At 40.7% G+C, this 57,671-nt stretch carries 41 protein-coding genes and 1 tRNA gene (2 of these 42 running past the window's edge); 15 read left to right on the forward strand and 27 right to left on the reverse strand.

All coding sequences use genetic code 11. The features are described from left to right. A protein-coding gene (locus MMU07_RS02825) for a CHU_0125 family OmpA-like outer membrane integrity protein (RefSeq protein WP_241124319.1) crosses the window boundary here: on the forward strand, positions 1-1,900 show its 3' portion. It extends 26 nt beyond the left edge of the window; the window shows 1,900 of its 1,926 coding nt (coding positions 27-1,926); its start codon lies beyond the left edge, outside the window; the stop codon is at positions 1,898-1,900. Positions 1,901-2,035: 135 nt separating this feature from the next. On the opposite strand, the gene MMU07_RS02830 is transcribed toward MMU07_RS02825, so the two are convergent. Genes MMU07_RS02830 through MMU07_RS02840 form a run of 3 tightly spaced genes read right to left on the reverse strand, consistent with a single transcriptional unit; the run spans position 2,036 to position 3,866 of the window. After that, positions 2,036-2,491: a nuclear transport factor 2 family protein gene (locus MMU07_RS02830; RefSeq protein ID WP_241124321.1), complete on the reverse strand. Its 456-nt coding sequence runs from the start codon at positions 2,489-2,491 to the stop codon at positions 2,036-2,038. Further along, on the reverse strand, positions 2,488-3,174 hold the full coding sequence (locus MMU07_RS02835) for a head GIN domain-containing protein (RefSeq protein WP_241124322.1): 687 nt from the start codon (positions 3,172-3,174) through the stop codon (positions 2,488-2,490). Before MMU07_RS02835 ends, MMU07_RS02830 begins: the two co-directional genes overlap by 4 nt. 14 nt (positions 3,175-3,188) lie before the next feature. Continuing rightward, complete coding sequence (locus MMU07_RS02840) at positions 3,189-3,866, reverse strand: SDR family NAD(P)-dependent oxidoreductase (RefSeq protein WP_241124323.1); 678 nt, start codon at positions 3,864-3,866, stop codon at positions 3,189-3,191. 45 nt (positions 3,867-3,911) lie between these two features. Between MMU07_RS02840 and MMU07_RS02845 the strand changes: the two genes are divergently transcribed. From MMU07_RS02845 to MMU07_RS02855, 3 genes are all read left to right on the forward strand, one after another. Next, positions 3,912-4,802 carry a mechanosensitive ion channel family protein gene (locus tag MMU07_RS02845; RefSeq protein ID WP_241124324.1) on the forward strand — a complete coding sequence of 297 codons (891 nt, stop codon included), beginning with the start codon at positions 3,912-3,914 and terminating at the stop codon, positions 4,800-4,802. Then, entirely contained in the window at positions 4,792-5,133 is a 342-nt protein-coding gene (locus tag MMU07_RS02850; protein WP_241124325.1) for an MGMT family protein, read from the forward strand. Before MMU07_RS02845 ends, MMU07_RS02850 begins: the two co-directional genes overlap by 11 nt. A gap of 111 nt (positions 5,134-5,244) precedes the next feature. Beyond that, on the forward strand, positions 5,245-5,610 hold the full coding sequence (locus MMU07_RS02855; RefSeq protein ID WP_241124326.1) for a helix-turn-helix domain-containing protein: 366 nt from the start codon (positions 5,245-5,247) through the stop codon (positions 5,608-5,610). On the opposite strand, the gene MMU07_RS02860 is transcribed toward MMU07_RS02855, so the two are convergent. Further along, positions 5,611-7,053 (reverse strand): sodium:solute symporter, encoded by a 1,443-nt coding sequence (locus MMU07_RS02860; protein ID WP_241124327.1) that lies wholly within the window; start codon positions 7,051-7,053, stop codon positions 5,611-5,613. A 53-nt stretch (positions 7,054-7,106) separates the two neighbouring features. Between MMU07_RS02860 and MMU07_RS02865 the strand changes: the two genes are divergently transcribed. The 3 genes from MMU07_RS02865 (at position 7,107) to MMU07_RS02875 (ending at position 8,167) form a co-directional block, all read left to right on the forward strand. Further along, positions 7,107-7,400 carry an ATP-dependent Clp protease adaptor ClpS gene (locus MMU07_RS02865; RefSeq protein WP_113923905.1) on the forward strand — a complete coding sequence of 98 codons (294 nt, stop codon included), beginning with the start codon at positions 7,107-7,109 and terminating at the stop codon, positions 7,398-7,400. A 13-nt stretch (positions 7,401-7,413) separates the two neighbouring features. Next, positions 7,414-8,034 (forward strand): recombination mediator RecR, encoded by a 621-nt coding sequence (gene recR, locus MMU07_RS02870; protein WP_241124328.1) that lies wholly within the window; start codon positions 7,414-7,416, stop codon positions 8,032-8,034. 56 nt (positions 8,035-8,090) lie between these two features. Then, positions 8,091-8,167, forward strand: a tRNA-Ala gene (locus MMU07_RS02875). 120 nt (positions 8,168-8,287) lie between these two features. Here the strand turns inward: MMU07_RS02875 and MMU07_RS02880 are convergent. The 5 genes from MMU07_RS02880 to clpB all read right to left on the reverse strand — a co-directional run bounded on the left by MMU07_RS02880 (position 8,288) and on the right by clpB (position 14,159). Beyond that, the gene (locus tag MMU07_RS02880) at positions 8,288-8,674 is read right to left on the reverse strand and encodes a DUF805 domain-containing protein (RefSeq protein WP_241124329.1); all 387 of its coding nucleotides are present in this window, start codon (positions 8,672-8,674) and stop codon (positions 8,288-8,290) included. A 321-nt stretch (positions 8,675-8,995) separates the two neighbouring features. Further along, a complete protein-coding gene (locus tag MMU07_RS02885; protein WP_241124330.1) occupies positions 8,996-10,120 on the reverse strand; it encodes a hypothetical protein in 1,125 nt (374 codons plus the stop codon). Between the two features lie 59 nt (positions 10,121-10,179). Then, positions 10,180-10,761 carry a Pycsar system effector family protein gene (locus MMU07_RS02890; protein WP_241124331.1) on the reverse strand — a complete coding sequence of 194 codons (582 nt, stop codon included), beginning with the start codon at positions 10,759-10,761 and terminating at the stop codon, positions 10,180-10,182. A 77-nt stretch (positions 10,762-10,838) separates the two neighbouring features. Beyond that, a complete protein-coding gene (locus MMU07_RS02895; RefSeq protein ID WP_241124332.1) occupies positions 10,839-11,411 on the reverse strand; it encodes a pyridoxamine 5'-phosphate oxidase family protein in 573 nt (190 codons plus the stop codon). A gap of 132 nt (positions 11,412-11,543) precedes the next feature. Continuing rightward, positions 11,544-14,159: an ATP-dependent chaperone ClpB gene (clpB, locus tag MMU07_RS02900; RefSeq protein WP_241124333.1), complete on the reverse strand. Its 2,616-nt coding sequence runs from the start codon at positions 14,157-14,159 to the stop codon at positions 11,544-11,546. Positions 14,160-14,646: 487 nt separating this feature from the next. Here clpB and MMU07_RS02905 point away from each other — a divergent pair, with 487 nt between their 5' ends. Then, positions 14,647-17,820: a histidine kinase N-terminal 7TM domain-containing protein gene (locus tag MMU07_RS02905; RefSeq protein ID WP_241124334.1), complete on the forward strand. Its 3,174-nt coding sequence runs from the start codon at positions 14,647-14,649 to the stop codon at positions 17,818-17,820. Between the two features lie 26 nt (positions 17,821-17,846). Here MMU07_RS02905 and MMU07_RS02910 read toward each other — a convergent pair whose 3' ends face one another. The 13 genes from MMU07_RS02910 to bshC form a co-directional block, all read right to left on the reverse strand. Beyond that, a complete protein-coding gene (locus tag MMU07_RS02910; RefSeq protein WP_241124335.1) occupies positions 17,847-18,104 on the reverse strand; it encodes a DUF4834 family protein in 258 nt (85 codons plus the stop codon). 72 nt (positions 18,105-18,176) lie between these two features. Further along, complete coding sequence (gene carB / locus MMU07_RS02915; RefSeq protein ID WP_241124336.1) at positions 18,177-20,996, reverse strand: carbamoyl-phosphate synthase large subunit; 2,820 nt, start codon at positions 20,994-20,996, stop codon at positions 18,177-18,179. A gap of 469 nt (positions 20,997-21,465) precedes the next feature. Further along, positions 21,466-21,951, reverse strand: a complete 486-nt coding sequence (locus MMU07_RS02920) for a peptide deformylase (protein WP_241124337.1) — start codon at positions 21,949-21,951, stop codon at positions 21,466-21,468. A gap of 271 nt (positions 21,952-22,222) precedes the next feature. After that, positions 22,223-23,620 (reverse strand): dihydrolipoyl dehydrogenase, encoded by a 1,398-nt coding sequence (gene lpdA, locus MMU07_RS02925; RefSeq protein ID WP_241124338.1) that lies wholly within the window; start codon positions 23,618-23,620, stop codon positions 22,223-22,225. 148 nt (positions 23,621-23,768) lie between these two features. Next, positions 23,769-24,128, reverse strand: a complete 360-nt coding sequence (locus tag MMU07_RS02930) for a four helix bundle protein (RefSeq protein ID WP_241124339.1) — start codon at positions 24,126-24,128, stop codon at positions 23,769-23,771. A gap of 220 nt (positions 24,129-24,348) precedes the next feature. Beyond that, positions 24,349-25,887 (reverse strand): 2-oxoglutarate dehydrogenase complex dihydrolipoyllysine-residue succinyltransferase, encoded by a 1,539-nt coding sequence (odhB, locus tag MMU07_RS02935; RefSeq protein ID WP_241124340.1) that lies wholly within the window; start codon positions 25,885-25,887, stop codon positions 24,349-24,351. A 93-nt stretch (positions 25,888-25,980) separates the two neighbouring features. After that, positions 25,981-28,779 carry a 2-oxoglutarate dehydrogenase E1 component gene (locus MMU07_RS02940; protein ID WP_241124341.1) on the reverse strand — a complete coding sequence of 933 codons (2,799 nt, stop codon included), beginning with the start codon at positions 28,777-28,779 and terminating at the stop codon, positions 25,981-25,983. Between the two features lie 557 nt (positions 28,780-29,336). Continuing rightward, positions 29,337-30,317, reverse strand: coding sequence for a hypothetical protein (locus MMU07_RS02945; protein WP_241124342.1), 981 nt, complete (start codon positions 30,315-30,317; stop codon positions 29,337-29,339). Positions 30,318-30,336: 19 nt separating this feature from the next. Further along, the gene (locus MMU07_RS02950; protein ID WP_241124343.1) at positions 30,337-31,992 is read right to left on the reverse strand and encodes a SusD/RagB family nutrient-binding outer membrane lipoprotein; all 1,656 of its coding nucleotides are present in this window, start codon (positions 31,990-31,992) and stop codon (positions 30,337-30,339) included. Positions 31,993-32,011: 19 nt separating this feature from the next. Further along, complete coding sequence (locus MMU07_RS02955; protein ID WP_241124344.1) at positions 32,012-35,242, reverse strand: SusC/RagA family TonB-linked outer membrane protein; 3,231 nt, start codon at positions 35,240-35,242, stop codon at positions 32,012-32,014. A gap of 1,028 nt (positions 35,243-36,270) precedes the next feature. After that, on the reverse strand, positions 36,271-36,750 hold the full coding sequence (locus tag MMU07_RS02960) for a hypothetical protein (RefSeq protein WP_241124345.1): 480 nt from the start codon (positions 36,748-36,750) through the stop codon (positions 36,271-36,273). Positions 36,751-36,821: 71 nt separating this feature from the next. After that, positions 36,822-37,397 carry a 5-formyltetrahydrofolate cyclo-ligase gene (locus MMU07_RS02965; RefSeq protein ID WP_241124346.1) on the reverse strand — a complete coding sequence of 192 codons (576 nt, stop codon included), beginning with the start codon at positions 37,395-37,397 and terminating at the stop codon, positions 36,822-36,824. After that, positions 37,390-38,961 carry a bacillithiol biosynthesis cysteine-adding enzyme BshC gene (gene bshC, locus MMU07_RS02970; RefSeq protein WP_241124347.1) on the reverse strand — a complete coding sequence of 524 codons (1,572 nt, stop codon included), beginning with the start codon at positions 38,959-38,961 and terminating at the stop codon, positions 37,390-37,392. The genes MMU07_RS02965 and bshC overlap by 8 nt, the downstream gene beginning before the upstream one ends. A gap of 224 nt (positions 38,962-39,185) precedes the next feature. Between bshC and MMU07_RS02975 the strand changes: the two genes are divergently transcribed. The 5 genes from MMU07_RS02975 to mnmC2 all read left to right on the forward strand — a co-directional run bounded on the left by MMU07_RS02975 (position 39,186) and on the right by mnmC2 (position 44,415). After that, positions 39,186-41,375, forward strand: coding sequence for a heavy metal translocating P-type ATPase (locus MMU07_RS02975; RefSeq protein ID WP_241124348.1), 2,190 nt, complete (start codon positions 39,186-39,188; stop codon positions 41,373-41,375). 321 nt (positions 41,376-41,696) lie between these two features. Continuing rightward, the gene (locus MMU07_RS02980; RefSeq protein ID WP_241124349.1) at positions 41,697-41,900 is read left to right on the forward strand and encodes a heavy-metal-associated domain-containing protein; all 204 of its coding nucleotides are present in this window, start codon (positions 41,697-41,699) and stop codon (positions 41,898-41,900) included. 52 nt (positions 41,901-41,952) lie between these two features. Continuing rightward, the gene (locus MMU07_RS02985; RefSeq protein ID WP_241124350.1) at positions 41,953-43,191 is read left to right on the forward strand and encodes a M16 family metallopeptidase; all 1,239 of its coding nucleotides are present in this window, start codon (positions 41,953-41,955) and stop codon (positions 43,189-43,191) included. A gap of 54 nt (positions 43,192-43,245) precedes the next feature. Then, positions 43,246-43,728, forward strand: coding sequence for a 2-C-methyl-D-erythritol 2,4-cyclodiphosphate synthase (gene ispF, locus MMU07_RS02990; protein ID WP_241124351.1), 483 nt, complete (start codon positions 43,246-43,248; stop codon positions 43,726-43,728). Between the two features lie 3 nt (positions 43,729-43,731). Beyond that, positions 43,732-44,415 carry a tRNA (5-methylaminomethyl-2-thiouridine)(34)-methyltransferase MnmC2 gene (gene mnmC2, locus MMU07_RS02995; RefSeq protein WP_241124352.1) on the forward strand — a complete coding sequence of 228 codons (684 nt, stop codon included), beginning with the start codon at positions 43,732-43,734 and terminating at the stop codon, positions 44,413-44,415. Between the two features lie 220 nt (positions 44,416-44,635). On the opposite strand, the gene MMU07_RS03000 is transcribed toward mnmC2, so the two are convergent. Then, entirely contained in the window at positions 44,636-49,009 is a 4,374-nt protein-coding gene (locus MMU07_RS03000) for a hypothetical protein (RefSeq protein ID WP_241124353.1), read from the reverse strand. Between the two features lie 1,372 nt (positions 49,010-50,381). Next, positions 50,382-51,428, reverse strand: a complete 1,047-nt coding sequence (locus MMU07_RS03005) for an RluA family pseudouridine synthase (RefSeq protein ID WP_241124354.1) — start codon at positions 51,426-51,428, stop codon at positions 50,382-50,384. Between MMU07_RS03005 and MMU07_RS03010 the strand changes: the two genes are divergently transcribed. Beyond that, positions 51,363-52,403, forward strand: a complete 1,041-nt coding sequence (locus tag MMU07_RS03010; protein ID WP_336246161.1) for a 1-aminocyclopropane-1-carboxylate deaminase/D-cysteine desulfhydrase — start codon at positions 51,363-51,365, stop codon at positions 52,401-52,403. The two genes, MMU07_RS03005 and MMU07_RS03010, sit on opposite strands and share 66 nt — an antisense overlap. Here MMU07_RS03010 and MMU07_RS03015 read toward each other — a convergent pair. From MMU07_RS03015 to MMU07_RS03025, 3 genes are all read right to left on the reverse strand, one after another. Beyond that, positions 52,398-53,036, reverse strand: a complete 639-nt coding sequence (locus tag MMU07_RS03015) for an AlbA family DNA-binding domain-containing protein (protein WP_241124355.1) — start codon at positions 53,034-53,036, stop codon at positions 52,398-52,400. The genes MMU07_RS03010 and MMU07_RS03015 overlap by 6 nt on opposite strands. 249 nt (positions 53,037-53,285) lie before the next feature. Continuing rightward, on the reverse strand, positions 53,286-55,322 hold the full coding sequence (gene uvrB, locus MMU07_RS03020; protein WP_241124356.1) for an excinuclease ABC subunit UvrB: 2,037 nt from the start codon (positions 55,320-55,322) through the stop codon (positions 53,286-53,288). 62 nt (positions 55,323-55,384) lie between these two features. Beyond that, entirely contained in the window at positions 55,385-56,590 is a 1,206-nt protein-coding gene (locus MMU07_RS03025) for an Lnb N-terminal periplasmic domain-containing protein (RefSeq protein ID WP_418884501.1), read from the reverse strand. Positions 56,591-56,614: 24 nt separating this feature from the next. Between MMU07_RS03025 and MMU07_RS03030 the strand changes: the two genes are divergently transcribed. After that, positions 56,615-57,671: the 5' end (the start) of a T9SS type A sorting domain-containing protein gene (locus MMU07_RS03030; RefSeq protein ID WP_241124357.1), read on the forward strand. 1,271 nt of this gene lie beyond the right edge of the window; only the first 1,057 of its 2,328 coding nucleotides appear in the window; its start codon is at positions 56,615-56,617; its stop codon lies beyond the right edge, outside the window.

Consider the following 57,671-nt stretch of genomic DNA (forward strand, 5'->3'; position numbering starts at 1 on the left):
TTTGATACCCATATTGCTAGGAGCTTGTACTAGCATGTACCAAAAAGGCCAAAACCAGTTTCAGTCAGGTGAATATCAAGTTGCTATCAACACTTTTTCGAAGATTCTTGAAAAAGAACCGGAAAACAAGCAAGCTAATTTTTATGTAGCAGAAAGCTATCGGCTATCCAACAGGATAGAAGAATCCAAAGCTTATTATGAAAAACTTGCTGCAGAGGAGGAAACTTACGAGACATTTTTCAGGCTGGGACAAAGTCTAAAAAGCCAAGGTGAATATGAACAGGCGACAGCAGCATTTGAAAAAGCCAAGGGACTGACCTTGGATGATAAAAATCTCCAACTTGTAGAACTTGAACTTTCCAATCTAAAAAAAATCGGTGAAATCCAGAATTATTGGGAATTCATGCAGGTGGAAAATTACAAGTTATTGAATACCCCACTTGCTGAGTATTCTCCGGTAGTGAACGGTGGATTTCTGTATTTTACCAGCAACAGACAAAGCAGTGGAATCTATGATGCCACAGGGACACCATACCTAAAAATGTTCCGTACCAGAGCGGAAGGAATCAAAGTAGATGTACAAAACGTGCAGCAGCTTCCCGAATTCCGAAATGAGGATAACCTGAACCAAGGTTCTATGGCTGTCAGTCCTGATGGAAATACCCTGATCTATGCAAGGGCCAATTCAACCTCTCCAAAAGACTTGCCGGACGTTCATCTGTTCGCCTCGTATTTCCGAGGCGGAGGATATACCCAACCGATTTGGATGCCGGTAAATGAGGATGAATTTTACACCAATACTACACCTGCTTTCAGTCCTGACGGAAATGAGCTTTACTTTTCTTCAATTAGACCTGATGGCAAAGGAGGATTGGATCTGTACAAAGCGACCAAACTTGCCAATGGAGATTTTGGCAATGCAGTGAATATGGGAAACCAAATCAATACTCCCGGCAATGAAATGTTTCCTTACATAGCCTCAGACGGTAAGCTATTTTTCGCTTCTGATGGCCACTCCGGTTTTGGGAAGTTGGATCTCTTCGTAGCCGAAAGGACAGAAAAAGGATGGGAAGTGAAGAACCTTGGTCCAAACATCAATTCTGTGGCCGATGATTTTGGAATCTTTTTTTCCAAATATCCTTCTGAAGGATTTCTTTCATCCAATAGGAAAGGCGGATTGGGAGATGATGATATTTATTTCTTTGAAGACAAAACACCGAAACCAAAAATCGTCAATGTATTTCTCAACGTGACTACCAAAGAGAAAAAAGATGATGGAACTGAGGTGATTCTGCCACAGACAAGAGTTGTACTGTATGACGGTACCAATAAAAACATCGGAGGTGATTTCTCCAACCAAAACGGTAGGCTGAGGTTTACATTGGCACCTGAAGCCAATTTTTCCATCATCGCCTCCAAAAGCGGCTACTTCAGCAAAAGCATAACTTACAGCACTAAAGGCAAAACTCCAAGACCTGAGGATCTCATCCAAGAAGTTACCAATATTACACTTGACACCACGGTAGTTTTGGATGCTTTGATTTTAGAGAGATCTATTGTGCTCGAAAATATTTATTATGATCTGAACAAAGCGGATATCCGTGCCGATGCGGCATTGGAATTGGACAAACTGGTCAAGATCTTAAAAGACAATCCAAGCATCAGGATAGAATTGAGCTCTCATGCTGATGCACGTGCGACTGATGAATACAACGATGCCCTGACCCAAAGAAGGGCTGAATCTGCAGTGGCTTACCTGGTTTCACAGGGAATAGATGCAAGCAGGTTAGTAGCCAAAGGTTATGGCAAGCGACAGCTGATCATCGAAAATGCCCAAACAGAAGAAGAACATCAGACCAATAGAAGAACAGAATTCAAGGTAATTGCTATCATAAATTGATGGTTCAAAAACCCCAAAGAATTATATTTAAGGATGTGAAGTCATAAAAAAAGGAGAGGGTTGACCTCTCCTTTTTTCGTTTATGTCGGATTAATTTTCATTCCAATCAGATGGAAACTTAATCGAAATCTGAATTTATTTGCACCCTTCTTTCCTTCGGGTATCGATGATATAAGTGATTTTCCAGCCTTCTGTTGTTTTGATCAATTGGAATGAATTGACTCCACAGTGGCTGAAATTGTCATTGACATAAAATTCATAAGGTGTCCAAGCCGCTGCCATGTCCCCGTCGACTTTAATCTGATAGTCAAGAATCCGTTCGTCCAAGATCGTAGTGGCCGGAGTGGTGGCGATCCTGTTTACAAAATCCGCAACCGAATTGGAACCCAATTCAGATCCGCTTTCGCCGCTTTTCACAGTTTGCATAGTCGCATCTTGATGAAAAGCTGCTTTTATCAAGTCGGTATTTTTTGACTTCATTCCCTCAAACATGGAGGCAATCACTTGCCTGACTTCCTCATTTTGCTGCGCAAAAAGGGAAGTTGCCGACAGAGAAAATAAAATCACGGAAGCAATAAAGGTCCTTTTCATTTTTTCTTGATGCTGCCTCCTGTACCTGTTTTGACATTAATCTCGGTTGGATTGCCGTCATAGACAATTTTAGCGGCTGTTGCCAAAGAACCGTTGATGGAAGATGTCGCCGTAAAACTGATGCTTGCAGTTGTATTGCCTAGGACATTCACATTTTTTGCAACAAGATTCAAGCCGTCAATCTGCGCATTGGTGTAGGCATTTGCTTCCAATTGACTGACTTTACCTTTAATAAAAATCCGCGAATTTGTGGCAGCTTCCAGGTTTAGCTTTTCAGCATCGACAATTGCTTCCAAATATGCATTGTTGGAGGAAGCCAAATAAGCTTCTTGGGCTTCTATTTTACTTTTGGCCACCACCTGTGCACTTGAAGTAGCTTCAATGCCCTGAATATCCACATAAGTCACTACTACCCTTACGGAGTGATTTCTGTAATTGCCTCTTGCCAACCTGACTTCAAGCGCATCTCCCACAACGGAAGTTTCAACTTTGCCGACATCAATCCCACTAGCGGTGATTTCTACCTTATTTTCATTTCCTTTTACCAATTCAGCTTTGATGGCATTCGATACTTTTATAACATTAAAATCGCGCATTGGCCGGCTGTCGTTTTGTGTTTGGGCATTTGAGATACCGACAATTGCTAAAAGAGCAAAAACAATGAGTTTAATTTTCATTTTCATATTGCGTGTTAGGTTTAGATTCCACCATATAATTTGAAGGTCATATTCCTTAAAGAGGGATTATTGACGGCGAAGTGCATTGCCTCGGCGATTTCAGCAGTCCCTACCCATTTGGTAAAGTCTGCATCGGGCATCGACTCTCGGTTGGCCTGAGTATCGATAATACTCGGGATAAAAACATGCGCCCTGATCTTGGTATTTTTGGCATCTTCAGCCACATAGTTGGCAAGTTCTATCACAAGTCTTTTACTCAATGCATATGCCACAACGTTTTTTGCATCTTCGGGTTGCAGTGCAGGACGAGCCCCGATAAACAAAAAATCTCCAAAATCAGCTTTTTTCATCAAAGGCAGAAAGCATTTTACCATGTTAAACGCAGAATAAAAATTAAGCCTGATCATTTTATCCAGTTCATCCAGCCCTGTATGTTCAATGTCTCCCCCTGCATAGCCTCCCACCAAAAGTCCGATGGCATCTACTTCTCCATATTGCAGGATAAAATCATTTTTAAAATCGCTGACAGCTTTTTGGTCTGTCACATCCACTTCATAGACATCGTCAGCTTCTTCTACCGACTCCCCCGAACCGGGCAAAACAGTAGCAATAACTCTATATCCTTCCCTCTTAAATTTTTCAACGACTGCTTTCCCTAGATTTCCGGCAGCACCCGTGATAATTAAATTCCTTTCCATAAATCAAACTTTTTTTGTTTCTGTTACTTTTACCAAAATTAAGCTATGCTTTTCTTTTCCATGGAAAAACAAAAATCTCTGATCCAAACTACCGAATCGAAAAAGAAAAGGGTCTTCATTCTGAAATTAGTCATTTACCTGATACTTTTTCTAGGGGCAAAATTCATTCCTGAAATACAGGAATACCTCATCAAATATCCAAGTATCAACAGTATTCATCGTGCCATACTATTTTTATTGGGTGGCAATATCCTTATTTCTCTTGGTAGGATAATTACCGCCCGCATTTACTTAAGGAAGACCGTAGACGAAAAGGTTCACGGCAATTTCCTGATCGGTATTACCTGGATTTCGAATATACTCAATTCAATGGTTTTTGTCATTGCCCTGATGCTTGCTTTTGACATTAGACCCCTGGAATTCCTTACAAGTCTGACCATCGTGGCTGCTGCCATTGCGATATTGACCAAAGATTATGTCAATAACATCATCAATGGATTGATCATCATGTTTACAGATCAGTTTTCTCTCGGAGATACTATCAAAATCGGTGAAAACACAGGTGTAATTGAGGATATTACCTTGCTTAATGTGGTAATCAAAAAAGAAGATGGGTATAAAACCATCATTCCAAACAATCTCGTCCTCGGGGTTCAGGTCACCAATTATAGCAGATTGGACCATAGAAAAGTAGATTTTCAAATGGACATGCCCTTCCCTACTAAATTCAAACTCACCCAAATTGAAGGAATCCTCGTTGAGAATTTTGAAAAAAGAATAAAGAAAAAAGAAGTAGCTAATATAAAAATAGTGTTGGTCGCTATCCAAAAAGAAGTGTACAGCATCAAGGTTTCTCTAGAGTCGTCCCTGACTGATGAAACCAAAATAAAATCAGAACTCCAACAATACTTATTGGATCTTTTAAATGAAAACTGAGAAGGAAAACTATTTTGATCTGGTGTATCAGGTGGTCCGTATGATTCCAAAAGGTAGAGTGACTTCCTACGGAACTATTGCCAATTATCTTGGGCTGAAAAGCGGTGCAAGGATGGTCGGCTATGCGATGAATGCCTGCCATACACAGCCTGATGTCCCCGCCCACAGGGTAGTAAATAGGGTGGGTTTGCTTACAGGCAAACATCATTTTTCTCCACCGGAGAGGATGCAACAGCTTTTAGAAGCAGAAGGTATCAAAGTAGTGAACGATAAAATTCAGAATTTTGACCTTCATTTTTGGAATCCAACAGAAATTAAATTAGAAGATTAAATCCCCTTTTTTGGACTATTTGAGCGCATTATTTGTTTTTTATACAGATTTTTTACCTACGAGGCGCAAAAGTGTATGCTTTTTGCAATATCCATTCAAAATTCATTGAATATGGAAACAGCATTGAAAAGTCACATCGCAGAAAACCTCCGAAAGCACAGGGTGCTGAGAGGCTATACCCAGGAATACATTGCCGAATATTTGGGCAAGAAGGATTACACTGCATATTCCCGATATGAACAAGGCAGGTCCAACCTCAAGATGGAAGACGCTATCAGGTTGGCAGATTTATATGAAGTAGATGTGCAGGAATTGATATCCAAAATACCATCTGTAAATCAGGCACAAGAATCACAAAAAAAGCAAAGTGGATTGGTTTCAATTTTGATTGACCTAGATGGCAGTTCAAATAAATTGGAGAGCAACATCCAAAGATTGAAGAAAATCAATGACCTTATCGCAAGACACGAGCTTTGATTATTTTTTTCTTACCAAATAAAGTCCCGTAAACATCAAAAGGCCATTGAGAATCAAAGCCTCAAAGCCGAACTTATAGCCCCAAAGTAATTGCTGGGAGTTTTGACTTATGATAAAGGTCAATAAAGGCGCTGTCAACGCAAGGTAAGGCACAAACTTATCCCTGACTTGCCATTTGGTAAACAATCCAAATGCATATAATCCTAGCAAAGGGCCGTAAGTATATCCGGCAATGACAAAGACGGAATTGATCACACTTTGGTCATTGATCCACCTGAACATCAAAATCACAAAAAACATCAGGGCTGTAAAACCGATGTGGACCCTTTTTCTGACCTTTACCTGATCTTCTTTTTTGTATTTTTTTTCTATTTCAAGAAAATCGTAACAAAAAGAAGTCGTCAAAGCAGTAAGCGTAGAATCAGCACTCGAATAGGCAGCCGCCGTAATACCCAAGATAAATACAATCCCAACAAAAGAACTGAAATAAGTAGTGGCAAGCAAAGGGTATAAATCATCTGTTTTGGTAGGAAGTGCGATGCCATTTGTCTCCGCATAGAGGTACAAAAGAATTCCCAAAGACAAGAAAAGCAAGTTGACTACTACCAGGATGATGGTAAACCAAAACATGTTTTTCTGGGCATCTCCGATATTGCGGCAGGTCAGGTTCTTCTGCATCATGTCTTGGTCTAATCCCGTCATCACGATAGTGATAAAAGCACCGGAGGCAAATTGCTTGAAGAAATTGGTCCCGGATTTCCAGTCCCAATTGAAAATTTCGGAACGGGGATCATCCGCAATGGTCCCCACAAATTCCTTGATAGTCAAAATCCCCAGGTCCTTCCCTATCAGGTAAATGCTGATGACCACTGCAAGTAGCATAAATAGTGTCTGCAAAGTATCAGTCCAGACTACGGTTTTGATTCCACCGCGGTGTGTATACAGCCATATCAAGGATACTGTGATCAATACCGAGACCCAAAAGGGAATCCCCCAATTGTCAAACAGGACCAATTGAAGTACGCCTGCCACAAGAAATACCCTGATAGAAGATCCTAAAGTCCTGGACAAAATAAAGAAAAATGCACCCGTCTTATAAGACCAAAAGCCAAACCTCTCATCCAAATAGGAATAAATGGAAACAAGGTTTAACCGATAGTACAATGGAAGCAGCACTTTTGCAATCACAAAATACCCCAAGGTATACCCCAAGACGACCTGAAAATAATGAAAACTCGTATTGCCTACTTCTCCGGGCACGGATATGAATGTCACTCCTGAAAGAGATGCTCCGATCATCCCAAAAGCAACCAAAAACCAAGGTGATTGTCTGTCTCCTGTGAAAAAAGTGTCAGTGGAAACATTTCTTGATGTAAACCAAGATATCAAAAACAAGAGCGCAAAATATGAAGTTATGACGATTAGAACTAACTTTGGATCCATAGTGGCTTAAGGGTAGAATTCGCTAAATTGCCCATAATTATTAAATTTGCAAAATGAATTACCATACACAGGCATATCCCATGTTGGAAGAGGTTGAGGTCCTTTTGGAGGAACTGATAGACATAGACGAATGCGAATTGGTGGTGTTTAATGATGATATCAATACTTTTGAACACGTAGCCAAGATCCTCATCAAAGTATGTCAGCATACCCCTGAACAAGCTGAACAGTGCACGCTGATCATTCACTACAAAGGAAAATGTTCCGTCAAAAAGGGCAGCCGTACCAAATTGAAACCCATGTGCGAGGCGATTTTGGATGCAGGTATCCAAGCTGCCATCGTCTAACCCATCCGGAAAAGTGAATTTCCCCTCCAAACTGATTGAAGAAGCAGTCAATGAAATCAGCCGTCTGCCTGGAATAGGCAAAAAGACTGCACTCAGACTTGCCCTCCATCTCCTCAAGCAAAAAGAAAACGTCACCGAAGAGCTGACGCGTTCTTTGCTTTCCCTCAGAAAAGACATCAAGTATTGCAGCCTTTGTCACAACATATCCGATGCGGATGTATGCAGCATCTGTGCGGGAAGAAGAAGGGAAAGGAGTATCATCTGTGTGGTAGAAGACATTCCTGACGTCCTTGCCATCGAAAACACCTCACAATATAACGGTCTCTACCACGTCCTCGGGGGAGTGATTTCTCCTATTCAGGGCATCGGTCCCGATGACCTGAAGATCGAATCCCTGATCCAAAGAATTGTCCATGCTCCGGAAAATGAAAAAGTAATGGAAGTTATCCTTGCCTTGCCTTCCACTATGGAAGGCGATACCACCTCATTTTTCATTACCAGAAGGCTCAAGGATTTTGGCATCAAGGTAAGTACCATCGCCCGGGGGATTCCCATTGGCGGAGAATTGGAATATACCGATGAGGTGACCCTAGGAAGGAGTATCCTGACACGTGTAAATTATTCTGCCGAATAGCGATTTTCTTTTGTCTGATCCAAAAGCATTTCTATATTTGCAGACCAATTAAAAAAGGGGGATTAGCTCAGCTGGCTAGAGCACTACGCTGGCAGTGTAGGGGTCATCGGTTCGAATCCGTTATCCTCCACCAAAGACTCACAGAAATGTGGGTCTTTTTTTTTTATTTACCACTTGAAAAAAAATGAAATGCTATCCAAAAAAAGCCTGACACCTATCCGGCATCAGGCTTTTCTGATTTCTTGTGCGAATACTAGGAAAGTACCACTTCATTCCCTATTCCCTTGGGGTTTTTGCCATATCGATTTTGGCCGGGTTGACTGTCGGTAACCATCAATACCAACAACCAAATGCTACCAATGATCGGTATGAGTACAATGAAATAAAACCATCCGCTTTTCCCCACGTCGTGAAGCCTTCTCACTGTTACCGCCAAACCCGGAACGATCATGGCAAATATCGATACAAAGTAAAGAGGCCCGATTCCTGTGTCCTCGATGGTAATGCCAAGCAAATTGTCAAGTAAAACAGCCATTACTAGAAAAATAAAATAAAACAAATAAAAAAACCAATACTCACTCCTTCTTGCTCTTCCGGTAAAAGTCGCATAATTCTTCAATGCACTGATGAAATAATCCATAACACTAGTTGGGGGGAATGTTTTTTCCTACTCATATGGCTTTTCGGATACGCCCCGTTTGAATGGTCTCTGGACTCCATTATTGAAATAATAAAGGGGCAGCGGGTAATGTTGGCATCAGAAAATCTAAAAAAACAGATTTCTTAATCCTAAAATAGGAAGTATTAATTAATTAAACAATAGTTTTATGGGCTTAAATAAATACAATTTTTCGAACATACATTCTTTAATAAAAAGTAATCTTTCAAAATAACATCTCCATCTCAATGCTGCTAATCCAAGCATTGAGATGGTTTTTCATTTGGATCAAAATTATCAGAGCTATTTCCTACAATTGGAAAAAATATTGTCCCTGAATTTTCTGTCGTCTTTGAGGATATCAAAATAGGCTGTCAGGAATTTTTTGGTGTTTTCCTGTTCGTTGGGACTCAGGCTTGGGGAGACTTTACCGTAGGCATCCCAAATATTGTTTTCGATCGACAGGTAATATTCCCTTGTATTTTTGAACAAGCTTTCGTCCCTGCATACTCCCCAATAGTAGCGTTCGGTGACGGAATTGATCGGAATCAGGGGATTGACCACGGCATAGGGGGCATTTACCAAGCCCGACATGTCAAAGTCGTAGCATAAGGGAATGTAATCTTTGTTGGTTAGCTGCATGACGGCGATATTATGTTGGACGACAGTCGACCAATCTGTATTTCCGATCATAAACTGGAAAAAATCCTGCCTGATCGAAACCGTATCCTTGAATCTGAAGGGATTCAACTGAATGTCTTTTCTCAAGGTGGCCTCAAACCTATCTGCTATTTTGGAATCATCTTCAATCAGGAATGCTTTGATTTCATAGGTTTTTCCCTGCTTGCCACTCCTGTCTGTGATGCTGAGGTTTACCAATCTGGTATGGAAATGATAGGGAGAGACTTCCTCGTACATTTTGTAAATCATGTATTCTTTGATAGTCAGGTCATCCGCTGTTTTGTTGTTTTGGCAGGGCATCACTAATTTCAGAGTTTTGTTGCCTTTAAAAATCGTCCCCTTCCTTTCTTTTTTGCTTATCTTGATTTTGAGTGGGGTGAAGAAGCAATGGTCCTTCCGGAAATTTCCTCTGGCAAACAATTCCACTTCCAGAGAATCCCATTCCCCAGATTTATCCTTATAATAAAGCCACTCCTGTGATACAGCTTGTTCTTTGTCTGACTTTTTGATGTCTTTGAAGGAAAAACCCAATTTGAGATCCAAGGGGGTTTCATCTCTGAAAAGCTTGGAAACATCCTCCTCCTTCTCCTGTGAAAAGGAATCAAAAATGGGAACATGAATTAAGAAAATTAAAAAAGTGAAGAGAAACCAATTTCTATTTGTCTGACTTTTTGAAGGCTTCTTGCCCGAAATGTGGGTAGGACTTTGGGCAAGAGACAATGCAGGTACTGAAAATGATTTTTCCATATTCTTTAATTTTTTTAAATACTGTGAAAATCCTGAAACAATACTAAGCCCCATTCAAATCATGAGGACACTATCAAATGGATCAAAAACGTAACTACCCCAACTCCCAATCCTAGGATGAAAACATTGTAGGCATGTCCAAGGAGGTTATACTTTCTATTCAAAACTTTCCCCTGATAAAAAAGCGCAATGGACATTTGTTGGTTAATTTCCTGTTTTGAAGGAAGTATCCTATCGATTTCTTCAAGATATTCCTCGAGGTTATAGGTAGCACTTTCTCCAAAAAACAACATGCTTGATTTTCCTTTTTCCAGGGTCTTTTGATTTTGACCGAGGATCTTTGGCTTTGCAGCACGTACCGCCAGAATCGTCGAAAAAAGGCAGGTAGAAAGTAACAATAATATCGGTATTAGTGTCATTGGACCTTGCACATCTAGTTGATGGGAAATGGTCCCGTAACCTGTAATGGCAATAATGGATGAGATCACTAGCGCATTGATACTAATGATCATATTGGCTTTGTTGTCTGCTATCTGAAGAAGATTGCAATTGTTTTTGAAAGTAACTCTAAAGAAAGTCTGTCTTTCTCTTTCGGTTTTGTCTTTTTCTTTCTCTTTCTTTTCAGGTGGTGTATCTGCCATAGGTTGATATTTTGTAAATCATGAAAATACAAAATATTTTCCCAACAAATCCTCATGAACTTGCAATAAGATTTTTTTTATGGAGCTATCCATTTCTTTATCCATATGTTCTCCTCAAGTTTAAAAAGAACTCTCAGATGCTCTGTTCCATTCAGTTGAAGGGCATCTATTTTCACCGGCTTGACTTGGATAAGGGTAAAGTTGGTATCTATCAAAGGTTCGTTCCAATCAAAAGCATTTCGTGGGTCCTGAATGGCAGTTCCCGGGGCAAGGATCTGATTATATGCTTTTCGGGCATCTCCCTGGATTCTGGACCAAAATGTTGCTGTTAACTCATCATTTCTATGGATTTGGGCTTTACCCAAAATTTTGATTTGGGTTCTTTTGGCAGGATGGTAAAATAAAAGTGCCATTTCCGGAGAGTTTATCAACTGCTCCACTTTGGAACTCCGGGAATCGGTATAGAGGAAAACATTCAACGCATCGTCTATTGACCTGACCACCACATACCGGGCATCTACACCATTTTGAGATTTGGTTGCCAGTGTGACAAATCGAAAAGGATGCTTGGCGTCCAGTGCTCCCCGATGGAGTTCATGTTTGACAGAATGAAAAATTTCTTCCAAAGAATTGTTTTGGTGGAAAAGCATAGGTTTTAAGAATTTACAGTATCTATTTTAACTTTGGTCAAAGGTATTGGTTTGGTTACCAAACAAAAAAACCTGCACGGCATCTGATCCCGTGCAGGTTTTTTAATTATTTGTCATTTATGATCAGGCATATTATACCATTTCTGCATGTTCTATATTTTTGAAATAGACCTGATTTTCAGCATCCAAATCCACCAAAACTGCGGAATCGTTTTTGATGTATCCGGAAAGAATCTGCTTGGAGAGTTCATTCAGAATCAGTTTTTGAATTGTTCTCTTCAAAGGCCTTGCACCAAAATTCGGATCAAAACCAACTTCTCCCAAATAATCCAAAACCTCTTGGGTGGCATCAATCTCGATATTGGACTCGGCCAATCTTTTTTGGATCTCTCTCCATTGGATGTCGACGATTTTTCGGATCACTTTTTTATTGAGTGGTTCAAACATGATCGTCTCATCGATCCTATTTAGGAATTCGGGTCTCACGGATTTTTTGAGCAAATCATACACTTCTGATTTGGTTTTTTCCATGATCTCTTCCTCGTTCCATTCCTCCATTTCGGCAAAACGCTCCTGAATCAGGTGTGAACCGATGTTGGTAGTCAGGATGATAATGGTGTTCTTGAAGTTGGCAATCCTTCCTTTATTGTCTGTCAATCGCCCATCATCCAATACCTGAAGCAGAATGTTGAAAACATCAGGATGTGCCTTTTCAATTTCGTCCAAAAGTACCACCGAATAGGGCTTTCTTCTCACAGCTTCGGTCAGCTGACCGCCTTCATCGTAGCCCACATATCCCGGAGGCGCTCCTACTAAGCGGCTGACTGAGTGTCTTTCCTGGTATTCTGACATGTCTATCCTTACTATGGCATTGTCATCATTGAAGAGGTACTCAGCCAGGGCTTTGGCCAGTTCGGTTTTTCCTACACCAGTGGTCCCCATAAAGATAAAGGAACCTATAGGCCTTCTCGGATCCTGCAGGCCCGCCCTGCTTCTTCTGACCGCGTCAGACAAAGCGACGATGGCTTCATGTTGTCCTGCAACTCTTTTTCCAAGTTCATCTTCGAGGTGAAGGAGTTTTTCTCTTTCACTTTGGATCATTTTGGAAAGCGGAATTCCTGTCCACTTCGAAACAACAGCCGCGATATCCTCATTATCGACTTCTTCTTTCAAAAGAGGAGAACCTTGCTGCATTTCCTCTAGCTGGAATTTGAAGCCTTCGAGTTTCTTTTCTGCCTCTACAATTTTGCCATACCTGATTTCGGCAACTTTCCCAAAGTCACCTGCTCTTTCCGCCTGTTCGGCTTCGAGTTTCAGTTTGTCAATATTTTCCTTTTCGTTTCTGATACCGACTATTACTGCCTTTTCACTTTCCCATTTGGCTTTTACATTTTGCCTTTTTTCAGACAGTTCGGCAATTTCCTTGCTCAATACCGTTTCCTTGTCTTTGTTATTCTCTCTTCGGATAGCTTCTCTTTCGATCTCAAGCTGCATGATTCGTCGGTTGAATTCATCGAGTTCCTGTGGAAGGGAATCTATTTCCATTCTCAGTTTTGCTGCTGCCTCATCCATAAGGTCAATGGCTTTGTCAGGAAGAAACCTGTCTGAGATATACCTTTGGGAAAGTTCTACCGCAGCGATTACCGCATCATCTTTGATCCTGACACCATGGTGAAGTTCATACTTATCTTTGATACCCCTCAGGATAGAGATTGCATCGGCTGCATCAGGTTCATCGACCATTACTGCCTGAAACCTTCTTTCCAGTGCCTTGTCTTTCTCTATGTATTTTTGATATTCCTTCAAAGTGGTGGCACCGATGGCATGCAGTTCTCCTCTTGCCAAAGCCGGTTTCAATAGATTTGCTGCATCCATCGCCCCATCTCCGCCTCCTCCTGCACCGATCAGGGTATGAATCTCATCGATAAAAAGAAGAATTTCACCCTCGGAATCAGTAACCTCTTTGATGACGGCCTTCAATCTTTCCTCAAATTCCCCTTTGTATTTTGCTCCTGCGACAAGCAAGCCCATGTCCAGGGAGATCAACGTTTTTGATTTGAGGTTTTCAGGAACGTCGCCGCTGACGATTCTTTGGGCCAAGCCCTCCACGATGGCGGTTTTTCCCACACCCGGTTCTCCGAGGAGAATAGGATTGTTTTTGGTTCTTCTTGCCAAAATCTGCAAGACTCTTCTGATCTCTTCATCCCGGCCAATAACGGGATCTATTTTCCCCTTCTTGGCAAGTTCATTCAGGTTTTTGGAGTATTTCTCCAAAGCCCGGTATTTGGATTCTGCGTTTTGGTCGGTCACTTTATTTCCTTTTCTTAGTTCCTTGATTGATTCGATAAGTGGTTTTTCTGATAGACCGTTGTCCTTCAATAGCTGGGATGTTTTATCAGATCCAGCCAAGATGGCCAGAAGCAGGTGCTCTATGGCCACAAACTCGTCTCCAAAAGTCTTTAGAAAATCCTTCGCTTTGGACAATACCTGATTGGAGGCATTGGAAAGATAGGACTGCTGCCCGCTTACTTTGGGCAATGACTTGATAATATCATCGGTTTTTTGTGCAACAAGTCCTTTGTGGACATTTAACTTCTTGAATAAAAAATCTGTGACATTTTCATCTTCCGAAAATATCCCTTTGAGGATATGTGCAGGCTCGATGGCCTGCTGCTGTTCGGCCATGGCAAGCTCTGCTGCCTTTTGAATGGCTTCCTGTGATTTTATGGTAAATTTTTTAAAGTCCATTTGATAGTTGGTTAGGTTGGTCAATTTGCTAATAGTTCTCTGTACTCAGCTTAATACAGCTTTTCAATCAAAATGCTAACCAAAGCTAAAAAGACATTGAAATCGGAAATTCTGTCTTACAAATTCTTTGTAAATTCTTAAAAAATGGACTTTTTGACATTTTATTCTTACACAAAGCAAATTTCATATGAAATCCTTTAACAAATTACGGACTTTAATCAAGAACCTGAGTCAATCACTAGCAGGTGATATTTTTTTAATTTGGCAAATCAAACTTTTTAAAAATCAAAGCAAAATTAACCGTATTATTTAATTCATTTCACCTAAGTTTTATAATCAAAAATTAAGTTATACGATAAGTTTATTTCAAAAAATTTAATTTTACCTTATATAGTTTTTTTAGGAAGGTAAAAGAATTATTTTTACTAAGTTTAATCTACTAAATCCCGATAGTTAAATACCTTTCTCTTTTGAATTTAAGCTATTTATGAACCTCGAATTTTCGTTTAATCCTTTTGCCACTCCTATATTTCTGACAAGCTTACTCTTTGTTGTTTTGGCATTTTTTTCTTTCAGCAAAAACAACCAACACGGAGAACGGTATTTTTCATTCTTCATGTTGAGTTCCTTTTTCTATTCCTTTTTTTACGGCATTGAGTTAATCGCGACTACCCCTGAAGGGATCAAGCTGTTTTACATGTTGGAATTTATCGGAGGTGCATTTGTGACCCCATTTTTATTTCTGTTTGTATTAAAGTACACTGACCAGGCCAAATTTATCAGCAATAATTGGTTGAATCTAATATTTGGCATTTCCGGATTTTTTCTGTTAATGATATTTACCAATGACTACCACCATCTTTTTTACAAAGAAATTTCGGCTGCCAACAATTCCTATTTTTTGTCGGTTTCTCTCGAAAGAGGTCTGTTACATTGGATGTATGCCAGTTACAATTCAATCCTGATTATTTTTTCAAACCTGTTGCTTTTTAGAATGCTTTTCTCGATTCCTGAAATCTACAGAGGGCAGGTTTTGATTATGCTCTTTGGGACCTTGATTCCATGGATTGCCTACTTGTTTGTTGTTTTTGGTTTTTATCCTTTCGGCCTAGATCCTGTACCATTCTGCCTTGCGATAAGTGGCGTCACATTATTTTGGGCCTTATTTCAATATCAGTTATTCAGGGCAAATCCTATTGCATTCAAGACCATATTCGAAAATATCACAGACGGCATCGTTATTTTGGACAGATTGGGTGAAGTGGTAGCATTGAACTACGCTGCACGGAAATTTTTCTCAAAATTAAGCCCTCAAAAAATCTACAAAAAAGAACAGTTGATAGGCCTTTCAAATGACCTTGAAGAACTTTTTTCTGCCAATTCCCCTAACCACAAAATAGAAATTGTAATACCTGAGGAGAAAGAGGTCTATGAGATTTATCTGAAAAATATTGAGAAAGATTCCTTTGAAATTGGTACACCTAATTTTCAATATTTATTTTTAAGGGATATCACCGAACAGAAATCGACAGAGGAACTGATTATGGCAAATGAACTTACGTTGCAAAACGTAAACAGCAACCTGATCAGAAACGAGAAAATGCTCACCTCGATTGCATTTGCAACGAAGGAATTGCTATCCAACCACGATTTTGCCACTGCCACACAAAAAGCCATTACCTTGCTCGGTGATGGAGCGGGAGTAGACAGAGCGTATCTTTTTGAAAACAGTCTGGATGAAAACGGAAATCTTCTTAGCTCACAAAGATTTGAGTGGAGTGCATTGGGTGTTCCGGCCGAAATCGACAACCCAAATTTGCAAGGATTACCGATCGGATTATTTGGTGAAGGTTCTCGCGTCATGGCTCAAAACAAATTGTACCAAGCCATAGTGGATCAAATGGAAACGGATCCCGAGCTGAAAGAATTACTGCAAAGCCAGGATATCAAATCCATTCTTCTCATCCCGATTTATGTAGAAGATTATTTTTGGGGTTTTGTGGGATTCGATGATTGTACCAACGAAAGGAAATGGAGTGAGGCCGAAACAGCTTTGTTGATCAGCTTTGCAGACAGTATTTCAAATGCAATTGAGAGGAAAAACATGGAGAGAAACCTGATCAAATCCATGGAAGCGGCAAATGAAGCAAGCATCGCAAAATCAGAGTTTTTGGCAAACATGAGCCATGAAATCCGCACACCTCTCAACGGAGTTATCGGATTTTCGGATTTACTGATGAAAACCAATCTGGATGAAAACCAGCGGGGCTTTCTGCAATCCATTCTTCAGTCCGGAACCTTATTATTAGATTTGATTAACGACATCCTGGACTTTTCAAAAATCGAAGCAGGGAAACTTGAATTAAGCCCTGAATGGGTAAATATAAAGGACTTGGTGTCTGACACCCTGAAAATCATCCAGCCAATTGCAAGCGAGAAAAACTTAAAGCTTAATCTAAATCTGGATGAGAACCTCCCCAAATCAGTATTTGTGGATTCCACAAGGATCAAGCAGGTATTGATTAATCTCCTAAGCAATGCCGCTAAGTTTACACACCAAGGCCACATTGAACTGGGAGTTACAATTGATGGACAAATCTCAGCTGATGGAGTTATGCCGATTGTATTTTCGGTAGAAGATACAGGAATCGGAATTTCAAAAGAAAAGGAGCGTACTATTTTTGAAGCTTTTGCTCAGGAAGATAATTCTACCACAAGAAAATATGGGGGAACCGGTTTGGGTCTTTCCATTTGCAGTAAGTTACTTGACCTTATGCAAAGTAAACTAGAGCTACAAACTAGTTTAGGAAAGGGAAGTAAGTTCTATTTCAAGCTTGACTTGTCTGTTTCCGAAGAAACTGTCAAGCCAAAAAATGAAGAAAAAATGAATGGCAGTAGTCAGCCGGCAACATCCAAAAAGGAAAACATATCCTCTTCTGCTTTCAAGATATTGCTTGTAGATGACAACCCTGTCAATATGTTACTCGCCAAAGCAATTGTAAAAAAGCTATTGCCGACATCCATTATATCTGAAGCGTACAATGGACTCGAGGCTTTGGAAGAATACAAAAAGCAAGTGCCTGATTTGATCTTTATGGACATTCAAATGCCCGAAATGAGTGGTTATGAGGCGACAAAAGAAATCAGAAAAATAGAGACTGATGTTAGAACTCCAATAGTTGCTTTAACTGCCGGTACAGTGAAGGGAGAATACCAAAGATGTCTCGAAGCTGGCATGGATGACTATCTGAGTAAGCCTGTCCTGGTATCTGATATATCAGGGATGATCGAAAAACACCTTGGATCTGCCCCTAGTACCTCTCAGTATATCGCCTCCTCAAAATTTGAAGAATACAGATTGTCTGACCCTGAATTTTTTAAAGAATTGCTGGAAGTCAGTATTTCAAATATCGAAAAGCTCCAAAAGGCTTTGATTTTAAACCTCGGGGAAAACAACTTACATGTGGTGAAACAAACCGGACACGCACTCAAAGGGGTAGGTTTGAACCTAGACTTCAAAGAGCTTGTGACGACATCCTCGGCAGTTGAGTTATTAGTTAGTCTGGATGAGGAAAATAAAACCGTGGTGGACAAGACTATTCAGGAAGTCCACAAAATCCTTGAAAGCTTGAAATCTGAATGGGAGTCTGTAAAAGACTAAAAATCAAGATAAAAAAAAGTGAAGGATTATTCCTTCACTTCCTCATAATCGATATAATCACCGCCTTTGATTTCTTTTGACCTCTTTTGTTCGTATTCTTTTGGAATGTGGTCAACATTAACATTTGATCCCGGTGGTTTTCTTCTCCTATCTTCCTCTCTCTTCAGGTCATTGGCATGGTCCACAAACTGTTTGAGTTTACTTTTCACAAAAAACTGAAGCAACTTGGAGAATATCCATGAAAGGGCAATTGCAATAAGAAGAAATTTGAAAATAAATCCCATTTTTTAGACTTTTAGATTTTAGAACCGAGAATCAAGACAAATCTTGGTTCTCGGCTCTCGGTTCTCGGCTCTTTATCTACTCAGGTAAAGGTTTCTTTCAGAATAAATCTTCAAGAAATAATCATCCATCAAATCATCAATGAAGTAAATGGCTTCACCTGTTGACTTCATTTCAGGACCCAATTCTTTGTTTACATTGGGGAATTTGTGGAAGGAGAAAATAGGTTCTTTAATGGCATAGCCCTTTTTGACAGGGTTGAATTCAAAATCAGTCACTTTTTTCTCTCCCAACATCACCTTTACGGCATAATTGACATAAGGTTCCTGATAAGCTTTGCAAATAAACGGAACAGTCCTTGATGCCCGCGGATTGGCTTCGATGACGTAGACTTTGTCATTTTTGATCGCAAATTGGATATTAATCAAACCAACTGTTCGGAGTGCCAAGGCAATTTTTTTGGTATAGTTTTCAATCTGTCGCATGACAAAATCACCAAGATTATATGGAGGCAATACAGCATAAGAATCTCCTGAATGAATTCCTGCCGGCTCTATATGCTGCATGATTCCGATGATATATACATTCTCCCCATCACAAATAGCATCCGCTTCCGCTTCAATTGCATTTTCCAAGAAATGGTCCAAGAGGATTTCATTATTTGGAATATCCCTAAGCACTTTTACAACATGCTCCTCAAGTTCTTTTTCATTGATGACAATCTTCATCCCCTGTCCACCGAGGACATAGGAAGGTCTTACCAATAGCGGAAAACCAATTGTCTTGCACAGCTCCAAAGCTTCATCTGTATTGTGGATAGTTCCGAACTCAGGATAGTGAACATCATTTTCCTTCAGCAAAGTGGAGAATCTTCCCCTATCTTCTGCCAAATCCAATGCCTCGTAGCTTGTTCCGATGATCTTGATTCCGTATTTGTCCAACTTCTCGGCAAGCTTCAGAGCAGTCTGCCCTCCCAACTGAACAATCACACCCAAGGGCTTTTCGTGCAGGATGATTTCATAGATATGTTCCCAAAAGACCGGCTCAAAATAAAGCTTGTCAGAAATATCGAAATCCGTAGAGACCGTTTCGGGGTTACAGTTGATCATGATGGTCTCGTAGCCACATTCTTTGGCAGCCAAAACACCATGGACACAAGAGTAATCAAACTCTATACCCTGTCCTACCCTATTGGGACCTGAACCCAAGACCACCACTTTTTTCCTGTTGGTGACCGGGGATTCATTTTCGTCTCCAAATGTCGAATAGTAATAGGGAGTCTGTGCATCAAATTCAGCAGCACAGGTATCTACGAGTTTGTAAACCCGCTTGATTCCCATTTCGTCATACCTTTTTGTAAAGACTTCACTTTCCTTACAGCCCAATAGATGGGCCAACTGACGGTCGGCATAGCCTTTTTTCTTAGCCGTATCCATCAATTCCCTTGAAATGGTATTGATATTGAATTTTTCAATCTGATCTTCCAAGTGGATCAGTTCTTCAATCTGTCTGAGAAACCACTTGTCGATTTTGGTCAGGTCATGTATGGTTCTGAACGAAATACCCAATTTGAAGGCATCGTAGATATGGAAAAGCCTGTCCCAGCTTGGGTTGGCAAGGCTATATAAAATCTTCTGTTGGTCTCGGAGTTCTTTGCCATCGGCTCCCAATCCGTTTCTTTTAATTTCGAGTGATTGACAGGCTTTTTGCAAAGCTTCCTGGAAATTGCGCCCTATGCCCATCACTTCTCCGACCGCTTTCATGGAGAGTCCCAATCTTCTGTCCGCACCTTTGAATTTGTCAAAGTTCCATCTTGGGATTTTGACAATCACATAATCAATGGCAGGCTCAAAAAACGCGGAGGTATTTCCTGTAATTGAATTGGTCAGCTCATCAAGGTTGTACCCCACGGCCAACTTAGCGGCAACTTTAGCAATAGGGTAACCTGTGGCTTTGGAAGCCAAGGCAGAGGATCGCGACACCCTTGGGTTGATTTCGATACCGATGATCTGGGTATTGTCAGGACTGACAGAGAACTGCACATTACAGCCTCCGGCAAAATTCCCGATACTGTTCATCATCGTGATGGCATAATTCCTCATCCTTTGGTAAACCGTATCCGGCAAAGTCATCGCAGGGGCCACGGTGATGGAATCGCCTGTATGCACGCCCATCGGATCGAAGTTTTCGATGGAACAGATGACAATCATGTTGCCTATATTGTCCCTCATGACTTCGAGTTCATACTCCTTCCAGCCCATGATACTCTGCTCGATAAGCACTTCATGGACGGGAGATGCCTGAAGTCCGGCGACAAGGGCTTTTTCAAAATCTTCTTCTTTTTCTACAAAAGCGCCACCGGCACCTCCCAATGTATAGGAAGCCCTGATAATCAAAGGAAATCCAATCTCCTGAGCGATTTCTTTTCCCTGAAGGAAAGAAGTGGCAGTATCTCCTTTGCAGACACCAACACCGATTTTTTCCATCAGTGCTTTGAATTTTTCTCTGTTCTCGGCAGTATCGATCGCATCGATATCCACACCGATCATCCTGACTCCGTATTTTTGCCAAATACCTGATTTATCACAATCAATGGCAAGGTTCAATGCAGTCTGTCCACCCATCGTCGGCAAAACCGAATCGATATCCGGATGCTCCTGGAGGATTTTGATAATGGATTTTTTGTCAAGAGGCAGCAAATACACATTGTCGGCGGTCACCGGATCTGTCATGATCGTCGCAGGATTGGAATTGATCAAAGTGACTTTGATCCCTTCCTCCCTGAGTGACCTGGAAGCCTGTGAACCGGCATAATCAAATTCGCAAGCCTGACCGATGACAATGGGTCCTGAACCGATGATGAGTGTGTGCTTGATGCTAGTTTCCTTAGGCATTCCAAAAGAGGTTTTAAGAGGTTTAAATACTTACGGCTAAATTGGTCCAAAATTAGGGAAATAATTTAAAGTAGCCTGACCATATCCAAAAAAAGGGCAGAAAGATTATGTGAATGGAGACAAATTGTAAACCGTATTATTTGGAACTATCTTTTGTAGGAGGCAGGGGCATTTTACCTTTTGGTTAGGTTATGCGATTTAATTCCAATTACAAATTGGAAAGCATAAATGGGAGAAATTGAAAATGAATTGATCAATCAGCCTTTCCTGTTTTTGGTGTAAACCCTATTGCTCAATGTACCTTTTTGCTCCCAAAAACAACAGACATCGCATTTTCAATACCCCGAGCGGCGGTGCAGGGAGATTTGTTGAAGTATAAAAACCGGGGAAGCACCTTGCACGGGGTTAATATTATTTCGCTCCGCCGCGGCGAACTGTTAGCCAAAGGAGCCAAAATCTGGAGATTTCTTCATCCTTTCCACTTAAACGACTTGTCGTCAATGGCACGCATGGTGCAGAGTACCCCGTTTAGGTGATCATATTCATGTTGGATAAGTTCTGAGATTGGGCCTTCAACATTCCAAGATTGCTTTTCCCAGTTTTCATCCAGGTATTCCAAGGTCAAGGATTGGTGTCTTTTGACTTTGACAAGGAGATTGGGAAAACTCATGCAATCATCCCAAAGCTCAAACATGTCCTTACTTGGGTTGACTATTTCGGGATTGATGATAATGTAAGGTTTGTCAAGATTGAGGTAAAAAAGCCGCTTCATAATCCCCAGCTGCGGTGCTGCAATCCCTCTCCCAAATCCATATCTTTTTCGGATATCTTCCATGGCTTCGTGAAGGTCTTTTACCCATTCCATTACCAGAGGAAGTTCTTCCCTTGTTAGTGGCACACAATTTTCGTAAAGGCGGGGATCACCGAGTTTGAGGATATTATCAACTGTTATCATAGAATCGAAGATAATGGGATTTTCAATCTTATGTCCTTGAATGAACCTTAAAAATGGATATTCATGGATATTGGATATTGATTGGTATTACCTAGCTGGTGATCTAAATGAGGATATGGTGAAAAGAAAAAAATTACCGCAAAGAGATTCCAAAAAAAACCTGTCAGAATTGAATGCTGACAGGTCTGGTTTTCTCTAAAATCAAAACTTGAAGGCTTATTTCTTTTATGAAAACCTTCGAGGTCAAAAAAAGACCTCAAAGGTTTGGGTTTTAAATATGCAGCGCCCTGTTGTCCGTGGCGGCTAGGCAGGCCTCTTTGAAAGCTTCTGTGTAAGTGGGATGCGCATGCGACATTCTTGCTATATCCTCAGCCGATGCACGGAATTCCATCGCAACGACCGCTTCAGCAATCATGTCGGCAGTCCTTGGTCCGATCATGTGTACACCAAGGATTTCATCCGTACTCGCATCTGCCAATACTTTGACAACGCCATCGGTATCCATGGAAGCCCGTGCACGGCCTGAGGCCATAAAAGGGAATTTTCCGGTTTTGTATTTGACTCCCTGCTCTTTGAGCTGCTCCTCGGTATATCCAACTGAAGCCACTTCCGGCCAAGTGTAGACTACTCCAGGGATCAAAAGGTAGTTGATATGTGGCTTTTGTCCAGCGATGGTTTCTGCTACGAAGACGCCCTCCTCCTCTGCCTTATGCGCCAACATCGCTCCTTTGACCACGTCTCCAATGGCGTAGATATTTGGCACATTTGTTCTCAGATGCCCATCCACTTCAACCAATCCCCTCTCCGTGATCTTCACTCCTGCCGCTTCGGCATTCAGTCCTGCGGTATATGCTTTTCTACCGATAGAAACCAAGACATAGTCTCCTACGATTTCGACGGTTTCTCCTTTGCTGTTTTCTGCTTTGACGATGACCTCTTTACCGGTGTTTTCCACAGCCGTCACTTTGTGTTTCAGGTAAAAGTCAAAATTCAGTTTTTTTAATGACTTCTGAAGTTCTTTGCCCATAGTGCGGTCCATAGAGGGAATGATGGCATCTAGGTATTCTACTACAGATACTTTTGCTCCAAGCCTGCCATAGACAGAACCCAATTCCATACCGATCACTCCACCGCCGATGACGATCATGTGCTTGGGGATTTCTTTTAGTTTCAAAGCTTCGGTAGAGGTGATGACCCTGTCTTTGTCAATCTTGATAAAAGGCAAAGAAGCTGGCTTAGACCCTGTCGCAATGATGATATTTTTTCCTTTGATCTCTTCAGATGAACCATCGTCCTTCGTCACTTTGACGGTTGTGGCATCTACAAAAGAACCCAAACCATGGTGCACGTCAATTTTGTTTTTCTTCATCAAAAACTGGATGCCATCCACATTTTGCTTGACCACCTCGGCTTTGCGGGCAATCATCTGCTCAAGGTTCACCTCCAGGTTGTCAAGGTTGATACCGTGGGTTTTAAAAGTATGGGCAGCATTGTGGTAATGCTCTGAGGAGTCCAAAAGTGCTTTGGAAGGGATGCAGCCTACATTGAGGCAGGTTCCTCCAAGCGTCGGGTATTTCTCAATGATGGCGGTTTTCATACCCAATTGTGCTGCCCTGATGGCTGCTACATATCCTCCCGGGCCTGAACCGATTACTATGACGTCGTACATTTTTTAATAGATTTTAGACATGAGACACAAGACGTGAGACTTGGTATCACTGAAGATTGAATTTTGTTGATGTATAAAGTACCAAGTACTAAGTACTAGGTACCAAGTATATAGAATCTTGCTGACGTATTCTGGATCAAGAATCGAATTAAGTATCAATATTCAAACTCATTTTGAGCTTGACAATCATATTTTGTAAATGCTCCCATTCTTTTTCAACATTTTTAAAATCTTCGTCATTCAGATAATTCAGGCGATTTGAAATCACCATTTGTGTATCCAATTCGAATGAAGATCCTAGAGCAATTCCTAAGAAATTATGAAATTCTTTTTTGCCGTTTCTACCTGCACCCTCAGCAATATTGGAAGGAATAGAAACCACCGCCCGATTCATTTGACTTATCAAACCGAATTTTTCATCTTTCGGCAGTTTCTCCGTAATCTTGTAAACCTCAACTGCTAAGTCAATGGCCTTTTGCCAAACTTTTAACTCTTTATACCTGTGCATTTTCCTTGGGATTTTAGTGAAGTTATAATTTAACTGAATTTTAAATTTTCTTCACTCCAATACATTCTCAAGGAGACAATTTATTCGACTATTTAAATACTTGGTTCTTGGTACATAATACTTTGTACTCAATTTCACCTCTTACCTCTCACCTTTTACCTCCTACTCTCCAACTTCCTACTTCTTCCTTCTTCCTTCATCCTTCTGACTTCTAACTTTATCAAACTCCAAAAAGCAGTCTTGTCGGGTCTTCGAGCAATTGCTTGACACGTACTAAGAAACTGACTGACTCTCTGCCGTCGATAATTCTGTGGTCGTAAGAAAGTGCCAGGTACATCATTGGTAAGATTTTGACCTCACCGTTAACAGCCATTGGCCTCTCCACGATATTGTGCATACCAAGTATGGCTGATTGAGGCGCATTGATAATCGGGGTGGACATCATTGAACCAAAAACACCGCCATTGGTGATGGTAAAGGTTCCTCCGGTCATTTCCTCGATCGACAATTTGTTATCTCTAGCCTTGACAGCCAATCTTACCACTTCTTTTTCGATTTGGTCGAAGCTCATGGCTTCTGCATTTCTGATTACAGGTACTACCAATCCTTTTGGTGCAGAAACAGCAATGGAAATGTCGCAGAAGTCATTGTAGATGATTTCGTTGCCATCGATCATGGCATTGACAGCAGGCCATTCCTGAAGGGCCACGCAAACAGCTTTGGTAAAAAAAGACATGAAGCCAAGGTTGACGCCATGCTTTTCTTTGAACTGGTCTTTGTATTTCTTACGGATATCCATGATAGGACCCATGTTGACTTCATTGAAAGTGGTCAGCATGGCAGTCTCATTCTTCACGGCCACCAATCTCCTGGAAACTGTTCTTCTCAGGGAGGTCATTTTTTCTCTCCTACTTTCTCTGCTTCCTGCTATTCTTGGAGCAGAAGGTGCTTCAGCTTTCGGAGCGACTGGTTTTACCTCAGGGGCTTTTGGAGCTTCTTTTGGCTTTGCCTCAGCGCTGACGGCATCCTCTTTGGTGATGCGTCCATCCTTACCTGTTCCTTTGACATCATCGGTGCTGATTCCTTTTTCAGCAATGATTTTGGCAGCAGCCGGAGAAGCATGGCCGGTAGCATAGGTTTCGTTTCCTGAGGTTGTGGCTTTAGCCTGTTCTGCTTCAGCCGGGGCAGAAGCAGCTGATACAGGAGCGCCACCTTCGACCACTTCGATTTTGCAGATCAAGCCGCCAATTTCCAAGATGTCTCCTTCTTTGGCAACGTGGCGAAGTATGCCATTGGCTTCGGCAGGCAATTCAAAAGTAGCTTTGTCAGAGTCGACTTCAGCGATGATTTCATCCAAAGTCACATAATCTCCATCTGCCTTCAACCAAGATGCCAATGTCACTTCGGTGATTGATTCTCCGACGGTAGGAACGATCATGTCTTTGATCTCACCTGTTTTGCCTCCTTGGCTTGATTTTGCTGCTTCCATAACAATTGTTTTTTCTTCTTTGCTTTCTGAATTTGATGATGAATCAATTACACAAATGACTGCCCCAATTTCTAAAGTTTCTCCTTCTTGGGCTTTGATTTTCAATGTACCGGCAGCTTCTGCCGTCAGTTCAAAGGTGGCTTTGTCGGATTCCAACTCGCAGATTACCTCGTCCATCTGTACATTGTCTCCGTCTTTTTTAAACCACTGACCAATGGTAACTTCGGTTATTGACTCTCCCACAGTGGGGACTTTCATTTCTAGGTTCATTGTTCTTATTTTTTAAGGCCAAAATCAGCCAAATATATCCCTTATCCTTAATCAATCGCTCGCATAGAGTGATTATTCCATGTCCAAGGCGGATTAAGAAAGTTTCAATGCTTTCCTGACAATCTTGCCTTGTTCTTCCACATGGACTTTATTATAACCTGTGGCAGGAGAGGCAGAAGTTTTTCTGGAAATGATGTCCATTGGTATTTCTTTGTACATCATTCTCAAGATATAGTTCCAATATCCCATATTTTCAGGTTCTTCCTGCACCCATACGATTTCAGCACCTTTGTAGACTTGAAGCGCTTCCATTATCTGTTTTTTAGGGAAAGGATGCAGCTGCTCAATTCTGATAATGGCCACATCAGCTACTTTTTCTTTTTCCCTAGCTTCATCAAGATCATAATAAATTTTTCCTGAGCAAAGTATTACCCTGTTTACATTTTTGGGGTCTACCACATTGTCAGTTAAAATCTCTCTGAAACCACCTTTGGTAAACTCTTCCAAAGGAGAAACCACCTTTGGATGTCTTAACAAAGATTTGGGAGACATGACCACACATGGTTTTCTAAAATCCCAAGCTTGCTGCCTTCTCAAAAGATGGAAGAAGTTAGACGGCTCAGTGATATTGGCCACTACCATATTGTATTCTGCGGATAATTGAAGGAATCTTTCAGGTCTGGCATTGGAATGTTCAGGACCCTGACCTTCATATCCGTGAGGCAATAGCATGACGATACCGTTCATTTTTCCCCATTTGGATTCACCCGAAGAAATAAATTGGTCTATCATTGTCTGGGCACCATTGGCAAAATCCCCGAATTGGGCTTCCCAGATCGTCAGTGAATGTGGGTTGGCCATGCCATATCCATATTCAAATCCAAGGACCGCATATTCTGAAAGTAGGGAGTTATAAATATGGAACTGTCCTTTGCTGTCTTTCAGTTCTTTTAGAAAATTGTGAGGCTTGTTGGTGTTTGCATCATGAACCACAGCATGACGGTGGGAGAATGTTCCTCTCTGACAATCCTGTCCGGTGATTCTGACTGTTTTACCTTCAAGAAGAAGAGACCCATATGCCAACAATTCAGCCGCTGCCCAGTTGAGAGATTTGGCTGTGAAATACATGTCTTTCCTTTGTTTGAGCTGTACTTCTATCTGCTTGATGGGCTTGAATCCCTTCGGGATGGTAGTCAAAGCCTCTGCTACTTTTTCAATTTTATCAATAGAAACACCTGTTTCCGGAGATTGGTCAAAATCCTCCGGAGTGGATCTCCTCAATGATTGCCATTCTCTTTCAAATTTTGTGAATTGGTAAGGCAAGGGTTTTTCTTTGACCATGTTCAACCTGTCCTGGAGCAACTGTCTGAATTCTTCATCCATGACCTTGGCTATCTCCGCATCTATATCCCCTCTTTCTGTCAATCTTTTGACATAGATTTCTCTTGGGTTAGGATGCTTGGAAATGATATTATAAAGCTCAGGTTGAGTGAATTTAGGCTCGTCAGACTCATTATGACCATGTCTTCTATAGCAAACCATATCGACAAAAATGTCTTTTTTAAATTTCTGCCTAAACTCGGCTGCAATATTGGCTGCAAAAACAACTGCTTCGGCATTGTCTCCATTGACGTGGATGACCGGAGCATCTATAATTTTGGCGACGTCTGTACAATATATAGATGTCCTTGCATCGTCAAAATCGGTGGTGAAACCGACTTGGTTATTGATAACAAAATGGATGGTTCCACCGGAATTATAGCCTTTCAAGCCTGCCATTTGAGTTACCTCGTAGACAATTCCTTGGCCTGCCACCGCTGCATCACCATGTATCAAAATAGGAAGCGCTTTGTTGGAATCATTTTTATGTTGAGAATCAATTTTAGCTCTCATAAAACCAACAACAACAGGATTAACTGCCTCTAGGTGTGAAGGGTTTGGAGCGAGCTTTAGATTCACTTTCTTATCTCCTGTGGTAATGATATCAGAAGAATAACCCATATGGTACTTCACATCACCATCACCCATGGTAAGGTCCGGCTTGGCAGTACCTTCAAACTCTGAAAAAATTTGCTCATAAGTTTTACCCATGATATTGGAAAGGACATTGAGCCTGCCCCTATGGGCCATACCTATCATTACTTCCTCTACGCCATACTCAGCAGCGGTGTTGATGACAGCATCCAAAAAAGGGATGGTACTTTCGCCCCCTTCCAAGGAAAATCGTTTTTGGCCAAGGTATTTTGTATGTAGAAAATTCTCAAAAACTACGGCTTGGTTTAATTTAAAAAGGATCCTTTTTTTGGCCTCTACGCTGGGATTAAATGATAAAGCTTCTTTTTCAAACTTGGTTTTCAGCCAATCTAGCATCTCAGGATCCCTGATATAGGTATATTCAAAACCGATCGCTCCTTCATAAATTATTTTGAGTGATTCGATAAGCTTTGAAAGCTTTACTGTACCTATACCGATTTCTTTCCCTGCTTGGAATTCTGTATTGAGATCATTTTGATCCAATCCAAAATCTTCTAAATCCAAGAGGGCCTTCCTATCTCTCCTTTCCCTTACCGGATTGGTCTTTGACCTAAGGTGCGCCCTGGAGCGATATGCATGTATCAATGCCCTTACTTTGATTTCTTTGGGCAATTGCTCCATGTCCATAATCGTACCGGGCGTGAGCAATGAACCACTTACAGCTTCTTTGGCTGACTCAGAAGTTTTTGACTGAGGCAATGAATCCTGATCATCACCATATTTAGCAATAGCAAAATCAAAACCATCAAAAAAAACCTTCCAACTAGGGTCTATTGATTCGGGGTTGTTTTTATAGTCAGCATACAACTCATCGATATAAGCTACATGCGCATTGGAGATGTAAGAGAATTTATCCATCTTAATTTTTTGTATAGTACACAAATGTAAGTCAGAATAAACACTAATAAAAACCGCTTAAACGGTTTTCCAATTTCTATAAAATTTGAATAAAATAGAAGTAAATAATAAAGACTCAGAAATAAAATCAGAAAATAAAATTTGGTAATATGTGTATCCGCTTTATTGAACGTAGCCAAACAATAATTTGTAAAAAGAGCCATTAAACACCCGGTGGTCACTGTACTGACGTCTGTGGACGAGTATCCGCATTGGATACAAGCTCCTATAGCCCGACGTGCTACATTGCGGATACTCATATACGATAATCCGCTTTCATAACGCTAGCCAAATTTCATTTTTCTTAAGCTAAGAAAGCCGGGTAAACGGAAAACTTTAGACTTAAGAAGCCGATAATACCCAGGCTGTTCTGTAAGAAATCACATTCCGATAGGAAGGTAGATATCATAAAAAATAAAAAACGTCTATTAGAAACGATTGTATTCGACGTCTGCATCCATTAAAACAAAAAAAGGCTGACCCTTTTCAGGATCAGCCCTCTTAAAAGCAATACAATCTTACAGTTTAGTCAAAACAAACTCAACAGGCGCTGTGATACCACAACTTGACTGAGAATCATCAATGAACTTAACAGTGATAGATGCATCACTTGCTGGATTATAATTAGCAAGGTTACCAGGGTCAGATATCCAAGTGATACCAGGACCACCGCAACCGGCACCTGCAGATTCCAATGGCTTGATCACCTTACCACAAGAAAACTCTATGGTAAATGTCCTAGTAGTAAAGCCACCAAGATATTTTACAGTGAATCTCCTTTGCGTTCCAGTATTGCCTGCACTCAAGGTAACTACCTCTTCTACAAACCTTGTTGGATTACCGAAGAATGGATCAGCTCCACCAACAGGTTGGGTAAGTCTATACTGACCCAAACCATAACCATTAGTCAAAGGACAAACAACAGTGACGTTGTATAAGAAAGGAGAATCATAAAATAAACCTCCTTTGATATCCGCACTTGCATTGACATCATTGAAAACTCGACCAAACTTGTCAGTCAATCTCAAACGAAATTCAAATACATCACCACCATTTACTTGAGCTGGAGTAAGACCAAGTGCAGTAATCGCCTCAGCAGCAGTTACGCTGATACCGGTTCTTAAAAATTTGCTATCGCCTGTAACAGCAAAGGCTGAAGCCGGTATTTTTTTCACTTCTACATCTACTACATTGGTACCTGTACCTACCGGCACATATTGCAAGCCTACACCAGGGATAAGTCTTCTACGTCTTACCCTTACTTCAACAGATTCAATAGTTGCACCATTTTCAGCATCAACACCTTCTACGGTAATGTCAAACTTTGAGTTAGGCAAATCGAAGAAGTTAAATGAAACGCTCGTACGCGCAACAGTCCTGAGATAGGCTCCTGTATCGAAAGAGGAATAAGGAATCCTTGGCTCAACAAAGTCAGTACATGAGGTTAAAAAAACCAACATGGTGACTAACATTCCTAAACTATATTTTATCAATTTCATATTTTATCAATTTAAGGAGTTAGTTAATCCAGCCATTACCTTCAGGATTGGTATCCCAGAACACCCTTTGACCAAGATTTGGCTTTTGCGCAGGAGCATTTTTGTTGGTAACAACAAAATCCGTCGGATACAAGAAAGATCTTGGGAATAATCCCGGATCAACTACCAAACTAGGCTGCATACCATCAGGCTGACCTGTTCTTCTGTAAAGGTTGTAAGACTCTACACCATTACCAAAAAGAGACAACCAATATTCTCTACCGATGATATTCATTTTTCTGTTTGCAGGAGCAGCATCCCAATCTTCACCTACTTTGGTTAAGTAAGCTGCAACTGCTGTATCCCAAGTAGCGGTTGGATAGAAGGCAGTCACAACACTAGCTTGTGAAGAAGCAAGTGAAAATGCCCTTACAAAATCCATGTGTTTTTTGATACCATCAAGCGTTCTCTGTTTTGCATTACCCGGTACATTTAGCGTCTGAATAGCTTCAGCCACCATAAAGTCCACAAAAGAAGCCAACATGATAGGCTGAAGACCTGCACCACCCGCACCTAAAGTAGGAGAATTGACAGGAGATCCAGAGTTTTCGTCAAATCTACCACCTGCAGGATACAATCCATACATGGTTCTTTCAAAGCCATCCGGTGGAATACCTTCGTTGTTCAAGTGGTCTCTACCCCAATATCCACGACCTGTAGCAGTCATATTAGGTAAACAGAAAGGGAAACTACCTGCCAAATAATGGCCCGGAGCAATTTCACCCAGGCATCTCAATAAATCAGGATTAGTTGGGTTTCTGGTTACTTGACGATAAAGGTAATATCTAGCCCTAGGATCTTCCAATCCTTTTGCCTCAGTTAGGTTAAACATGAACCATGTGCTTTGATAGGCACCACCACCTCCACCATACTGACCAAACTTCGGCGCTCTGGAATCAGGGTTGGTTTGGCTGGTACCATATCTAAAGACAAAGTCATCACCTGCCTTTAGTAGGTTATCTTCAGCTACCAAAGCAGCAATCCTAGCAGCTGAACCACTGTTGACCAATTTGGTATTGAGATAATACTTCAATTCCAAAGTGTTTATCAATCGCTGCCATCTTGTAACGTTATTGTTATAATACAAATCCGTAGGAAGTGAAGCAGTAGCAATGGCAAAAGCCGCTCTAGCTGCTACCAATTCGTCCAATGCAACCTTATATACATCGGCCGCACTGTCTACAGTTGGCGCTAAGTCACTTGAGTTTAATGCCTTAGAATAAGGAACATCACCAAGATGATCTACCAGATGCATCAAAACCATCGCTTTGATTACTTTTCCTATGGCAACGTGTCTTGGTAATGGTCTAGCTTCCGTATTAAGTACGTTTTCAATAAATTGAATATCACTCAATATAGTAGCATAAGAGGTATTCCAAACACCGTTCAAAGCCGTAGCATTGTATGCATTTTGGTAATTCACGTTTGGTTGGGAAAGTATTCTGGTAAGGTTTGCACCGGTATTGCTAATACCTTCAAACATACCCGCATAAGACAACTGAACTTGATTGAGTACCCAACTTGGATCAGCTGTAGAAGCTGTTACCTCATTCGGGGAATCCAAAAGATCAAGGTCACAAGATGTGGCAAATACCATGGTAAATGCAACGATCAGACTATATATTTTTCTTTTCATTATAGTAAAATTTAGTGGTTTAGAATGCTAAAGTTAATGTACCACCGAATCTTCTTGAACTAGGACCAGTCACAAAGTCAAAACCTTGACCGTTACCAACACCTGTTCCCAACACGTCTACGTCAAAGTTCATGTTTGGAGGGAAGTTAAGTGCTCTGAACCAAAGGTTAGTTCCACTTAGTGCAACAGAAGCACGTTTGAAAGGAGTCTTAGAAAGAAGTGAAGAAGGAAGGTCATAACCAAATGACAATTCTCTCAATTTCACAGCTGAACCATCAAAAACGTTTGACTCATCAGCACCTACGTGATAACCATCGAAGAAATAGTTGGCAGCAGTGATCTGAATATCATTAGGAGTTCCGTCTCTCTTCACACCAGGAAGGATAAAACTGAATTCTCTATCTACTACCGGATCTTTGGTTACACCCCTTGCAAGGGTAGCAGTCACAGTGTTAGAGAAGATAATACCACCTCTTCTGTATTCCAACATGAAGTTCATGAAGAATCCTTTGTATCTCAAAGTGTTGATCCAAGAACCTGTCCATGTAGGGTTTGGATCACCCAAAATACCGATTTCAGGGTCTTCAAGGTAAGTACCGTTTGTGTCTACAATAGGCTGACCTGACTGCTCATCACGGGCAAATCTAGTACCTTTGATAATACCTAAAGACTGTCCAGGTATTGCAAAGTTACCCAAGTTGGTAAATCCTGCATATACTACCTCTTCAAGACCTTCGCCTAACTCCATAACGATATTTCTATAGGCAGTGAAATTGACGATGGTTTCCCAGCTAAATCCACTTGCAGTCGTTACCGGAGTTGCAGTACCCTGTAATTCTACACCCCTGTTTCTAACTCTACCAAGGTTAATTGTAGTATTGGTAAATCCTGTAGCAGGATCGATAGGAGTATTTGTAATCAAGTCTTTGGTATTTCTCTCATAAAGAGAGATATCAAATCTTACTTTGTTATTGAACATGGCAGCTTCAACCCCAAATTCAAACTCCTGAATAAGTTCCGGCCTCAAGTTTGGATTACCCAAAGTGTTGTTCAATGATTGAGTTTGAAACAATGCACCACCTGCATTTTGGAAAGCCCTTGAAGATTGGTTGAGGATATTTCTTGTTCTGTATGGAGTAGGAAAACCTGCAGAAGAACCAAAAGCAGCTCTCAATTTCAAATCGTTAAGTGTTGACGAATTCCAGTTGAAAGCATCAGTAGGAATGAAAGAAACTGAAGTTCCCGGATAAAGGATTCTTCTGTTTTCAGGTTCTACAGTGGAAGTCCAGTCATTTCTAGCAGAAATATTCAAGAACAAATAGTTGCTATAATCCAAAGTAGCTTGTGCATAAACACCCATTCTTCTTTCTTCTACCAAGAAGTCCATTCGACCGGCACCTAGTGGGTCAATGTTTGCAGAAGTAAGGAAGTTGGTATGTCTGAAAAGATCAAAAGCCAATTGACCTGTAGAAGAGATACCATTCTGCTGGTAGTTGTCATATCTTGAGTTACCTCCTAAGAGTGCACTGATTCCAACTTTCTCAGAAAGTGTTTTTCTCCAGTTCAACACCAAATCTTGGTTCCAGATGGTATTCTGAATGTTGATGGTTCTATAATAACCTTGTCTTACGTCCAATGTTACACCTGCACCCCCACCTTTATTGTACATAGCTTCCTGTACTTCTGTATAAGTATCCAATCCTAGACGGTAGGTTACTGAGAAGTTGTCATTGAAATCATAGTTCAAAGAAGTAGAGTTGAAGAAACGGTTTACTTCAGAGGTATTTTTGTAATTTTTAACTAACCACAATGGGTTAACTATATCATTTCCAGATCTGAAATACACTGAACTTCTATCGACAGGATTTTCGAAAGGAAGTCCGGCCAAATCTACTGATCGAGGAGTATACAAGACGTTGGCATAAGCTGAAGGAATACCGCCGTTAGGACCTGAACCGAAAGCAGCATTCACAGGAGGAGAATCCACACCTGTTCTAGCAAAGGTAAAGGAAGAATTGATGGTAAATTTCTCGCTGATCGCAGAGTTTACACCCAAACCAAAGTTATATTTAGTCAACTTGTTGCCCGGAAGGAAACCTTCGTCAGAAGTATAACCGAAGGAGGCGCTGTAGCCTGTGCTTTCACCACCACCTTGGATCTGTACCGAAGTATTGCTCACCAAACCTGTTTGAAAGAAAACCTTACTTGGGTCATCATACGCCTTGTAGTCATATCTAATAGGTGTAGTAGTAGCGTTTCCATTGGCATCTTTTTCAAAAAACTCCGGGAAGGCATTTCTGATACTCGCCAAGGATGACGCCGCTACAGGGTGATTGATCTGCAGACCAAGGTCCATTCTAGGACCGAAGTTAGAGAAGAAAAAACCCGGTTGCTGCTGGAAACCATTACCATAAACCTGTCCGAAAGTAGGAAGTGAAGCAGCCTCGTTGGTGAAAATTGACTGGTTGACAGTCACTTCAGCTTTCTTTCTCTTTTTAGAACCTGATTTGGTTGTTACCAAAATTACACCGTTTCTACCTTGGTCACCGTACAATACTGTAGCAGAAAGACCTTTCAACACAGAGATATTTTCAATGTTGTTTGGATCTATATCCAAGAAACGGCTTGAAGTGGTAGCACCACCCGAACCAAATCCTGTAGCCGCATTTGTATTGGTGTTGAAAGGAACACCATCGACAACGAACAAAGGCTGGTTAGAACCCGTAACTGAAGAATAACCCCTGATGATGATGTTTGTACCAGCACCTGAGTTACCGTTAGTAGCAGTGATGTTTACACCGGCTACTTTACCTTGAAGAACCCTTGCAACGTCAGCTTCCGGTCTGTTTTGGAGTTGTTCATCCCCTACAGTGGTTACCGCGTAGCCCAAGGCTTTCTTTTCTTTCTCAATACCGATTGCCGTTACTACCACTTCTGATAGTTGAGACGCATCAGTAGTGAGCGTTACATTGATAACGGATCTGTTACCGATTGCCTCTTCAAGGGTTTTCAAACCCACAAAAGAATAGATCAATACATTAGATCCTTCCGGTACATTAATAGAGTAATTACCATCCAAATCGGTGGTAGTACCTACTGTTGTACCCTTCACGAGGACGGTAGCGCCTGGGAGGCCCTGACCATCTTCATCGGAAATTACCTTTCCGGTAATTACCCGTTGTTGCGCCGACACCTCGATACTGAGTGTCATGGTGAAAAGCGCAATAACAAAGAGTAAAGCTTTTCTCATAAGGTATTTTAGTTTAGTTGATGTGTAAAGAAAATTTATTTCCTCCACATTTCAAAATAAGGTATTTTTCGATTTTATTGTTATTTTTTTATATCTTTTTATTTGTTTATTTATATTTTAACATATTTTAACTTATTTAAATAAGTGATGAATATTGTTAAAGTTAAATTTAAGGGTTAAAAATGATTTGTTAGGGTAAATACTTACAAAAGCAGTCTAAAAAGTCGATTATTTGGAAATCAAATTTATTTCGAACATTGAGTTTTTTTAAAATAGATTCAAGTGTCAATACACAAAATTTTATTCTGATTAAGATGAAGAAAATATTTTTACTTTTTTTAAAAAAAAATTACTTTAAATACATATTTGATATTGTATAAGGTTAATTTTTAAATATTTCATAAATATTACCGCAAAATAATGCCATAACATGAATTTGTATGGAATAGAATTAAAAAGAATGATACTTTGATTTATTAAATGTTAAAAATTTTTTATCCCTTAACGATTTAAGGTCTTTTAGATCATGTTTTTTAGAATTATCCACAGAAAAATGTATTTCAGGCTAAAATATTTACCTCGATGTTATTTTTTTTAAAATTCAAGAAAACATAGGCTCATTTTTGAGTCTTAAATCCAAAGAACAGCACAAAAAGAATCCATAGAACCACAAAATAAAATTTGGAATTGAATTCATCTCAAAGCAAGCTTTGATCAACGACATTCTGCATAAAAAAAGGATGCAGAAGGCAACCTTGGCAGCCCTGCATCCTGCTGATACCATTTTACAATGGCTATTCCAATTTAAGTATTATGTCTGCACGCATTATTGTGCGTCGCCAAACAAATAATGCTTCGATTCTGTAAGTAGTGGAAAATCGTCTAAAGACAATTATCTGTATCTATTAAGGAGTTTTTGTGCCCAACTTGCAACATTGCGTACACTCCCATCAAACCTTATCAAGGATGGTTAAAACCCTTAATCTTCCAATCAGCGGGAGAAATGTTAAAACTAATATTTAACCCTATCAAAAAGCAAACCTCACAGACAAGGCTACCTCATCCCACCAAAGGCCTCCATTGTCACTGATATTGACAGCCGGCTTCCAATCAAGTGACAAGTTGATAGGGGCATTATCAAATTTGTAATCCAAGCCAATGATGCCATCTAGGCCTACTACTGTTGAACTACTGTTTGGATCACCCCAAGGAGTGTTTCTTCTATTGGCATTCCATGTGCCGATATGTGCACCACCTCCATAAAACCACTGCAACCCTTTTACGCCATCCACGTCCTTATGCACCTCATACAAGCCTGTAATGATAAATCCCTGCCACCTTGTATAGAGAATACCTTCTATGGCTGCTCCGCTTTGGATAAAGTGCTTAACTGTTAGACCGTTTCCTGAACCGAGTCTAAGCCCGATACCGGTATTGTATTGTGCCATGGAATCATTGACAAAAGCCAAGGAAAATAATAGCGCAAGAAATAAAATCGACTTTTTCATAAATTTTCAAATGGATTTAGGTTTCAAATAAAATAATGGATGAAATAAATTAATTCTTTCAACAATTTCCATCAAAGATGGCCGAAATGATACATCTTTTCAGGTGTAATACAAATATCAAGCCCAATATCATGGGATTCAGCTGGAATTTCCTCTATCGGAGGAAAAAACGACAATCCAACCTTGATTATTTGATGATTAAAGGAAGATAAAAATTGATCGTAATATGCTTTGCCGTAACCCAGGCGATTTCCTCTCTCATCAAAGGCAAGAAGAGGAATAAGGACCATTTGAATCTTTGTATTCTCTACTACTGTAAAATCCTCAGGAACCGGAATTCCAAAAGCATCAGACTTGAATTCTCTAGATCCGGAAATTTCCAAAGTATCTAAAACTCCCGATCCGGGATTGATATATGAGGTGTACAAAATATATCCCATATGCTGCAACTTCCCGACCAAAGGGAAGGTATTGATCTCATTAAGCCGACTAATGGTAAGAAAAATATGAATATGCCTTATGGAGGGATTGATTTTTAGAAAATCCAAAACCCTTTCGGAAATCTTTTCAGAATACTCCTCTCTTTTTTCATTCGAAATCTCACGTCGCAGTTCGTGGTATTTTTTCCGGATGGTAGGTTTATCCATGTTCGAGCCTCAAAATCATATAAGAGAAATCAAAAGGATCAAATTGTTCCTGAAGCTGCTCAATGAAATCAGGTTCTTTAAGGTAAAACCTCATGAAGTTTTCAACCCGTTCCTGTGGACTCCCTCCCGGATTCATATATTCGAAGATCGCTTCCCTTTGTTTGATATTAATTTCCCATTTCCTTTCTTCCGCTTTCTTCACTTTCTCCCCCAATTGATCCAAAATCTTCAAAGCCCTGATTTTGGCAGCTTCAAAAGCACTGCCAAGGCTTTTCTCCAGATCGGCAGCAGTTTTTCCAGACTCCTCAAAAATAGACTCCAAGGCTTCTTTTTCCTTGCTTAATCTGATATCCATGGAAGCATTTTTGGAAATAAAATCCTTTTTCCACTCTTCTACTGACCCAAAGAGCGATTTATCTGAAAGCTGTAGCTTTTGGATTTTTCTTTCTATGCCCTGATCCAAGACCAGGGCAAAGTTCCTTGGCATCAAGGCAGGGAATGGAACTTCAAAATGATCAAAAATCCCCTTCAATTGTAGCCAATATACCACTTCGGCCGGTCCACCAAGATAGGCGAGATTGGGAAGTACCATTTCTTGGTAAAGAGGACGAAGGACCACATTGGGACTAAACCGCTCCGGATGTGTTTCGATCAGGTCCAATAGCTCATTTTCAGAAAATGAAATCTCCGAATTCAACACCTTATATATAGTACCGGATTTCTCGATCCTTTCCCTTATCCCTTTATCCATGTAGAAAAAATTGATCTCTCTGGGAAAAATCTGACTTTTGTATCCAAGATCTTGCAGTTTTTTTGTCCGGTTATCCGCTAGTACCTGCGGAGTATGCTGAAACAAATCCTCCTGAATGACCGGAACAAAAATTCTTTTTAATGCGTGTTCATTGCCGTCGACAATCAAAAGTCCTTTTGTTCCAAACAAATGGTGCACGTACTTTCTGACTGCCTCTGATAATTTGCCGGAGCTTTGATAGGCATCTTTAAAGAAATCAGGAACAAAACCTGACACTTCCTTAAAGTACGCTTTGAAACTTTGGTCCAATTCAAAATCTCCCACGGCTCCTGATTGATCCGATCTCCATTGGTATTTTTTACCGTCAAGTTTGAAATAGCTGATTTCATCAAAATCATGGTCTTCGGTCGCCATCCAATAAACAGGCACAAAATGCTTGTCTGGATAAGCCATATTCAACCTATCGGCAAGGTTGATCGTAGAGACAATTTTATATATAAAGTACAGCGGTCCCGTAAACAAATTTAGCTGATGTCCTGTGGTTACCGTAAAGGTGTTGGAGTCAGCCAAGGATTTAATCTGTTGATTTGTAATTTCGCTTTCCTTGATAGCTTGGTATTGTTTGATAAGAGATTCAACCAAAATCTCCCTGTGGGAATCTTTAAATTTTTTCCCTTCCATCAGTTTTTTGAAATTTCCAATTGTTGGAAATTGGTTATAAAAAGGAAAAATCTCTGGCTTTTGGTGAATATAGTCTAAAAATAAGGCCGAAAATTGTCCGGTACAATCCGGATCAACTGTGCTTTTTATCATGGATTTGGGGTTCAACGTTCTCTTTGTCGATACAAGTCAGTTTAACTTCGCAACAAATGATAAAGTTCGCATTTTTTTCCTTATTACAAGAGTGGCGATAGGATGGTTTAATTTTTTCAAAAATTGTATAACAGGGGATGGGGTTTGAAAGGGTAGATTTGTAGAGAAGTTGGGAAGGAGGAAGTTAGGAAGCAGGAAGTTGGGACACCTATAAGATTCAAAAAATGAAAAAGAAAGAAATACCAGTGACGGGGATGAGTTGTGCGGCATGTGCCCTTTCTGTGGAAAAAACACTTTCAAACAGTCACGGAGTCAAATCGGTTTCAGTCAATTATGCCAACCATGTAGCGCTACTCGAATGGGAAGAGGATGTCGTATCCTTGGAAAAGCTTCAGCAAGAAATCCAATCTACAGGTTACGACTTGATGATTGAAGATGTCTTGCAGGAGGATCTGGAAAGAATGCAGCTCGAAGCATATCAAAAACTCAGGAAAAAAACGTTGTACGCGGGCATCTTAGCCTTGCCTGTTTTCCTGATCGGCATGTTTTGGATGAATATGCCTTATGGCAATTATATCATGTGGGCTTTGACCACTCCGGTGTTGCTGGTAATGGGAAGACAGTTTTTTACCCAAGCCTGGAAATTAGCCGGAAACCGACAGGCAAATATGGACACGCTTGTCGCCCTTAGTACAGGGATTGCCTATATATACAGCTCATTCAATACCTTTTTTCCTGAATACCTTGCCGCAAGAGGCCTTGAAGTCCATGTGTATTTCGAAGCAGCCTCGGTGATCATATTCTTTATTCTATTGGGAAAAACCCTTGAATCAGGTGCGAAAGCCGGTACAGGTGCAGCACTCAAAAAATTAATGGACCTACAGCCGACTGACCTTATTGTCCTGAAAGATGGAAAGGAAATTTCCATGAAAACCGGCGAAGTCAAAAAAGGAGAGATTATATTGATCAAACCCGGCCAAAAAATCCCTTTGGATGGAAAAGTCCTCGAAGGTTCATCTTATGTCAATGAAAGTATGCTGACCGGTGAACCCCTTCCCGTCCTAAAAGAAAAAGTCGCCCAAGTTTTTGCCGGAACCATCAACAGCTCGGGAAGTTTCACCTTCATTGCGGAGCAGGTTGGAAGTGAAACTTTCCTAGCCCAGATTATCCAAAGGGTCAAATCAGCCCAAGGTTCCAAAGCCCCCATCCAAAAAATGGTTGATAAAGTGGCAGGGATTTTTGTCCCGGTGGTGTTGGCTATCGGGATAATCACCTTCTTTATTTGGGGGTTTAGCGGAATCGAAGATTCTTGGTTAAGGGGAATGCTGGCGCTGATTACCGTCTGGGTGATTGCCTGTCCCTGCGCATTGGGCTTGGCCACGCCGACAGCGATCATGGCGGCCATGGGCAAAGGCGCAGAAATGGGGATTTTGATCAAAGATGCCGAAAGCCTGGAAAAAGGAAAAACGATTGACACCTTGATTTTGGACAAAACAGGAACGATTACAGAGGGAAATCCGAAAGTAATTGACGTCATTTTCCATGAATCTTGGAATGAGTCAGACGCTGCTGTAGTCAAAGCCATTGAATCCAAAAGTGAACATCCCTTGGCAAAAGCCATTTCAGGATATTTTGAGAAAGTTAATTTAGGAAGCAATATCACTGAATTCGAAAGTGAAACAGGAAAAGGAGTGAGTGCAAAATCCGGGGATGACATCTACCGCATCGGCACCATGAAGTGGCTCTCCTCCTTCAAAATAGAATTGACCGGAACGCTTCTGGTACAATCCAACAAAGCCCTCGTGGAGGGAGCGATTGTTGTATTTGTGGCAAAAAACATGGAGCTGGTTGCAATTTTCAAAATAGCAGATCCTATCAAAACCACTTCTATAAAAGCAATTGCCGAATTGAAGCAAATGGGCATCACCATCCATATGCTCACGGGAGACCAAACCAAAACCGCAGCATGGGTAGCCAAAGAAACAGGCATCGACCATTTCAAAGCGGAAATGTTGCCTCAGGATAAAGCGGCTTACCTCAAGGACTTGCAGTCACAGGGAAAACATGTGGCTATGGCCGGCGATGGAATCAATGACAGCGAAGCACTCAGCTTGGCAGATCTGAGTATTGCCATGGGGAAAGGAACTGATATTGCGATGGAAGTCGCTGAGGTGACTTTGGTACATTCGGACTTATCTCAAATCCCAAAAACACTTCATCTGACCAAAAAAACAGTCAAAATAATCAGTCAGAATCTCTTTTGGGCTTTTATTTACAATATTATCGGAATACCTGTTGCAGCGGGTATCTTATACCCAGCATTCGGATTCCTGCTCAACCCAATGATCGCCGGGGCTGCCATGGCACTCAGTTCGGTCTCAGTAGTCACCAATAGCCTCAGATTAAGAAAATAAAAATTTCATTCAACAAGCAAACCGCATTATTACCAGTTGTTGTTTTGGGAGGCGTCACCCTGAGTGAAGCGAAGGGTCTCTCCTAAAGTAAATGAGATCCTTCACTCGTACCTCCTTCAGGATGACGGAGAAAACGGTGTCCTTTTCATGTCGGTATATTTTATTTAATGTTTACTCGAAATGAAAGGGTGAAGTCTTTTTACAAGATTGCGTCTTCTGCTTCTTCGTTGTTATTCATTCTTCTCTATTAATTGAGAATTTTAACCCTTGCTCCCTGATTTTAATCTCATGTCTCACGTCTCAAATCTTACATCTATTTATATGAAAAAGCAATTCAAAACCAATGTCAAATGTGGCGCCTGTGTGGCCTCCATCACTCCCGAAATGGAAAAAATCGCTGCCGGTTTATGGCAGGTGGACCTGACAAGTCCGGACAGGATTCTCACTGTGGAAAGTGAGAAAGAATCAGCTGAGATCATCAAGGCACTTGAAAACGCCGGATACAAAGGAGAACTGCTTTGCTAAAACAATTGCCCTTCAAATTGCTTTTATTTCTTAGCTTTGCCGAAAATTTCCAATGATCAATTACCAACAATTTGTACTGGATAATGGCCTTCAGGTGCTCGTCCATGAGGACAAGAGTACCAAAATCGCTGTTTTAAACATCCTTTACAAAGTAGGCTCAAGGAATGAAGTAGCAGGAAAAACAGGCCTTGCGCATTATTTTGAGCACCTGATGTTTGGCAGCTCTAAGAATGTCCCTGTCTTTGACACCGAGTTGGAAAAAGTCGGGGGCTCATGCAATGCCTTCACCAATACGGACATCACCAATTTCTACATCACCCTTCCGGCGACTAATATTGAAACTGCCTTTTGGCTGGAATCTGACAGGATGCTACAGCTCAACCTCTCAGAAAAAACCATTGAAGCCCAGCGGAAGGTGGTGATCGAAGAGTTTAAGCAGCGGTACATCAACCAACCCTATGGAGATGTCCACCACCACATCCGGGGATTGGCATACGAAAGGCATCCTTACCAATGGCCCACCATTGGCAAAAACCTGGAGGACATCGTCAACTACCAAAAAGCGGATGTGGAAGAATTCTATTATACCCATTACCGTCCCGACAATGCAGTGTTGGTCGTGGCAGGAGATGTGACTTTGGAGCAGGTGAAAGTATTATCCGAAAAATGGTTTGGAGGCATTCCATCAGGTCAGATTCATATAAATTCTGTTTTGCAGGAATTGCCTCAGGATAAAAAGAAGACAAAGACCGTAGAGGCAGATGTACCGACTGATGCTTTGTATAAGGTCTACCATATGCCGGGAAAATTGCAGGACGGCTATCTTGAATCTGATTTGATTACAGACATCCTTGGGTTTGGCCGCTCTTCAATTCTGGAGCAGCAATTGGTCAAAAACGGAAATTTGTTTGCTTCCATCGGAGCTTATATCTTCGGTACGGTGGATCCGGGATTGTTGGTTTTTTCAGGCAAAATGGAAAAAGGCCAACCTGCAGAACTGGCTGAAAAGGCTTTGGATGAAGTCGTGGCTACCTTTCTCGGTTCTACAGTTTCTGAAAACACCCTGACCAAAATCAAAAATCAGGCAGAGGCTATGAAAACCTATGAATCTGTTCAACTGCTGAACAGGGCCATGAGTCTGGCGTATAATGCCCACCTCGGCAACCCTGATTACCAACAATTGGAATACGAAAAGAAAATCAAAATCCCTTCGGAGGAAATAATAAAGCAAGCAAATAAAATCCTTGTAGAAGAAAACTCTTCCGTCGTCTATTACAAAGCTAAAAATTGAATAACCTAGCCTTTGTCTCTTGTCTCTTGTCTCAAATCTCATGTCTAGTAAAATATGACAAATTTCAGAATCGGCTTCGGCTATGACGTACACCAACTCCAGGAAGGCTATGAATTTTGGCTCGGAGGCATCAAATTGGAACATGAAAAAGGAGCCGTAGGGCACTCAGATGCAGATGTATTGATCCATGTGATCTGTGATGCACTTTTGGGTGCTGCCAATTTAAGGGATATCGGATATCATTTTTCAGACAAAGATCCAAAATACAAAGGCATCGACAGCAAAATCCTCCTCCGGGAAGTAATGCAGCTGATCAGACAAGAAGGCTATGAAATCGGAAATATCGATTCTACGGTCTGTCTTCAGATTCCAAAACTGAATCCACATATTCCATCGATGAAAGCATGCCTTGCTGAGGTGATGGGCACTGAGATTTCCAATATCTCGATCAAAGCCACCACCACCGAACAATTGGGTTTTGTGGGAAGGCAGGAGGGTATCTCTGCCTATTGCGTAGTGCTGATCCATAAAGTCTAAAGTATGGGAAGAGAAGTCAAAATCATCACTACTGAGGATGGGTCACATTCCTTATATCTTCCCGAACTGAAGGAATCCTACCATTCTTTCCACGGCGCATATCGGGAATCTATCCACGTTTTTATGCTCTACGGGCTCGAGGCATGGTTCATGCGCAATCCAGACAGATTTCCCATCAGGATTTTTGAAGTAGGATTCGGCACCGGACTGAATGCCTGGCTGACACTCGTGTGGGCTGAGCAATACAAAGTACCCGTCCTTTACCATACGATAGAACCCTTTCCATTGCCAAAGGAAATCTATGATCAGCTGAACTATACTGAAGTAGATACCTCTATTTACCATTATGCCCATTTTTTCAAGAAACTCCACCAATCTCCCTGGGATCAGGGGCTGGTCTATTCTGAGTATTTTAATATGAAAAAGGATCAGACCACTTTGGAAGAAGCCGTCTTATACCCTTCAGACATTGTTTTTTATGATGCTTTTGCACCCAAAAAACAGCCTGAGCTCTGGACAAAAGAAATTTTGGAAAAAGTCACAGACACTATGAATCCGGGAGGAGTATTTGTCACCTACAGTGCAACAGGAAAATTGAAAAGAACCCTTCAGGAACTGGGATTGATTGTAGAAACGCTTCCCGGGCCTCCCGGAAAAAACGAAATGGTCAGAGGGACTAAGGGTTAGGAGGTTGGAGGTTGGGAAGGTGGGAAGTAGGGAGGGTTGGAAGTAAGGAGGTCGGGAGGTTAGGAAGTTAGGGAGATTGGAAAGTTAGAAGGTCAAAAGGTTTTAAAGTTAAAAGTCCTGTTTTTACAAATCCCTGCCTCCTGTTACTGAAAAACTGATTACTACCCACTGAAAACTGCCAACTGATCACTGAAAACTGCCTACTGCTACCGCAAACTGATCACTCCTCCTCTTTTATCCCTTCATCCTTCTTCTTGTTTTTTGGATCTTTTTTGGGTTTTACCGGTGCTGCCTGTCCAAGGCCAAGACTTCCCTTCAAGCCACTGAAGGTTGTTTTCCACCAATAATTGAATATAAATTTCTCCTTGTCCCTTTCTTGATAAATCTTCCCTTCTATCGGATTTCTCAGGTATCTCCTTGGATTATTTGCCCTTAAAGCAAAGGAATTCAAAACAAAAGTCAGGATTGCATCCCTGCCTTTTGCATGTTCGAGGGTGCGGTGATCTAACAAGATCACGTGCAGATCAGAGTATAGAAATGCCATTTGTCCCACTGCTTTATCGTTATCAGCCACAAATGACCAGTCTGCACCATTGACTGTTCCCCTTTTGATATTTACAAATGCATTGGTCTCCAAAATAGAATTCAGTGTCCTCATGTCAAATTCTCCCAGTTGGGCATTGATCCTCATAGGATATGGATCCTGAAAAAACAAATGACCCTGCAGATTCAAGTCTGCTACTCCGTTCAGCTTGGTTGTGGCAATTAAAAACGATTCTACCAAAGGATAAGGATTTTCACTTTTGGATAAGTGGAATGGGTACAAACCGGCGTTGATATCCGTAAATAAAAGCTCTCCGGGAACCATTCCTTTTTCAAAAAACTCGGAATATCTGATGGTGGCATTTTGAATAACGAAAGTGTCCAATCTCAATTCGATACCCGAATTCCTCATCAATTCTTGAGGCATGGGTCGATACACTCCTGTTTCCCTCGGATATCTTTTGTCCCTAAACATGACGGCATCAATGTCAGAAACTTTAAGAGATTTTGCGGCCAAGACCTCATGTTCAAGAAACCTATCGTAATCCGGCTTGTCCAAAACCAACAGGGGAACATGGATATTCATCACATCGGTCTGTTTTCCAAGGATCCTTCCGTATTGGTACCTTCCGAACCGGGGAGAGTAATTCAGGTCACTGACCCTTATCTCATGGTTATTGATTGAAATCAGGCCAATAGCGACTTTGTTAAGGCTATCCTTCATGAGGATTTCATAATTGGGAATAGAAAATTTAAACTCTTGGTTCAGCAACGCATTCCTATCCAATTTGTCAAGGTTTTTTAAATCAATTTTCGTCCCAAAAACTTCAAAATTTACACCGTTGAAAAGTTGGGGCTTTTTGGACCCATCTTTGTCAAATATTGAAAAATTACCTTCCACAATTTCAAAGTCATCAACCTGAAAAAACTCAAACCATTCCCGGTTTGACTCTTTATGTTGTTTTTCTTTTTTGGGAATCTTCACTTCATCCAAAAACACTTCTAGATCCGGCCTATACAACCTGAGCTGCTTGAGCCAAAGATCTTTGCTTGCCTGCATTTCTATCAAAGAATTTACCTTGATCAGGATCGTCGGTATGTGCCCGGAAAAAACAGGCAATCCAGGTTTGCCTCCCAAGCTTCTTGGAATCACCCTGAAATTATTGACAAGAACCCCATCGTATTTGGTGTCAAGTTCAACTTTGGAAAAAGTCACCTGATGCACACTGTCATTTAGGGTCAACCAAAATTCGTCCAGCTCCAAAGTAATCCCATCAAAAAATCCTGCTATTTCACCTTTTTGGATATTTGCCGAGTCAAGTAAAAAGTCAAATACGTTCAAATTTATTTGTGTATTGATCAGTTCGCGCTGTGTGCCTTGTTCTTTAAATCCCAAACTGAATTTAGCATCGATAGTCTCAATGGTATCAATGGCAACATTTCCTATGTTTTTTGGAAGGGTTCTGTCTTTTCTAGCTTTCTTTAGGGTTCCTTGGCTTCCTCCCTCCTGCCAATCTTTGTCTATTAGAAGCTCAACTGAAGATCCCATAAGCCCAACTTTCTGCAAGCTAAGCGTATTGTCAAAAAGAAATGCTTCCAAATCAACCCCCCTAAAGGAAAGTATTGGAATTGTGGCGGTCACTTTGGTCTTATCTGAAAAATTCCTGTTAGGACTTAACTTGACGTTTCTAGTGATGATCTCTTCTCTAGATGTATTGAAATTGATACCATCGGCCTGAATGGTATATTTTCCATTGCCGATATTGAATACATAATTGCTGAGGTTCAGATCAAGTTCCTCCGAAAAAAATGAGTTGATTCGGTCAGTCACAGTAGCTTCGTTTATGAAAAAATTCTTGACTGAAACAGTTACATTTTCCTCTGTAAAACTTCTTGTTTTGTCTGCAATAAAATTCTGATAATTCAGTTTTGCATTCTTGACATTGATCGAATCCACTTGTATTTCAGAAAAATAATTGGTCAAAAGCTCCGAAATCTCCCCTCTTTTCAACTCATTTTCTGTTCCGTCCTCGATTTTTTGTTTGTACCGATACAAACTGATATCAGGGGAAGGAACCAAAATCTCATTAATTCTTAAAATTCCGTCAAAGTAAGCTTTAGGGATATTCACTCCTTTGGCCATAAATTTTGGCACATAAATATCCAATGTGGTGCTCTTACCATACCTATCAAGGGTCTGTTGGATCTGCGCCTTATAAAGTGGACGGATAGCAAAACCGTCAATTTCTATTAAATACTTCTTGGTATCGAGAAAAATCCTATCTGCCTTAAATATATGCAGGTTATCCGCAAGCTTGAGGGCATAATCTTTAATTTCAAGCTGAAGGTTTTCAGCCAAAAACACCTCTTTGGAATCTGCATTCTCAGTTTTGTCGTCCAATTCAAAGTTCTCTAAAACCAGATTTATTCTGCCAAAGGAAAGACTGTCCTGTCTAATCCTTACCCTATTATCCAGGATGAGGGAACCCTGACGGATTTCAAATCTTTCAACATAAATTCCATTAAGGTATTCGCTATAAATCTCCTTAATGTCAAGTTTAGACTCTTTTTCCTTGCCGCCCTGAATATTTTTGAGCAAAATTTCAGGTTCATCGAGGATCACTTCTTTCAAGTCCACAATCCCAAGATTATAGACCTTTTTGAGGTTGGCCTCTGTGATGACCAATCCGGAAACATCGATATCGAGATGGGCTTTTTGGCCATCAAGCTCTAGTCCCTCTATAGGATAAAGCTTAAACCCATCAATCTCTATTTTATCGTCAAAAGAAGAAAGTCGAACAAAATCCCCTTTCAATCTGTGGATGCTGTCATTTAATGCAAACTCTACCATGTGAATTTCCACAGAAGCATTATCTGCATAGAAAAACTGATTTTTCTTTTTGGACTCATCAGAACCGATGTAAAAGTCTTCCATTTTAAAATCAATTCGGTCTGTTTTGATCATATAGGTATCCTTGGAATCGGCAAGACGTTTTCCAAACTTCCCTTCCTCAATTTCAAAATCATGGATTTGAATAGACTCTAAGAAACCCTCGACCAAGTCATATAAATCAAAAGGCTCAGTACCCCTGTCTTTTTTCAAAACCTCCTTTGTATAAAGATTAAATTCAGGGTTCTCGATTTTCAGTTCTCCAACAGTGACTTCAGAGGTATAAAACACCCTGTTGATATCTGCATCTTTTAATAAAAGTTCTTCTAGATCAAGTTGGAAATAAGTATTGGCGGGTTTGCTAAAATCAGGGATTATTTTGACCTTTTTTGCATCTATGAATTGTTTGAGCGAAGATACATTCACTGTCTCGGCTTGGATTGTATGAATGCTGTCAGCGAGTAAAACTTCGAAATTGTCAAATCCGAATGAAAATCCTTTAGCATTGAACGGGGTCTCCGGGTTTCTTTGCTGCAACAGCTGAATATCTTCCAAAAGGAGTCTTGTGTTTTCGGCTTTAATGGCTTTTTGGGAAATAAAATTTTTCAACAATAGATCCGCCTCGTCTATTTTAAGTTTGTTGATCCGGATTTCCTTAACCTGCGACCCAAGAAAAGATTTTTTGATTTCTTCCTGCAGGATTAAAATAGGAGAAATATCAGGTTTTGAAACCTCAATAGTATCTTTTAAAACAAGTTTAAAATCTACATCAGGATTGACAAGTTCTATGCTCCCAATAACAAATTCTTTTCTAAAAAAACGGTAATTGAGACCCGTAATATGGATATCCGGAATAGAAATTCGATAATACGGCGTGTTCCCAAGATCTTGAAATTGGTTCTCTACAGGGTTCAGCTTCAATCCTTTGAATGTAATCCCCCTCTGTAAAAAAAGGATATGAAACTCTTCAAAATCAATTTCATACTTATTCCCAGAAGCTACATTTACTTTTTCTTTAAGAAAATTTCGAAGTAAAAAATCAGATCCAAAATAAAAAACTAACTGCAATGAAAACAAAACCAAGATAGTAATACCGCCTAACTTCAGGTACTTTCTTTTTTTCTTAGATTTAAGAGTTTGTTGATTTTGATTTTCTTCCATAAAGCTTAATCCGCTACTAAAAGTAATACAAAAGAGGCGGAAAATTTACTGCCATCAACTTAGATTTTGATTTCAGAATTTGGAGTAGACTGTCAACCGGAAAACATTTAAAAATTACAGATGAAAACAAGGTAAAGTAACCAAAGAATTGCAAAATCTTTCTTACCCTTTCATTAAAGTGTCAAAAAAATAATGTCGATTTTCTCAAAAAAAAGAGACAATCCGATCTTGGCTGACCAATTCCGATTGTCTCAATAGTAAAATAACCCAAATATAAATAAAGCTGTAGGAGAAGGATTCGAACCTCCACGGAGAAGTTAGGCAACAAAAGAGCTCTTTGTGTGCTTTGTCCAATCCTGATATTTTTCAGGTACTCCACCCCCGAGACAGGAGGGCATGTCTGCCAGTTTCAACATCCTACAATGTGTGTATTTTCAAAGCCTTCTGCTTTGTAGCGGGTCAAAATTAACAAACCGAGTCATTTATTAAAATTATTTTAAATAAAAGTAGTTATTTTTACACTTTATTTAAATTTAGTAATTTTTTTTTACCACATACATAATAAGATCAGGGATTTTTCGGTTTTATTGACAAATCTTTAATGACCATTTATATCCTTAATGATCATGATTTTAAAAAAAACATAATATATGGCTGCATTCGAAATGCATTATCTTAAATTTTTCATTTTAAGATAATCCAAAAAAGTAATTTCCCTTAAACCATAAATCTCCCAACAAAAGAGTGAAAAAATAATCCGGCAATTTCTGCTACCCTTTTTTAGGAAAATAAAATTTGGGAAAGGGAAACATTTAGGAAAAAGACGAAAAACCAAAAGCCCATAAAATCAAAAAAGCTGTGAAACAAAATCTCACAGCTTTAGTCAATTAACAATAAACCCAAAATAACCAGATGTAGGAGAAGGACTCGAACCTTCGGGGTAATCCCCACCACTTTTTCAATCCTACAGTTCAGTTGGCATTTTCACCAATTGATTACTCGACAAAAGTAACACCTTATCTGATTCTTTAATAATATTATAAATATTTAGCTAAAAATTTACAGTATTTTTATTTTAAGAGATATTTTTTGAATTAACCTCATTCTACATCGATTGCGGAAAGCCCTTTTTTAGATACTTGATAATTGGTTTTGGGTTTCCTGAGGCAGAATTATAAATTTTTAGAGTAAATACCCGCCACTTTTATAAATTTTTTGTTCATCAATAGACAAATTGCTTTCTCTAATTTCAGAAAAATTGAAGAAATAAGTTCTTTTCAAGCCGAAATGGAATTGATTTTTCAAAAATACACAATTTAAAAACCAATCACTTACAGGTACTTAGCCAAAAATTGGGTTTTAAACCTCCTGGTTATTCTTCATATTTGACATAGTTCTCCCATTTTTCAAGAACAGCCGCAAAATCACCCGGAAGCGGGGTTTCGAAATAAATCCTGTTTTTTGTTATCGGATGGATAAATCCCAAGGACATCGCATGCAAGGCCTGTCTTGGCATGAGGTCAAAGCAATTTTGGATAAACATTTTGTATTTTGAAAACTGTGTCCCTTTTCGGATTTTGTCCCCTCCATACATGGCATCGTTGAACAAAGGATGGCCAAGGTACTTCATATGGGCACGGATTTGATGGGTACGGCCTGTTTCCAGGTTGCATTGCACCAAGGTCACGTACCGCAACCTTTTGATCACCTTCCAATGCGTCACTGCATGCTTGCCCTGCGAACCGTCAGGAAAAGTATCCATTACTTTTCGGTCTTTGGCACTTCTACCCACATTGGCAATGATCGTCCCTTGGTCCTCTACAGGTTCTCCCCAAACCAAAGCCAGGTAAGTCCTGTCAATATCATGGTTAAAAAACTGCTTGGCCAGGTCTGTCATGGTGGTTTCAGATTTGGCAATTACCAGCAATCCAGAAGTATCTTTATCTATCCGGTGTACCAATCCCGGCCTACCTGAATTTCCTGGCATGGTAGGAAGTTGGTTGAAATGGTACACCAAGGCGTTGACCAAAGTACCTGTCCAATTGCCATGTGCCGGATGGACGACCATCCCCGGAGGTTTATTGACAATCATCAGGTACTCATCTTCGAATACAATGTCCAAAGGAATATTCTCAGGAATAACCTCAGTGTCCCTGGGCGGTTTTTCAAGAAAAACCTTGATTTCATCCGAAGGTTTGACCTTATAATTTGCTTTGGTAGGCTTGCCATTGATCTGAACAAAACCTGCGTCTATCGCATTCTGAACCCTGTTTCGGGTGGCATTTGGCAACCTGTCAGTTAAAAATTTATCGACCCGAGTCGGAGTCTGTCCTTTGTCAATCGTAAAACTAAAGTGCTCAAAGAGTTCTACATCCAACTCTTCCTCATCAAAATTATCCTGATCCATCATGTCTGCCATCCTGCAAAAATAAGGGCATTTGCCAAAGATTTGGTTATTTGCAGGAATATTGAAAAAACATTGCTTCTCCCAAATCATATATCAACCCAGGAAATCCATCTTCCTCTTTTGGAGGAAAAAGGAATCAGGCTTTCAATCAAGAGATTGGATCGAGTCCATGACCTTGTATCCGGAAATAAATTCTACAAGCTTAAATACAACCTTGAGGAAGCCAAAAAGTCAGGATTTTCCTCCTTGCTGACTTTCGGAGGAACATTTTCCAACCATATCTATGCCACTGCCGCAGCAGCAAGAATTGAAGGATTCAAGTCAATTGGAATCATCAGAGGCGAAGAAACAATCACTTTGAACCCAACCCTATCTTTTGCAAAATCGGAAGGAATGCGATTGGTTTTTATCAGCCGGGAGGATTATAGAAAAAAGGCAGAGGATTCATTTATTGAAAAACTGAAAGAAAAATTCGGGGTTTTTTATCTGATCCCCGAGGGAGGAACAAATGAATTGGCTATAAAAGGAACAAAAGAAATCCTAGGAAAAGAAGATAAAGAAATTACCCATATTGGTTGTTCCGTCGGTACAGGGGGAACTTTTGCAGGTTTGGCCGAAAGCATTCATTCTAACCAACAATTGCTAGGATTTTCTTCTTTGAAAGGGGATTTTATCCATTCTGAAATCAATCACTTGCTTGAAGAAAACAAGATCCGTCCTAATGGGAAGTACCGGATTTTTGACAATTATCACTTTGGCGGATATGGAAAGTCAGGGACTCCACTGCTTGATTTTATAGGATGGTTTCATTCCCAAACCCGAATTCCTTTGGACCCTATCTATACCGGAAAAATGATGTTTGGGATTTTTGACCTGATCAAAAACGATTTTTTCGAAAAAGGATCCCATATTTTAGCTATCCATTCAGGTGGCTTACAAGGGATCGCAGGATTCAACCAACGATTGGGCACTTCCTTGCCCCTATGATTCCTTGAGTACATAAAAGTCCTCTTTTTCTTGGGGCACGATTTTGATGACATTGGCCAATACTAACCTTACCAATGTTTTTGAGGCTAAAAACTTTGGCAGTTTGGCCAAAAACTGAAATTCTTTGAGGGTGATTTTACCGTTTTCCCCAAGGGATTTCATCAGGATATTCTCCTTTTCCCCATAAGTAAAAACAATATCTTTTGGGTTTTTGCCTCTTTTCAATATCTCCCACATTTCTTTGCTTGCCTGGATACTGCGGTCTTTGACCCTGACAAAGGCCTTTCTTCTATTTTCCTCCATCAAAAAATGGGGTCGCTCAGTCGATTTTGGGATTGAAAAAACCGCTATTCCCTTTTTTGGTGTGAGCTTGATGATTTCCACTTGGTACTCCAGCTTGGGCTGAATATGTTGCCCGATGGCTTTTTGCATCACAAAAACCTCTTCCTCAATAAACCGCTGTCCACTCACAGTCCCGTCATCATCCACCCCGATCAACAAATAACCGCCTTCCGTATTGGCCAAAGCGATGATCTCCCTGACGATTTTTTCAGGAAAAGCAGCTTTTTTCTTGAATTCAACCTTCAAGCCTTCCCCTAGTTGGGCGATTCTATGAATTTCTTGAAGGGTCATTTTGGAGGGATGAAGTTAGAGGGTAGAAGTATGAGGTGAATGGTTGTGGGGTTTTTGTGGTTGTAATTGTTGTAGTGGTTGTTATTGTTGTAATTGTTGTCTGCTGCGCGTTGTATGGTTGTCAAGTTATAGGGATACCCCGATCTTGGTACTTAGTACATCGTACTTGGTTCTAAAAACGGTCTTTTGGTCCCTAGGCAGGGTCGAAGGGCTCGGTTCCTGAGCATAGTCGAAGGGCTCGCTTCTCCCTTAGACACCTCTTTTCAAATCTTCCAGTCTATTTTTCATACCCTGCCATTCATCTCTCAGTCGGGCAGCTTCCATAAAGTTGAGTTCTTTGGCGGCTTTTTCCATTTGCTTCTGCGTTTGGCTGATAAGTTTTTCAAGTTTGTCCTTACTGAGATATTGGACTAGCGGATCGGCTGCGACCAATGAAGGAGAATCGATGGATTCTTCGTATAGTTTGGCGTTTCTCTTGTTGTCCGCAACCGTGGTTTGCCCCATGATTTTTTCCTTGGACTTCTTAATGGTCTTTGGTACAATCCCGTGTTCAAGGTTATAAGCAATCTGAAGACTTCTTCTCCTTTTGGTCTCATCGATGGCAAGCTGCATGGAGGCGGTCACCTTGTCCGCGTACATGATCACTTTCCCGTTTTCATTCCTTGCCGCCCTTCCGATAGTCTGTACCAAACTCCTTTCATTCCTTAGAAATCCCTCTTTGTCCGCGTCCAAAATCGCCACCAAAGAAACCTCAGGCAAATCCAACCCTTCTCTGAGGAGGTTCACTCCTACCAACACATCAAAAACACCAAGCCTGAGTTCCCTCAATATTTCCACCCGGTCCAATGGTTTGACTTCGGAGTGGATATAGCGGCTGTTTACTCCTGCCCTTTCGAGAAACTTCTGCAGTTCTTCGGCCATTCTTTTAGTCAAAGTAGTCACCAAAACCCGGTCGCCGGCTTTGATCCGTTCATCTATTTCTTCCAACAAATCATCGATCTGATTGGCACTTGGCTTCACTTCAATGATCGGATCCAACAAACCTGTGGGACGGATGATCTGCTCGACCACGATTCCTTCTGTTTTGTTCAACTCATAATCCGCCGGCGTGGCACTGACATATATAGCTTGGTTGATGAGGCTTTCAAATTCATCAAAATTCAAAGGCCTGTTGTCTAATGCTGATGGTAACCTGAATCCATACTCCACGAGGTTGACTTTCCTGGAGCGGTCTCCTCCCCACATTCCCCTGACCTGGGGCAAAGTGACGTGGCTTTCGTCCACTACCAACATGTAATCATCAGGGAAATAATCAAGGAGACAGAAGGGTCTTGTCCCAGGTTTTCTTCGGTCAAAGTATCTGGAGTAGTTTTCCACTCCCGAGCAATAACCCAGTTCACGGATCATCTCCAGGTCAAATTCCGTCCTTTCTTTGAGTCTCTTGGCTTCAATCAGCTTCATATCACGCTCAAAAAAAGCCACTTGGGCCATCATGTCATCCTGGATCTCGTGGATGGCAGTATCAATCACATCCCTTCCTGTGACAAAAAGATTGGCCGGAAATATGGAAATGATCTTTTCATCTGAAAGCTTCTTTCCTGTCGCCGGATCAATTCTTTGGATGGCTTCAATCTCGTCTCCCCAAAAGAAAATCCTGTAAGCAAAATCCGCATAAGCAACAAAAATATCCACAGTGTCACCTTTTACCCTGAAGTTACCGTGGCTGAGGTCTTGATTGACGCGGCTGTAAAGTATGTCCACCAATTTGAAGAGCAACTGATTCCTCGGAATCCGGTCGCCTTCCTGCAGTCGGATGACGTTTTTCCCAAATTCTTCCGGGTTTCCGATACCATATATGCAAGAAACCGAGGCCACTACGATGACATCCCTTCTTCCCGACAACAAGGCCGATGTAGCACTCAATCTTAATTTTTCTATCTCTTCATTGATCGAAAGGTCCTTTTCGATATAAGTTCCACTGGTAGGGATAAATGCCTCAGGCTGGTAGTAATCATAGTAGGAAATGAAGTATTCCACTGCATTCTCAGGAAAAAACTGCTTGAATTCCCCATACAGCTGTGCGGCCAAAGTCTTATTATGACTCAGCACCAAGGTTGGTTTCTGCACCTGTTGGATAACATTGGCTACAGTAAAAGTCTTCCCTGAACCTGTCACACCGAGCAAAACCTGCGATTGTTCACCGGCATTGACACCCTCGGTCAACAATTTGATCGCCTGGGGTTGGTCGCCGGTTGGTTTGTATTCCGAAACTAATTTGAATTCCATTTGATCTCAATTGAAGGATGGTAACAAGTTTCAGGTGGTAAATAGTTTTGATTTCTGAAATTTTATCCTTTCAGAATCGGTTTAAATTTGTCCAAGTTATAATACAGGAAATTGGTTCGGAGAATCAGGACCAACAGCAAAGGCACAAGGCTCGGATGAAAAGACTGCCAGCCGAAGATCCAAAACACCAAACCAACATTTGCCGAAATCAGGGCAAAAAGCAAGTATTTTTTCACCCATGCAGGAATGGATTTTCTCAAAAGCATGATGGCCAAGATCAGGTGGCCTGGAAAAGCCCAAAGGATATTCCAGTTGTATTTGGTCTGGGAATGGAAAGTGAAAAACCAAAGCATGGTAATCAGCAATCCCAATAAGCCTAAAACAGTAAAGAAACCAACATCAAATCCGATGAAAAGTCGTTTTTTCTTAAAACCAAAATAAGTCAAGGCCATCACAAGTATGGCAAATACCCACCAAAGGATGTATGGGTTGAACAAGTCTATTTGGGATTCCTGTTCCGGAAACTCTAAGATTACTTTGTTTTCTTTGACTAACGGCCGTGTAGGACCATCACCGACGATCAAGGCTTTGCCAAAAGCCGATTCCATATAATCCGGTAGGAACTGTTTTTCCCTTTCAGAGGCATTGACATCGATTACCGAACCTAGGGCAAGGTCTATTCCAAAATCCGCCCAAGGCAATGGATACACATATTCATCGATCAGATTTCTGAAGGTTTTGCGTTCTGGATTTTGCTCTTCATTCCAGTCAAGCTGTTTTCCCAAAACCCTGTCCATTACATCTCTGATCCTCGTTGCGCAATTGTCATAGAAAAAATCGTAGCGGTAAAACCTGTTTTGTGGCTGATAATTGACCTGGAGAAATTGGACGAGTCTTTCAATCTGTTCGGGACTGAGATCCAAAACCTGCTCCCTGACATCCCTTTGGTAGTAATTATATTCTGTAATAAACCGCTCATATGTCGATACGCTCAGCATATAATCCAAAGTCCTTTGGGTGAATTTGACATAAAAATAAGGTGTATTGAAGTCGAAAGTCCCATAGTTGAATACCAGGTCCTGACCGGTTTGTCTCTCCAAAACCCGGATCGCACTGTGCCCAAAAGCAGAGTAGAGCTGGTCCCCCGGATCACAAGTCAAAAGACTTATTTGGTAATCCTGTGCGGACGCAAAAAAAATAGTCGAATAAATAAACGAATAAGTGAGTAAGAACTTTTTCAAATGAACAAGCATAAAACTAAATTTCATGGATAGGTCAAAACTTTTTCAAATATGGCTTTTTACAAACGTTATTCCGTCCTTGCCTTTTTAAATTCAATACGAATTTATAGGAATAATCTTGTAATCTGTTTTTTCACATTTGTAAATCCTTTCATCGCCCAGGGACAAATCGTCCTCGAACTCAATGATTACAAAAGTATTGCTTCCGGAGATTACAACAATCCCGCGGTTTGGGAGATTTGGGATGGGGGAACATGGATTGCTGCATCTTCAAAACCCAATCTCAACAACAATATTTTCATTGAGCAGGGACATGAAATCAGGCTGACAGGCAATGAAGAAGCAAAAAATGTTTATTTATTCAGTGCAGCTTTACCCGGTCGGAAACTGAATCTTCAGACTTTTGAATTGCAGGTGTATGGCGCATTGAGGGCGATGGAAAAATCCGGGTCCGATTTTATATTGAATAATGGGTCAAGTTTATTGACTGATTGGATATATCCGGAAACAGGTAAAATTGTGTTTAAAGGAACCTCACGAACAGTTGTCGATCGGGCTTCTTGGAGCGCCCAAAATTCAAACAGCAGGTATGTGGTGGTTTTCAATCCCAATCCCGGAGAAACATTGACTGTGAATTCCGCTTTTAAAGCCAATGCATTTATAGTCCTAAGCGGGACTCTTGTCCAGACAGTCAATACCATGGGGATTCCTGCCTGTTCTACTTTCTCGTTTAATAACCAAATAGCATTCAATGGAACGGGGCCTTATGGTGACTTTATAATAGAACCCGGTGCAACCTTCATTTCCAACTGCTCTGCTCCATTGGATCAAATTATCAGAAGATCTGCATCCATCACTGCGGGCTTATTCCAGGTAAAACCCGGAGCAAACTTGGTACTTTTTGGAAACGATCCTACCATGGATGCGGCAGAATTAAGGTTTGAAGGAAATGTGTATTACCGCTCCAATTCCGGAAACCAACGTTTGGTAAGGACTACTTTTGCAACTTCAGGAAATCCCAAAACCTACAATAACATCCTTTTTGAAAATACCTCCAACAAGCTATTGACCGATTCTCTGTTTTTGAATGGTGACTTTGCAAGGCTTA

The sequence above is a fragment of the Cognataquiflexum nitidum genome, from assembly GCF_022538055.1.
Taxonomy (GTDB): Bacteria; Bacteroidota; Bacteroidia; order Cytophagales; family Cyclobacteriaceae; genus Cognataquiflexum; species Cognataquiflexum nitidum.

What these genes read in the sequence shown, in the direction of transcription:
- MMU07_RS02830 (WP_241124321.1), bottom strand. Translation starts at nt 2,491, where the DNA reads ATGAAAAGGACCTTTATTGCTTCCGTGATTTTATTTTCTCTGTCGGCA.
- MMU07_RS02835 (WP_241124322.1), bottom strand. Translation starts at nt 3,174, where the DNA reads ATGAAAATGAAAATTAAACTCATTGTTTTTGCTCTTTTAGCAATTGTC.
- MMU07_RS02840 (WP_241124323.1), bottom strand. Translation starts at nt 3,866, where the DNA reads ATGGAAAGGAATTTAATTATCACGGGTGCTGCCGGAAATCTAGGGAAA.
- MMU07_RS02845 (WP_241124324.1), top strand. Translation starts at nt 3,912, where the DNA reads ATGCTTTTCTTTTCCATGGAAAAACAAAAATCTCTGATCCAAACTACC.
- MMU07_RS02850 (WP_241124325.1), top strand. Translation starts at nt 4,792, where the DNA reads ATGAAAACTGAGAAGGAAAACTATTTTGATCTGGTGTATCAGGTGGTC.
- MMU07_RS02855 (WP_241124326.1), top strand. Translation starts at nt 5,245, where the DNA reads ATGGAAACAGCATTGAAAAGTCACATCGCAGAAAACCTCCGAAAGCAC.
- MMU07_RS02860 (WP_241124327.1), bottom strand. Translation starts at nt 7,053, where the DNA reads ATGGATCCAAAGTTAGTTCTAATCGTCATAACTTCATATTTTGCGCTC.
- MMU07_RS02865 (WP_113923905.1), top strand. Translation starts at nt 7,107, where the DNA reads ATGAATTACCATACACAGGCATATCCCATGTTGGAAGAGGTTGAGGTC.
- MMU07_RS02880 (WP_241124329.1), bottom strand. Translation starts at nt 8,674, where the DNA reads ATGGATTATTTCATCAGTGCATTGAAGAATTATGCGACTTTTACCGGA.
- MMU07_RS02885 (WP_241124330.1), bottom strand. Translation starts at nt 10,120, where the DNA reads ATGGAAAAATCATTTTCAGTACCTGCATTGTCTCTTGCCCAAAGTCCT.
- MMU07_RS02890 (WP_241124331.1), bottom strand. Translation starts at nt 10,761, where the DNA reads ATGGCAGATACACCACCTGAAAAGAAAGAGAAAGAAAAAGACAAAACC.
- MMU07_RS02895 (WP_241124332.1), bottom strand. Translation starts at nt 11,411, where the DNA reads ATGCTTTTCCACCAAAACAATTCTTTGGAAGAAATTTTTCATTCTGTC.
- clpB (WP_241124333.1), bottom strand. Translation starts at nt 14,159, where the DNA reads ATGGACTTTAAAAAATTTACCATAAAATCACAGGAAGCCATTCAAAAG.
- MMU07_RS02905 (WP_241124334.1), top strand. Translation starts at nt 14,647, where the DNA reads ATGAACCTCGAATTTTCGTTTAATCCTTTTGCCACTCCTATATTTCTG.
- MMU07_RS02910 (WP_241124335.1), bottom strand. Translation starts at nt 18,104, where the DNA reads ATGGGATTTATTTTCAAATTTCTTCTTATTGCAATTGCCCTTTCATGG.
- carB (WP_241124336.1), bottom strand. Translation starts at nt 20,996, where the DNA reads ATGCCTAAGGAAACTAGCATCAAGCACACACTCATCATCGGTTCAGGA.
- MMU07_RS02920 (WP_241124337.1), bottom strand. Translation starts at nt 21,951, where the DNA reads ATGATAACAGTTGATAATATCCTCAAACTCGGTGATCCCCGCCTTTAC.
- lpdA (WP_241124338.1), bottom strand. Translation starts at nt 23,620, where the DNA reads ATGTACGACGTCATAGTAATCGGTTCAGGCCCGGGAGGATATGTAGCA.
- MMU07_RS02930 (WP_241124339.1), bottom strand. Translation starts at nt 24,128, where the DNA reads ATGCACAGGTATAAAGAGTTAAAAGTTTGGCAAAAGGCCATTGACTTA.
- odhB (WP_241124340.1), bottom strand. Translation starts at nt 25,887, where the DNA reads ATGAACCTAGAAATGAAAGTCCCCACTGTGGGAGAGTCAATAACCGAA.
- MMU07_RS02940 (WP_241124341.1), bottom strand. Translation starts at nt 28,779, where the DNA reads ATGGATAAATTCTCTTACATCTCCAATGCGCATGTAGCTTATATCGAT.
- MMU07_RS02945 (WP_241124342.1), bottom strand. Translation starts at nt 30,317, where the DNA reads ATGAAATTGATAAAATATAGTTTAGGAATGTTAGTCACCATGTTGGTT.
- MMU07_RS02950 (WP_241124343.1), bottom strand. Translation starts at nt 31,992, where the DNA reads ATGAAAAGAAAAATATATAGTCTGATCGTTGCATTTACCATGGTATTT.
- MMU07_RS02955 (WP_241124344.1), bottom strand. Translation starts at nt 35,242, where the DNA reads ATGAGAAAAGCTTTACTCTTTGTTATTGCGCTTTTCACCATGACACTC.
- MMU07_RS02960 (WP_241124345.1), bottom strand. Translation starts at nt 36,750, where the DNA reads ATGAAAAAGTCGATTTTATTTCTTGCGCTATTATTTTCCTTGGCTTTT.
- MMU07_RS02965 (WP_241124346.1), bottom strand. Translation starts at nt 37,397, where the DNA reads ATGGATAAACCTACCATCCGGAAAAAATACCACGAACTGCGACGTGAG.
- bshC (WP_241124347.1), bottom strand. Translation starts at nt 38,961, where the DNA reads ATGATAAAAAGCACAGTTGATCCGGATTGTACCGGACAATTTTCGGCC.
- MMU07_RS02975 (WP_241124348.1), top strand. Translation starts at nt 39,186, where the DNA reads ATGAAAAAGAAAGAAATACCAGTGACGGGGATGAGTTGTGCGGCATGT.
- MMU07_RS02980 (WP_241124349.1), top strand. Translation starts at nt 41,697, where the DNA reads ATGAAAAAGCAATTCAAAACCAATGTCAAATGTGGCGCCTGTGTGGCC.
- MMU07_RS02985 (WP_241124350.1), top strand. Translation starts at nt 41,953, where the DNA reads ATGATCAATTACCAACAATTTGTACTGGATAATGGCCTTCAGGTGCTC.
- ispF (WP_241124351.1), top strand. Translation starts at nt 43,246, where the DNA reads ATGACAAATTTCAGAATCGGCTTCGGCTATGACGTACACCAACTCCAG.
- mnmC2 (WP_241124352.1), top strand. Translation starts at nt 43,732, where the DNA reads ATGGGAAGAGAAGTCAAAATCATCACTACTGAGGATGGGTCACATTCC.
- MMU07_RS03000 (WP_241124353.1), bottom strand. Translation starts at nt 49,009, where the DNA reads ATGGAAGAAAATCAAAATCAACAAACTCTTAAATCTAAGAAAAAAAGA.
- MMU07_RS03005 (WP_241124354.1), bottom strand. Translation starts at nt 51,428, where the DNA reads ATGGCAGACATGATGGATCAGGATAATTTTGATGAGGAAGAGTTGGAT.
- MMU07_RS03015 (WP_241124355.1), bottom strand. Translation starts at nt 53,036, where the DNA reads ATGACCCTTCAAGAAATTCATAGAATCGCCCAACTAGGGGAAGGCTTG.
- uvrB (WP_241124356.1), bottom strand. Translation starts at nt 55,322, where the DNA reads ATGGAATTCAAATTAGTTTCGGAATACAAACCAACCGGCGACCAACCC.
- MMU07_RS03025 (WP_418884501.1), bottom strand. Translation starts at nt 56,590, where the DNA reads ATGAAATTTAGTTTTATGCTTGTTCATTTGAAAAAGTTCTTACTCACT.